This is a genomic window from Hymenobacter ruricola, from assembly GCF_015694525.1.
Taxonomy (GTDB): Bacteria; Bacteroidota; Bacteroidia; order Cytophagales; family Hymenobacteraceae; genus Hymenobacter; species Hymenobacter ruricola.
On record NZ_JADQDM010000006.1, the window covers coordinates 111,480 to 168,021 of the forward strand.

Below are 56,542 nucleotides of genomic sequence, written 5' to 3' on the forward strand. Positions count from 1 at the left end.
GTAACCCGTGCCGTACACCGGCCGCGTCGACACCAGGCGCATGATGCAGTTGTAGGTGCCGTTCTGCGGAATGGTGGTGATGCCGATGAACATGCGCAGGCGAATGCGCTCGTTGTCGGCGTAGGGCTGGGTGGTCCAGGCGCGGTTGTTGAGGAACTCGCGGATGTCCTTCTGCATCTGCGTGATGAGGGTGGGGTCCGAAATGGTCACGTTTTCGGCGCTCACCGTCACTTCGGCCAGCAGCTCCTGGGCGCGGGCCGCGGGGCCGGCCAGCAGCAAAACGAGTATCGGCAGGACGGCGAGGAATTTTCGCAACATGGTCATCAATGGGTGGCGGCCCGGCGGGCCAGAATCAGGCTTACCAGTCCGCGGGCCACGTCGGCTTTGGACTGCAACTCAAAATTAACGATTTGGCCGGCGGCATCCAGCACGGTCACCTTGTTGGTGTCGTGGCCAAAACCGGCGCCCGCGTCGCGCAACGAATTCAGCACGACGAGGTCGAAGTTTTTGCGGTGCAACTTGTCCCGGGCGTGAGCCAACTCGTTCGTAGTCTCCAACGCAAAACCGACCGCAAATTGTTCAGCCCGCTTGCGCTGGCCGAGCGTGGCGGCGATGTCGACGTTTTTCACCAGTTCCAGCGTGAGCGTATCGCCCGATTTTTTAATCTTCTCGGCCGCCACCCGGGCCGGGCGGTAGTCGGCCACAGCCGCGGCAAATACCCAGATATCAGCGGTTTCGGCCGCTGCCGCTGCCGCCGCAAACATTTCGGCAGCCGTTTCAACCCGCACCGTTTCAATGCGTTCATCGACCGGGTCGGGCAAGGTGCTGGGCCCGCTGATGAGCACCACCTGCGCACCCTGCGCAGCAAAAGCCTCGGCCAGCGCGTAGCCCATTTTGCCCGTCGAGCGGTTGCCGAGGAAGCGCACGGGGTCGAGGGGTTCGTAGGTGGGGCCGGCGGTGAGGAGGACGCGCATGTTTGTTCTTAGAGAAAATCAAAGAACGTCATGTCGAGCTGGTCGAAGCATCTCGCGTGCAGTGGCAATCCAATCGCAAGAAAAGAATTACTACCACATGCGAGATGCCTCGACCAGCTCGACATGACGTTCGTTATGGTTTTACTTGGCCTGCAAATCGCCAAAAAAGCGTTCCAGCTCCGCCACAATGTCTTCCGGTTCCAGCATGCGGCCGTGGCCGCTGAGGCCGCTGGCCAGTTCGCCGCTGGGCGAGTCGAAGACGTGGTTGCCAAAGCTGCGCAGCCGGGCCAGGTTCTGCGTCACGGCCGGGTGGGCAAACATGTCCACGTCCATGGCCGGGGCCAAAAACACCGGGCAGCGGGCCGACAAGTATACCGCGCACAGCAGGTTGGGGCACAAGCCATTGGCCAGCTGGCCGATGGTGTTGGCGCTGGAGGGCGCAATCAGCAGCGCATCGGCCCAGAGGCCCAGCTCCACGTGGTTGTGCCACTCGCCAGCGGCCGCATCACGCAAAAAGCCCGTTAGGACGGGCTTTTTGGAAAGGGTGCCCAGCGTGAGCGGCGTCACAAACGCAGCCGCAGCTTCGGTGAGCACCACCTGCACTTCGGCCCCGGCCTTCACGAGCAGGCGGGTGAGCGGCGCGGCTTTGTAGGCGGCGATGCTGCCGCTCACGCCCAGCAGGACGCGGCGGCCGTGGAGGGGGCTGTTTGCGGCGGGTTCGGGCATGGGCAGTTTTTTAGCAAAAGAACGTGATATGGAACGCCGCCGAAGCAGTTCTGCCGCGCCGCTTGTCATGCTGACGAAGGAAGCATCTTCTCACCGTCGAACGCATGAGTTCTGACCTGATAAGATGTTTCGCTGCGCTCAACATGACAAGCGGCGCGGCAGAGCTGCTTCGGCGGCGTTCCGCATGACGTTCTTTGTCTGGACGTTCAGGCTCTGCTCAGGAGTCGCTTAGAACAGCTCGCGGGGAATCGGCACTTCTTCCGGCTCGGGCGTGGTGTAGGCGATTTTTCCCTGCAAGAACTCCTCAATGGCGAGGCTGGTGGGCTTGGGCATGCGCTCGTACTGCTTGGAAACCTCGATTTGCTCGCGGTTCTCGAACACTTCTTCCAGGTTGTCGACCGTGGAAGCGAACTCGGCCAGGCGGTCGTTCAGCTCTTCTTTCAGCTTCACCGACAGTTGGTTGGCGCGCTTGGAAATCACGGCGATGGCCTCGTACACGTTGCCGTTGTCGCCGGTGATGTCGGCGATGTTGCGCGTCACGATGGAGCTCGACGGGGTGTTGGGATTGGGTTTCATGGGCTGAATGGATTACGAATTAATTGGCGGCCGCGGTGGGCGTGGGCTTGAGCCGGGCAATCTGGGCCTGGCTGACATCGAACATGTCCTGGGCGGCCTTAAGGTTCTTGCTTTTGGGATAGGCGTCGATGAACTGCTGGTAGAAGCTTACCGCTTCCAGGTACCGCTCGCGCTGCTTGGATTCGATGCTTTCCTGGGCCCAGGCAAACTGGGCGTTGAGGCGCAGGAAGGCGGCCTGCTCGGCGAAGGCCGAAGCCGGATATTGCAGCTGAAAATTGGTGAGGGCCACCACCGCCGCTTGGTTGTAGCGCAGCTGGAAGTAGAGCCGGGCGCTTTCAAACGCCTTGTTCTCCAGCTTTTTCTGCAGCTCCTGCGACATGCTCTCGGTTTCGGCCTTGAACTTGCTTTCGGGGTAGCGGTTCAGGAAATCCTGGATGGATTCGAGGGCCGACACCGTGTTGGTCTGGTCGAGCTCGTAGCCCGGCGAGTCCAGAAACAGCGACTTGGCGTTCAGGAAAGTGGCTTCTTCGGCGTAGTCCGAGTTCGGATACGTGTCGATGAACTGCTTGAAATAGAACGCGCTCAGCACGTAGTTGCGCTGCTTGTAGTTGGTGTTGGCGAAGTAAAACTGCGCTTTTTCGGCCTCGGGGCGGCCTTTCAGCAGCGGGATGAGGTCTTCGAGCAGCGTGCCGGCCCGGAAAAAGTCACCCTTGTCGTAGTACTGCACGGCGGCTTCGTACTTTTTGTTGACGTCGGTGCTTTTCAGCAACTTTTGGTAGCCGCTGGCGCAGGAACCCAGAACGAGCGTGCTAACGAGCAGAAACAGAACCGTGAGGCGGGAAATCGGCATAAGGGGTGCAAAGGTAACGAATTGAGCCGGCGAAGGCAAACGCGGCGCCCACTCCGGCTGGCCCGCCCGCAGCAAGAGTGCCGGGCCCGGGCCAATGGTTGCAGCTAGCGCCGCGCGGCGGGCGCCGCCACGGGTGCTTTGGCGGCGGCCGGCGCCGGGGCTTTGGGTGGGGCGGACGGCTTAGGAGATGTTTTTTTCGGCGTCGACTTATTCTTACTGGCCGGAGCGCGCTTGGTGGTTTTTGCCTTTCTCGTGGCGGGCTTGCGCTTCACCGGCCGGTCATCGAACTGCTTGCCCAACACCTGGCGGCGGGTGGGGCGTTCCGAAAGGCGCCATTTGTAGCCCTTCAGGCGCTCGTCGTCGGGCTTGAGCTCGTGAGGCGGAATGAACCTGGCTTCGGGGTTGGCGAGGACAGTGATTTTGTTGAGCTTGCTGGCCAGAAACAGCAGCCGCATGTTGGCCGAGAGCACGCGGTTCATGCCGGTGGTGGCGGTGTCGTTGTCCAGGGCATAAAAGATGCTTTCGGCGTTGCCGAGCACGTCCACGCGCCGCAGCTGGTTGTCGCGGAAGTAGGCCATCATGGTGCGGCCCTTGGTCTGGTTGAAGTTCAGCAGCGTGTCCTGGTTCACGGCGAAGGCGTTGCCGTAGAGGCGCATCTCGTCCACTTTGCCGCGCTTCGAGCGGATTTGCATCGAGTCGGAGGTGAGCTGGTTTTTGGCCTGCCACAGCACCGGGTCCTGGTTGAGGTAGATGATGCTGTCCTGCCGGTCGTACGTCAGCGAGTCGCAGATGCCCTGCATGTTGCCGCGGAAAATCTGCACCTTCGGGTAGGCGTAGAGCACGGTGCGCGTGGTGGTTTGGCCGGGCCGGGCCTCAATGCTGATGAGCGTGTCGGCGGCCATGTACAAGGTATCCTTCTGGCTGCCAATGTTGCGCACCACCGGCCGGCCGCCGTAGAGCTTGGTGCGGCCCAGGGCGCGCCAGTACTTGCCCTGGTCGCCGCGCAGGGTCAGGTTGTCTTTTTTGGAAATGAGCGAGACGTGGCCTTTCGCCACGCCGTACTGCTTCACCTCGTCGTACACCAGCTGGTCGCCGCCCAGCAGGTAGTTGGGCGTGTCGATTTTGGCGTTTTTCTTGAAGTTTGAGACGCGGGTGATGGTGTTGTAGGTGCCGCCCTCGGCGTAGAGGTTGCCCTGCTTGCCCTTGATGCGGGTGGGGCCGTTGAAGTAGGCGATTTTGCTGATGGTGTTGTAGCGCAGCGTGTCGTTGTTCAGCTCCGAGTCGGGCGTGACGAGGTGCACGTTGCGCTTGAACACGAACACCTTGGTGTTGGTGTCATAGAATCCCTGCTGGCTGTCGAGGGTATTTTGCGGGTCGGTGAGGTGGCCGGTTTCGGTGTAGGAAGCCGTTTTGCGGTTTAGGTCGTAGTCGAGGGTCGGGGTGGTGAGGGTCATGCGCGTGTCGCGCATCACCACGTTGCCGGTCATGCGGGCCGTGCGTTTGGTGCCGTCGTAGAAGCCGTGGTCGCCGGTGATGGTCATGGTGTCGCTCTGCACCACGCGCACGTTGCTAAAGGCTTCGACCTGGTTTTTCTCGATGTATTGATAGGCCGAATCGCAGTACAGAAACACGTCGTCCTGCTGAAAGCTGACGTTGCCCAGCAGCTTGCGAATTTTCACGCCGTTAAAAATGCCGCCCACCAGCTGCTCGGTGGTCAGGAGCTTGATGGGCGAGCCCTGAGCGCCCGGCTTCGGGGCCGCCGTGGAGCCGCTGGTAACCGGGATGGGCGCGCCGGGGCCGGGCGGCGGGGTGGGACGCTGGGCCTGCCCAAGCAGCGGCAACAGCAACAGCAGAAGAAAAAAGACGCGAGAAGGAAACATTCAGGGGGTAAAGGTACGGACGGGGCCCGCGCTAACGGCCATCTTTGCGTGGTAGTGTCCGTAGGGCATGCTGCTGGACTTCATTATTCAGAACGTCATGCTGAGCGCAGCCGAAGCATCTCTACCGCAGCAGTAAATAATTGCGTTGCGCGGTAGAGATGCTTCGGCTGCGCTCAGCATGACCGCCTTTTTACTCATTATTGCTACCCATGCTCGATACCGTTCGCCGCTTCATTGAGGAGCACAACCTGTTTTCGATTGAGAACGACCCCATCCTCGTGGCCGTCAGCGGCGGGCTGGATTCGGTGGTATTGCTAGACATTTTGCATCGGCTGCGGGTTCAGGTGGCGGTGGCGCACTGCCATTTCGGGCTGCGGGGCGAAGACGCCGACGCCGACGAGCAGTTTGTGCGCAAGCTGGCCAAGCAGTACGGCCTCCCCTACTTCGCCGAGTTTTTCCAGACCAAAGCCTTTGCCGGGCAGGAAGGCATTTCGACCCAGATGGCGGCCCGCCTGCTGCGCTACCGCTGGTTTGAGCAGGTGCGCCAAGCGCAGGACCTGGCCTACGTGGCCACCGCCCACCACCAGCGCGACCAGGCCGAAACCATGATTTTGAACCTGACGCACGGCACCGGCTTGGCCGGCCTGCACGGCATTCAGGTGAAAAACGGCCACGTGGTGCGCCCGCTGCTGGGCGTGGGCCGCGACGACCTGCACGACTACCTGGTGGAGCGCGGCCTGCGTTGGCGCGAAGACGACAGCAACGACAGCCCCGTGTACCAGCGCAACCTGCTGCGCCACGAAGTGCTGCCCGTACTGCGCGAAATCAACCCCAACCTGGACGAAACCATAGCCGGCACCGCCGAGCGCGTGGGCGGGGCCGAGGAAATCGTGCGCCGCTACGTGGCAGACATCGCCGCCCAGGCCCGCCGCGACGAGGCCGAAGTGACGTATTTAAACATCGTCACGCTGCAAAAAACGGCCGCCACCGCGCTGGTGCTGCACGAAATCCTGCGCCCATTCGGTTTTTCGTGGCTGGTGGTGAAGGACATTGTGGCGGCTTTTCCCGGCGAGTCAGGCCGGCGGTTCGACTCGCCCACGCACCGGCTGGTGAAGGACCGGGAGCATCTGGTCATCACGCCGCGGCGCACGTCGCAGTTCGGCACGTTCCAGCTGGCAGCCGGGCAAACGGACTTGCTGGCCGACGGCATGCGCCTGAAAGCCGAACTGCACGACGACGCCCGGCACTTCATCATTCCGCGCTCCAAAAGCACGGCGGCCCTCGATGCCGATAAGCTAAAATTCCCGCTCACGCTGCGCAAGTGGCAGGAAGGCGACTGGTTTATGCCGCTGGGCATGAAAGGCAAAAAGCTGCTCAGCGACTTTCTCATCGACCAGAAAGTGCCGCTGAACCTGAAAGACGACGTGCGGGTGCTGACCTCGGCCGACGGCAAAATCTGCTGGGTGGTGGGCTGGCGCGTCGACGACCGGTTTAAAGTGGAAGACGCCACCGAGCGGGTCCTGACCGTGCAGCGGATGTAGCGTGGACTCTGCGAGTCCGCGCGTCGCGTGGCCGATTAATTTCAAGTACAGACGCGCAGAGTCCACGCTACAGGTTCGGTAGTTTCAGCCGGGGCCGTACTTTTACCCGCGAAACTCCAACCCTCCCAATCCCCCTCTTATGAAAGTTACCGTAGTCGGAGCCGGCAACGTGGGCGCAACCTGCGCCGATGTGCTCGCCACCCGTGAAATTGCCAACGAAGTAATTCTGGTTGACATCAAGGAAGGCATCGCCGAAGGCAAAGCCCTCGACATCTGGCAGAAAGCCCCGATTATCGGCTACGACTCGCGCACCGTGGGCGTGACCAACGACTACGCCCGCACGGCCGGCTCGGAAGTGGTGGTGATTACCTCGGGCCTGCCCCGCAAGCCCGGCATGAGCCGCGACGACCTGATTGGCATCAACGCCGGCATCGTGAAATCGGTGACCGAGCAGGTGGTGGCCCACTCCCCCAACGCCATCATCATCGTGGTGAGCAACCCGCTCGACGTGATGACCTACCAGGCCCACCTCACCTCGAAGCTGCCCCGCGAAAAGGTGTTCGGCATGGCCGGCATTCTCGACACGGCCCGCTACCGCGCTTTCTTGGCCGAGGCCCTGAACGTGAGCCCCAAAGACATCCAGGCCGTGCTGATGGGCGGCCACGGCGATACCATGGTACCCCTGCCCCGCTACACCACCGTGGGCGGCATCCCCGTTACGGAACTCATTGGCAAGGCCGAGCTTGACGCCATTGTGCAGCGCACCGCCGTGGGCGGCGGCGAGCTGGTGAAGCTCATGGGCACCTCGGCCTGGTACGCGCCCGGTGCGGCCGCGGCCCAAATGGTGGAAGCCATCGTGCGCGACCAGCGCCGCGTGTTCCCCGTGTGCCTGCAGCTGCAGGGCGAGTACGGCATCAACGGCGTGTACCTGGGCGCCCCCGTTATTCTGGGCAAAAACGGCGTGGAGCGCGTGATTGAATTGCAGCTCAACGACGAAGAGAAAGCACTGCTGGAAACCTCGCGCGGCCACGTGAAAGAGGTGATGGACGCGCTGGACAAGATGGGCAGCGCCCAGCCGGCGTAAAGCCACCAAGGTTTCGGCAGTTGCCGCTTTCGGGCCGCCTTGCATTGCGCAGGGCGGCCCGTTTGCTTTGGGAAATGTATTGCAACAGCGGGGCCGCTGTTTTAAAAAAACGAATTGGTTTGCCCTTCAACAAGGGCACTTAACTTTTTTATGCGGCATATCACGGACACGGTGCCGGTGGCGGTGCCCATCCGAGACGCCTGGTTCTCGTTTCCTACCGGTACCGACCGCAACCGGGAGCTGCTGGGAACCGTGGTGGTGCGGTTCGATGACCCGGCCGCGACCGCCAACTATTACGAAATCAGCGGGTATCAGGAAAGCCAGTTCATTACGCTGGACCCACGCGGCAATGCGGCCATCACGGCCGAGGACGACAGTGAGCTCAACCCCAAGTCGCTGGTGTTTTCGGATAAGCTGTTCAACGGCATGCCGTTCGAGCTACGGGCTTCCTTTCACCCAACGAATGGCGGAACAAGCAACGGGGTTCCCTTCACGCGTCCCCCGCGCCTCGTGCTGCGGGCGGTCAGCCGCGCCTATTACCAGTACCGCAAAAGCTGGACGCGGCACCTCTTCAACCAAGGCGGCAAAGGCGACACCTACGATTTGAACCAACTGCTTTTTCTGGGCGACCCCAGCGCCATGTATTCCAACGTGAACGGGGGCTACGGGGTGGTGGTGGGCTACGCTTCCCGGTCGGTGACCCTCCCTTTGCGCTAACATGGCCACGGCGTCCCGCAACAACTGGTTTTTGCTGCTACCCGCGGCCTTGTGTTTTATTGCGCCAGCGGCCCGGGGCCAAAAGGCCGCGCGGGTCACGGTCAGTGGCTTTGTGCAGGACGCCCGCACGGGTGAAAAGCTCCTGGGCGCGGCCGTGTACGTGGCCGGCGGCCAAACCGGCACCGCCACCAATGCCGCCGGGTTTTATTCCCTGACCCTGGCGCCCCAGGATTCCCTGACCCTTACGGCCAGCTACCTGGGCTACCAACGGGCCACCGTGACCCTGGCCGGGCGCCAGACCACGGCGCAGTCCTTCGCCCTAACGGCCGACAACCAGTTGCAGGACGTGCAGGTGACCGGCCAGGTGGACGCCCCGCTGGAACGCCGCGTGGAAATGAGCACCCTGCAGATTCCGGTGAGCCAGCTGCGCCAGCTGCCGGCCCTTCTCGGCGAGCCCGACGTGCTGCGCGCCTTCCAGCTGATGCCCGGCGTGCAGTCGGGCCGCGAGGGCAGTGGGGCTCTGTACGTGCGTGGCGGCTCGCCCGACCAGAACCTGACCTTGCTCGACGACGTGCCCATTTACTACGTGAGCCACATCGGCGGCTTTCTGTCGATGTTCGACGCCAACGCCATCAGCGACGTGCGGCTGCTGAAGGGCGGTTTTCCGGCGCGCTACGGCGGGCGGCTGTCTTCGGTGCTCGACGTGCGTCTCAAGGAAGGCAACAAGCAACGCCTGAGCGGCAACGCGGGCCTGGGCGTGCTGGCCACGCACTTCTCGCTGGAAGGCCCGCTGCCGAACGGCAAAACCACGTTTCTCGTGTCGGCGCGGCGCGGCAATCTGGACTTGTTTTCGCGGGTGGCGAGCCGGCTTTCGTCGGGCGGCAACAGCGTGGTGGGTTACTCCTTCTACGACGCCAGCCTGAAAGTCAGCCACCAGCTCACGGCCCGCGACCAGGTGTTTGCGGCCGTGTACCTGGGCGGCGACCGGCTTTTTCTCACCCAAAAGCCGCAAACCATTGCCAACCCCAAGGGCGATTTTCGGTACCAGGGCGAGAGCAACCTGCGCTACGGCAACGCCCTGGGGTCGGTGCGCTGGAACCGGCAGTTTTCGCCCCGGCTGTTCGGCAACGTAACGCTGGCTGCTACGCGGTTTCGGTACGAAAATGGTCAGTCCTACCATTCCGAGGACGATTCGCCGGCGCAGCGCAGCGAAGACAGCGAAGCCCTGTTTGCCTCTGGGGTGCAGGACGTGCAAGTGAAAGCTGATTTTGACTACTACCCCAGCCCGGCGCACCAGATTCGGTTTGGGGCCACGGCCGTGCACCACGTGTTCACGCCCGGCGTCAACTCCTTTACCACCAGTAGCAATACGGCCGCCGTGGACACCGCCTTCGGCAGCCGGCGCGTGGCCGCGCGCGAAGGCGTGGTGTACGCCGAAGACGAAATCCGGCTCACGACGCGGCTTTCTGCCAACGTGGGCCTGCGGGCCGTGGCGTATTCGGTAAACGGCCAGACCTTCGGCGGGGTGCAGCCCCGCGTGCTGGCCACCTATCTGGTGGGCGAGCACACCGCGCTAAAGGCTTCGTTCTCAACCATGCAGCAGTACCTGCACCTGTTGTCTAACAATGGGGCCGGGCTGCCCACCGACCTGTGGGTGCCGGCCACGGCGCGCATTGCGCCGGAGCGCGCCCGGCAGGTAGCGGTGGGCGTGGCCCACACCGTGGCCGCCTGGGGTGTAGAAATCAGTGTCGAAGCCTTTCAGAAATCGTTGCGCGACCTGATTGAGTTTCGGGAGGACGCCACGTTTTACAACAGCTCCCAGGACTGGCAGGACAAAGTGGTGACCGGGGGCCGCGGGCAGGTGCAAGGCCTTGAGCTGCTGGTGCAAAAGAAAACGGGCCGCCTCACGGGCTGGGTGGGCTACACCCTGGCCCGCAACGAACGGCAGTTCAACCAACTGAACGGCGGCCAGTGGTACCCCTACAAGTTCGACCGCCGCCACGACGCGTCGGTGGTGCTCATCTACCAGTTGCGCCCGCGCATCACCCTGTCGGCCACGTGGGTGTACGGCACCGGCAACGCCCTGACGCTGGCCGAAGCCAACTACAACGTGGTGGAGCAGAGCTACGGGCAGGAGCTGCCTTCCAACGTGGCCAAAGACCGGTATTTTTACCAGGAAGCAGAATTGTACGGCGCCAAAAACAGTTTCCGCATGCGCGCCTATCATCGCCTCGACATCGGAGCCACCTTCACCAAGACCGTCCGGCACGGGGAGCGCATCTGGCGCGTGGGGGCCTACAACGCGTACAGCCGCAACAACCCGTACTACATCTACTACAGCCTCGACGCGGCCCAGCAAAAGCAGCTGTACCAGCTGAGCTTGTTTCCCATTCTGCCCGCCATTAGCTACGAGCGTAGTTTCTAAACGGGATGCGGACTTTGAATCTTTTAGATTAGGAAGACCCTACTGCTGGCTGGCCCGGAATAGCTTCTGCTTCTCTTCCTTCGAGAGGCTTTCGTAGCCCGAGCGCGAAATCTTGTCCAGAATCAGGTCGATTTCGTCTTGCAGCGGCTGGTTGGCCGCGGCGGGCTTTTTGCCGCCGCTGGCGGAGGTGGCGGCCACCGGCTCGGCGCGGCGCGGGGTGCTCACGCGCATGGCCGGCTGGCGGTGGGTGAGGTTGCTAAAGAAATTGCCCACGGCCTGCACCGGGCGGCCCAGGTCGCGGCCGGCCTGCAGCTGCTTGATGAACACGAAGCCCAGCAGGGCGCCGCCCAGGTGGGCAATTTCGCCGCCGGGGTTGCCACCGTTCACGCCGGCCAGCGAAATGAGCACCACCACGGCCGCAATCCACTTAATCTTGACCGGGCCGATGAGGATGAGCATGAAGGTGTAGTCGGGCAGCAGCGTGGCGCCGGCCACGATGATGGCCGTGACGGCCGCCGAAGCCCCAATCATGGGCGTGCCCACGCCCGGCTGAAACACGGGCAGCAAATTGAAACTCAGCAGAAAGACGGCGGCTCCGGCCAGGGCGCCCAGCACGTAGATGCTCACCAGGCGCCGGTCGCCGAGGTACTCGCGCACCAGCTGCCCAAACCAGTAGAGGTTCAGCAGGTTGAACAGGATGTGGAAGAATTCCTGGTGGCAGAAGGCGTAGGTCAGCAGCGTCCAGGGGTGGCGCAGCAGCACGGGCAGCGACGACGACAGCTCCAGCTGCCGCATCACCACGGGGTAATACCCGGCGGCGCTGCTTAGCGTGAGAATGGCCCGCAGCACGATGAGCGCGGCAAACACAATCACATTCAGCAGAATAAGCTGCATAAGCGCGTTGTCGCGGCGGCTAAAGGCATTACGGATGTCTTGAACAATGCTCATGGCACGAGTCGGGAATTATACAGCTGCAACGGATTTCGCCGGCAGATAGTGACAATGAAAAGACCGATTTTTCAGCCCGCGGCTAATAAAACCGCTCGCGGCCGCCTTCCCAGAATTTCACCACCAGAAAGCCAATCAGCAAGCCGCCGAGGTGCGCAAAGTGGGCCACGTTGTCGCCGGGCACGCGGTGCACGCCACTGTAGAGTTCGTACAGGGCGTAGAGACCCACGAAGTACTTGGCTTTGATGGGAAAGGGAAAGAACAGCAGCATGAGCTCGGTGTTCGGAAAGAGGTAGGCGAAGGCGAACAGCAAACCGAACAGCGCGCCCGAGGCTCCTACCATGCCGCCGCCGCGCGAATTGCGGGTTTCCTCCACCGCGCCATCAATGGCGCTGGTGGCGGCGCTGATATATTCCTGGTTTTGCGGGTTGCGCTGCAGGGCGCCGGCCAGGGTCTCGTAGCCGGTGGCATCGGGGAAATAGGAACGGAAGAAATTGGCAAATTCAGGCCCGGAAGGCGCTTGGTGAAATTCCTGTCGTGCCTGTTCCATTTTGTACATCTCGTAGCCGCGCACGCCTTCGTAGAGCAGGCCCGCGCCCACCCCGCAAATCAGCCAGAACGTGAGGAAGCGCGACGGCCCCCAGCGCTGCTCCAGCAGCGGCCCGAACGAAATCAAGCCGAACATATTGGAAAACAAGTGCCCCCAGCCGGCGTGCAGGAACATGTAAGTGAAGAACTGCCAGGGAAAAAAATACGGCGAGCCGATAGGGTACAAGCTGCCAATTTGGGTGAGGAGCGGCAGCAGGCTCATCTGGGCCAGCAGAAACGCGATGTTCGCAATCAGCAGGTTACGAACGGTGGGGGTCAGGTTGAACATGTAGGGAAGATGGGGTGTCGCGCAAGCCGCGCGGCCGGGGCTCACTTACGGAAAAAATCGGCCAGCTGCTGCCCGTCGAGCAGCACCAGGGTTTTGCGGCCGTCCGGGGTGTAGCCGGGGGTCTGGCAGGCGAACAGGCGGTCGGCGAGGGCTTGGAGCTCGGCCTCGGGCAAGCGCGTGGCGGCCGTGCTGGCGGCCACGCGCCGGGCCAGGGCGCGGGCCAGGCTTTCGCTTTGGTCGAGCTTGAGCGGCCCGGCGGCGGTGCGGAACTGCTCAATCAGGCTTTCCAGCAGCTCCTTCTCGTTCTGGGGCGGCATGCCGGCCGGGATGGCTTCCACGGCAATGGCGTTGGGCCCAAACTCGACGAAGATGAAGCCCAGCGCGTGCAGTGGCTCGGTGAGCTCGCGCAGCACGGCAAAGTCGGCCGGCGAAAACGTGACCGTGCGCGGAAACAGCAGCGTCTGGGAGGTGCCCACGGCGCGGCTCAGCTCCTGCCGGTATTGCTCGTACAGAATCCGCTCGCGGGCGGCTTCCTGGTCAATCAGCAGCACGCCCGACTTCACGGGCACCAGCACAAAGCGCTGCTGCACCTGCACGGCGCGGCTGCCCGGGCCGCCTTCGCGGGCCGGCGCCGGCGTGGCGGGCGAGGCTTCGGGCATGCTGAGCCCGAGCGTAAAATCGTTGGTGCCGGCCGCCGGGGCCGCAGCCGCTGCCTCCGCTGGCACATCGGCCTCGAAGCTGCGCGCGATGGGGTTGTCGGCGCCCACCGTTTGGTCGTCGCGCACGGGCTGGCCCAGTTCGCGGTAAAAGGCTTCCAGCTCGCGCCGGGCCTGCTCGGTGGGGCGGGGCGGCAGGCCACGCTCGTAGCCGTCGCGCCGCACTTCGGGCGAGAAGTTGGAGAAGCCGGAACTGTTGGCGGCGGGACTGCGGGTGGCGGCGGAAGCTGCGGCGGCCAGGGCATCGGGGCGGTAGGCGTCGGGGCTGGCGGCGGCCCGGGCGGCGGCCCGGGCGGCGGGCGTAGCGGCCGGCAGGTGGTCGTCGGTGGTGGTGGGCACGTCGCCGGTGCCTTTGCCGGCCCGCAGCGGCCGGATGGGCGCAAAATTCACGTCGCCGTCGAAGTCCAGCGACGGCGCGATGTTGTGGATGCCCAGGCTTTGTTTCACGGCGGCGCGCACCACGGCGTAGACGGTTTTCTCGTCCTCAAACTTTATTTCCGTCTTCGTGGGGTGCACGTTGATGTCGATGGCCTTGGGGTCGAGCTCCAGAAACAGCACGTAAAACGGGTGCGTGTCGCGGGCCAGCAGGCCCTCGTAAGCCGCCAGCACGGCGTGGTTGAGGTAGGCGGAGCGAATGAAGCGGTTGTTGACAAAGAAGAACTGGTCGCCCCGGCTTTTCTTGCTAGACTCAGGCTTGCCCACGAAGCCGCGCACCGAAATGGAGTGCGTCACCTCCTCGCAGGCCGCCAACTGCTCCTTGTAGCCGTTGCCGAGCAAGGCCACGATGCGCTGGCTGAGCTTGCCGGCCGGCAGCCCAAATACCTCCAGCTCATTTTGGTAGAGCGAGAAGGCAATCTGCGGGTTGGCCAGCGCCACGTGCTGAAACTCATCCAGAATGTGCCGCATTTCCACGGCATTGCTCTTGAGGAAGTTGCGCCGGGCCGGCACGTTGAAAAACAGGTTTTTGACCGCAATGCTGGTGCCGTCGGGGCAGGCGGTGGGCTGCTGGCTGGTCACCTGCGAGCCTTCCACCAGCAGCAGCGTGCCGGTGTCCTGGTCGCGCTGCTTGGTACGGATTTCGACCTGCGCCACGGCCGCGATGCTGGCCAGGGCCTCGCCCCGGAAGCCCAGCGTGCGGATTTTGAACAGGTCTTCGGTCGAGCGGATTTTGCTGGTGGCGTGGCGCTCCAGGCTCATGCGGGCGTCGGTCGGGCTCATGCCGGCGCCGTTGTCGACGACCTGCACGAGCTGCTTGCCGGCTTCTTTCACAATGAGTTGCACCTGGGTGGCACCGGCGTCGACGGCGTTTTCCAGCAGCTCCTTCACCACCGAGGCAGGGCGCTGCACCACTTCGCCGGCCGCAATCTGGTTGGCGAGGTACTCGGGAAGCAGGTGGATGATATCGGGCATTTCGAAAGTCAGATGGCGGGTAGAGAGAAAAGAGCGTAGCTGCGCTAACGGGCACGCAGACAAGCGAAAACGTGCCCGGCAATAACCGGAAACCGAACACGTTGTAAACCCTCGACGGGGTTTTCTGCGTACCTTCGCGGCTAAATAGCGGAGTTCCAGCTTGAAATTTTCCGGCAGTGCCGGGGGTATTTCAAGCCGCAGCCGGCTTCGTTTGGAACCTCCAAACCCGGCCGGCGGGTTCCGCTGCTACCCACGACAAAAGTACGGCCCCCGCGGCCCGTTTGCCTCTTGAACCAACCCAATCACTCCATGGGGCTCCTGCGCATCCCCCTTCAGCTGAGCCTGGCCGCTTTGCTGCTGGCCGCGGGCCTTCTGCTGTCGTTTTCGGAAGTAAAAAAGCTGCCCGCCGACCCGCTGCCGGCGTCGCCCAAGGAGATGGCCTGGGTCGACAGCGTGTTCAACTCGCTCACGCCCGAGCAGCGCCTGGGCCAGCTCTTCATGGTGGCCGCCTACTCCAACAAGGACCGCAGCCACGTGGAGCGCATCGAGCGCCTGGTGCGCAACCAAAACATTGGCGGCGTGATGTTTCTGCAGGGCGGCCCCAAGCGCCAGGCCCTGATGACCAACCGCCTGCAGGCCGCCGCCAAGGTGCCCCTGCTCATTGCCATGGACGCCGAATGGGGTCTCGACATGCGCCTCGACTCCTCGGCCCACTACGCCAAGCAAATGACGCTGGGCGCCATGGACGACCCCAAACTGGTGTACCAAATGGGCCGCGACATTGCCCGCAAGATGCGCGCCCTGGGCGTGCACATCGACTTCGCGCCGGTGATTGACGTGAACTCCAACCCCGGCAACCCCGTCATCGGCAACCGCTCGTTTGGCGAAGACCAGAACCGGGTGGGCGCACTGGGCATTCAGTACATCAAGGGCTTGCAGGAAACCGGCGTCATGGCCGTGGCCAAGCACTTTCCCGGCCACGGCGACACCGACACCGACTCGCACGTGTCGCTGCCAGTCATCAACACCGACCTGGCCCGGCTGCAAAAAGTCGACCTGGTGCCGTTTCAGCAGTCGTTTGAGGCCGGCGTGATGGGCGTGATGGTGGCCCACCTCTACATGCCGCTCTTCGACACGACCAACGCCAAAACCACCACGCTGTCGCGGGCCCTGGTGACGGACTTGCTCAAGGACAAGATGGGCTTTAAGGGCCTGGTTTTCACCGACGCGCTCAACATGAAGAGCGTGAGCAAGCTCTACAAAGACGGCGAGCTGGACGCCATGGCCCTGGCCGCCGGCAACGACGTGCTGCTGTTTTCGGAAGATGTGCCGGCCGCGCTCAAGCGCATTCAGGAGGCAGCGGCCAATGGCGCCTTGAAACAGGAAGATTTGGACCTGCGCATCAAAAAGATTTTGCGCGCCAAGTACTGGGCCGGCCTGGCCAACTACAAGCCGGCGCGCCTCACCACGCTGCGCGACAGCCTGAACCAGCCATACACCAAAGTGCTGGCCCAGAATATTTTCGAGCACGCCGTGACGGTGGTGAAGAATGACGACAAGCTCCTCCCCTTCCAACGGCTCGACACCTTGCGCATTGCGGCCATCACCATCGGCACGCAGGCCGAAGGGCCGTATGCCACCATTTTCAACAAGTACCAGCCCGGCCCGGTGTACGCTGTGCCCGACCGCTACGCCCCGGACAGCACCTTTGCCCGCATTGCGAGCCGCCTCACGGGCTACAACGTGGTGGTGGTGAGCCTGCACCAGATGAACAACACGCCCAGCCACAGCTACGGCATCGGCGACGGGGCATTAAAATTTATCAAGCAGCTCGAAGCCAATAAGGGCTTCAAGACCGTGGTGGTGGCCATGGGCAACGCTTATTCGCTGAAATTTCTGGAAGACGCCCGCACGCTGGTGTGCGGCTACGAAGACCACTACGCCGCGCAGCTGGTGGTGCCGCAGGTGCTGTTTGGCGCGCTGCCGGCGCGGGGCAAGCTGCCCGTCACGGTGTCGCCCACCATGCGCGTAACCACCGGCCTTGCCACCCCCGACCTGCACCGCCTGCGCTACGCCGCCCCCGAAAGCCAGGGCCTGAGCTCCCGCGTACTGGCCCAGATTGACAACATTGCCCTCGAAAGCCAGACCTACGCCGCCGCCCCCGGCTGCCAGGTGCTGGTGGCCAAAAACGGCACGGTGGTGTTTGACCAGAGCTACGGCTACTGCACCTACGACCAGTCTCAGCCCGTGACCAGCAGCACCTTGTACGACCTGGCCTCGGTGACGAAAGTGGCCGGCACGCTGCAGGCCGTGATGTACCTCAAGGACCAAGGCAAGCTGAATATTGAAGAAAAAGTGGCCACCTACCTGCCCGAGCTGGCGCGCACCAACAAGCGCGACATGACCGTGCGCGACGTGCTGCTGCACCAAGCCGGCCTCAAGCCGGGCATCCCGACCTGGGAGCGCACCATGCGCGACGGCCAGCTCAAGCCGACCTTCTACGCCAGCATCCGCTCCGACGACTTTCCCAACGAAGTGGCGCCCGGCGAGTACAGTACCAAAGCCGCCGACGACTCCGTCTGGGCCTGGACCATGCGCTCGGGCCTGCTGCCCAAGGTGAAAGGGAAGTACCCCACGGAGTACTCGGACCTGAGCTTTATTGTGATGAAGCGGGTGTGCGAGAAGATTCTGAAGCAGCCCATTGAGAACTTCCTGCAGGACAACTTCTACCGGCCGCTGGGCCTGGGCAGCATGACCTACAACCCCCTGCAGCGCTTCCCCAAGAGCTGCATTGCGCCCACCGAGAAGGACACCTACTACCGCCGCGAGCAGCTGCAGGGCACCGTGCACGACCAAACCGCGGCCCTGGTGGGCGGCGTGGGCGGCCACGCCGGCCTTTTCGCCACCGCCAACGACCTGGCCGTGCTCATGCAGATGAACCTGCAAAACGGCAATTACGGCGGCACCCGCTACTTCCAGAACCCGGTGGTGACGGAGTTTGCCCGGCCCCAGAACGGCGGCCGCCGCGGCCTGGGCTGGGACCACGGCGACCCCAGCAAACCCGAAGGCCCCACCAGCAACCTTTCGCCGGCCAGCACCTTCGGCCACACCGGCTTCACGGGCACCTGCGTGTGGATGGACCCGGATAACAACATCCTCTACGTCTTCCTCTCCAACCGCGTGTACCCCGATGCCGGCAACAACAAGCTGCGCCAGTACAACATCCGCACGCGCATTCACGAGGTGATTTACAAGTCGATGGCGGCGGGCACGAAGGTGGTGGCCGACAGCGGCCGTTAACCGCGACGATTCGAGCGGAATGTTGTATTTGCACACGGTTTGGCGTGCGCATTAACATCTCGGTCCTTTCCCGGTTAGGCAAAACGCGAAGCTCATTTTCGCGTTAGCTCCTCTATGAACATCGGCATCGTTTGTTATCCCACGTTTGGCGGCTCGGGCGTGGTGGCCACGGAACTGGGCAAGGCCTTGGCCCAGCGCGGCCACCGCGTCCACTTCATCACCTACAGCCAGCCGGTGCGGCTCGACTTCTTCAACGAAAACCTCTTCTACCACGAGGTGTATGTGCCGGCCTATCCCCTGTTCCAGTTCCCGCCCTACGAGTTGGCCCTGACCAGCAAGATGGTCGACATCGTGCAGAATGAAAAGCTCGACGTGCTGCACGTGCACTACGCCATTCCGCACGCTTCGGCGGCCTACATGGCCAAGCAGATTCTGCGTTCGCGGGGCATCAACATTCCGGTGGTGACCACGCTGCACGGCACCGACATCACCCTTGTGGGCAAAGATTCCAGCTTCGAGCCGGTGGTCACGTTCAGCATCAACCAGAGCGACGGCGTGACGTCGGTATCCGATGACTTGCGGCGCGAAACCTACCAGTACTTTGCGGTTGAGAAAGACATTACCGTCATCCCCAACTTCATTGACCTGCACCGCTTCCGGAAGCAGGAAAAAAGCCATTTCCGGGCCGCCATTGCGCCCGAGGGCGAGAAGCTGCTCATCCACACCAGCAACTTCCGCACCGTAAAGCGGGTCGAAGACGTGCTGCGCATCTTCGTGGGCGTGCGCGAACAGATTCCGGCCAAGCTGCTGCTGGTGGGCGACGGTCCCGACCGCAACCGCATGGAAAAGCTGGCCCGCGACCTCGACGTGCACCGCGACCTGCGTTTCCTAGGCAAGCTCGAAGCCGTAGAGGAAGTCCTCAGCGTGGGCGACCTGTTCCTGATGCCCTCCGAAAACGAAAGCTTCGGCCTCGCCGCGCTCGAAGCCATGGCCTGCGAAGTACCCGTGGTGAGCACCAACGCCGGCGGCATTCCCGAGCTGAACGTGCACGGCGTGACGGGCATGATTAGCGACATCGGCGAAGTGCCCGACATGGTCAAAAACGCCCTCTACGTGCTCGACGACGAAAACCTGCCGCGCTTCAAAGCGGCTGCCCGCGCCCGGGCCGAGGAGTTTGCCGTGGAGAACATTGTGCCGCGCTATGAGGAGTGCTACCAGCGCGCCATTGAGGCCGTGAGCGCGGCAGTGTAGCAAACGTCTGCCTCGTCGGTCATTGCGAGCGCAGCGCGGAAATCCTTCCTCTCTGTGCGACCAACCCTGAGATGCAACAAACTGAAAAGCCCCGGCTCTACGCAGAGTCGGGGTTTTTTATATTATTGGAATTGTCGCTGAGAACGGGAAGGATTGCCGCGCTGCGCTCGCAATGACGGGCAGGCCGCAAGCGCTAGAACAAACTCGCCGCCTCGTTCTTCACCACTGCAATGGCCTGCGCCGTGGGCTCAGCCCCGTCCATCATCAGGCCTTCCAGAATGCGTTTGGCCAGCTCGGTGCCGCGGGCCTGGGCGGGGTTCTGGATGCCGTGAAAGGCGCGGTTGACCATCGTGAGTACGTTTTCTTTGGCCTCCTTCACCAGCGTCCAGGCATCGGCCGAGATGTAGAGCTGCTGCGAAAGGTTATGCTCGTACTCGGCGCGGATTTCCTGCTGCAGCAGCCGGTGAAACTCCGGCGCGGTGGAGCCGGCGCTGCTCAGGCGCACCAGAATATTATTGGGCGAGATGCGCTCCAGAAACAGGATGGCGCGCTCGTAGGCCTGCAGGCGCAGGGGCAGCGTGGTTTTATTGCTTTCGAGCCGCAGCTCGATGAGGCGACGCTGCTGCTCTTTTTCCAGAAACTCCTTGAAGAGAAAATAGATGGCGCCGGCCACGATGAGGGCGGGCAGAATAATCTTGAGTAGGTCGTAGAAATAGGTGGTCGAATCCATAATTTTAAATACTTAGTCCATCATGCAGAGCGCAGCGAAGCATCTTGCCTGCTACTACTAATTCATAACGAACCAACGAAGCAGTAAAGATGCTTCGCTGCGCTCTGCATGACGGGCTGATTGCACGTTGGGCCGCAAACTTACGCCGTGAACCGCCGGCCCCCAACTGCTGTTTACCCCCCGAAGCAACCGCGCACAACCCACGACCGGCTGCCGTATCTTTGCTATCCATCTCTCTTTAAATCGACTTTCACATGGCTGCTGTTGCCACCCTCGCCCCCATTAGCCTCACCGACCGCGCCCTGGTCGAAGTGAAAAACATCATTCAGGAAAAGAACGTCCCGGCCGATTACGGCCTGCGCATTGGTGTGCAGGGCGGCGGCTGCTCGGGCATGAGCTATCTGTTGGGTTTCGACAAAGCAAAAGACGCCGACGAAACCTACGACCTCGACGGCCTCAAGCTCATCATGGATAAGAAGCACGCTATGTACGTGCTGGGCATGGAAGTCGACTTCCAGGACGGCCTCAACGCCCGCGGCTTCGTCTTCAACAACCCCCAGGCCAAGAGCACCTGCGGCTGCGGCTCGTCGTTCTCGGCATAGGGAACACCATCGGATTAGAACGTCATGCTGAGCGCAGTCGAAGCATGACGTTTATTGTAAAAGCCCCGGCCCACCAGCCGGGGCTTTTCCATTTACTTTCGTGCCATGCGCTTTTTCTCCTTTTGCCATTCCCTAGTCCTGCCGGCGTTGCTGGCCGCCGGCGCCGCCCAGGCCCAGAAATTCACGGCCCCGGAGCTGGCCCGCTGGAAGCAGCAGGCCCAGCAGGTGAGCATCACGCGCGACACCTGGGGCGTGCCACACATCTATGGCAAAACCGACGCCGATGCCGTGTTTGGCCTGCTCTACACTCAGTGCGAAGACGACTTTGAGCGCGTAGAGGCCAATTACCTCGACGCCATTGGCCGCCAGGCCGAAGTGGACGGCGAAGCGGCGCTCTACCACGATTTGCGGGCCCGCTTGTTCATGGACAGCACCCAGGCGCTGGCCATCTACCGCAAAACCCCGCCCGAGATGAAGAAGCTGCTCGACGCCTTCGCGGCGGGCACCAACTACTACCTCGCCGCCCACCCCACCGTGCGGCCCAAGCTGCTGCGCCGCTTCCAGCCCTGGATGCCGCTGATGTTCAGCGAAGGGAGCATTGGCGGCAACATCAGCGTGGTGAGCACGGAGCGGCTGAAGGCTTTTTATAGCCAGAAGAAATCGAGTTCGTGGATTGATACCGATTTCGAGAAGAAGGACCGGGAGCCCACCGGCTCCAACGGTTTTGCCATTGCGCCCGCCAAAACGGCCAACGGGCACGCCCTGCTGCTCATCAACCCGCACACCTCGTTTTACTTCCGCTCCGAGGTGCAGATGGTGAGCCAGCAGGGCCTAAATGCCTACGGCGCCGTGACCTGGGGCCAGTTTTTTGTGTACCAGGGCTTTAATGAGCACTGCGGCTGGATGCACACTTCCAGCCAAGCCGACTCGATGGACGAATACCTGGAAGCCATTGAGAAGAAGAACGGGGCGTTTTTCTACAAATACGGCGGCAAGCTGCGGCCCGTGCAGGTGGAAAAAGTGTCGTTGTCCTACCGCGACGGCGACCGGATGCTGCGCCGGGAATTCATCATTTACCGCACCCACCACGGCCCCATCGTGGGCCAGAAAACCGACCAGCAATGGGTGGCCCTGCGCATGATGAACGAGCCGCTGGCCGCCCTGCAACAGTCGTACCTGCGCACCAAGGCCACCGACTACGCAGGCTTTCAGGAGGTAATGAAGCTGAACGGCAACGCCTCGAACAACACCGTTTTTGCCGACAGCAAGGGCAGCATTGCCTACTGGCACGGCAACTTTATGCCCCGGCGCGACCCCACATTCGACTGGAGCCAGCCCGTGGACGGCAGCAACCCGGCCACCGAGTGGAAAGGCTTCCACGCCGTGAATGAGCTGGTGCAGGTGCACAACCCCGCCAGCGGCTTCATCCAGAACTGCAACTCGACGCCGTTTACGGTTTCGGGCCCCGGCAGCAGCCCGGCCGCCGCCAAATACCCGAAGTACATGGCGCCCGACGCCGAAAACTACCGCGGCCTCAATGCCGTGCGCGTGCTCAGCGGCAAAGCCGTTTTCAATCTCGACACCCTGATTGCCGCCGCCGACGACCCGCACCTCACGGCCTTCGACGACCTGCTGCCGCCGCTGCTCACGGCCTACCAGCCCACCTCGGCCGAAAAAGCTGCCGCGCCGGCTTTGGATGAAGCTGTGCAGGTGCTGCGCGCTTGGAACCGCAACTACAGCCAAACCTCCGTGGCCCAGACCGTGGCCACCTACTGGGCCGAGCGGCTGCTGGCCAAGGCCCGCGCCCACGTGCCCGCCGCCCAGCCGCAGCTCGACTACATCAGCTTCACCAAATTTGCGCTGGCCGAAACCAGCCCCGCGGAAAAGCTGGCCGCCCTCACCGAATCCCTGGACGACCTGACCCGCGATTTTGGCACTTGGAAAACGCCCTGGGGCGACATCAACCGCTTCCAGCGCCTGACCGGCAAGGTGCAGGAAACCTATGACGACCAGCAGCCCAGCCTGCCGGTGGCCTTCACGTCATCGGCCTGGGGCTCGCTGGCCGCGTTTGGGGCGCGGGCCTACCCCGGCACCAAAAAGCGCTACGGCAACGTGGGCAACAGCTTCGTGGCGGTGGTGGAATTTGGGCCGCGCCTCTCGGCGCGCTCCGTGGTGACGGGCGGGCAGAGCAGCCGGCCGGGCACGCCGCACTTCACCGACCAGGCCGGTTTGTACGGCAACGGTCACTTCAAAGAAGTGCGCTTTTACCCGGAAGATGTGAAGGCCCACGCCGAAAAAACGTATCATCCGGGCGAGTAGTTTTTTCTCGTTGCTTTCTCATCTCACCCCGAACCGCCATGGACATTAAATATCTCTCCGACGACAAAGGCAAAATAACCGGCGTTTTCATTCCCCTCGACGAATGGGAACGGCTGCAAAAGCAGTACAATATCACCGAACAAGCCCCCGCCGACTCCGGCGCCAAGCTGCAGCAGTCGCTGGCCGACGCCCTGAAAAAAGCCAAGCCGAGCGGAGAAATCGAATAAAATTAACCGGTTATGCTGAGCGCAGCCGAAGCATCTCTACCGCAACACTAAAGCAGATTAATTGAGCAGCAGAGATGCTTCGGCTGCGCTCAGCATGACCGGTTTTCTTTTCAAAAGAACATCGACTGTTAGCGGCCGAAGTCGTCCTGCACGCGCACGATGTCGTCCTCGTCCGAAGGGTGGTCGGCGTCGGTGTGCTGCCAGATTTCGGCCAGCACGCCCCATTCCTTGAGGCCCACCAGGCGGTGGCGCTCGCCTTGCCGCAGCACGATGCGCTCGCCTACCTGATGGGTTTTCACTTCGCCCTGCTCGTCGGTTTCGCTGGTGGCCACGCCCACCGGGCCCTGCACCACCTGCCAGATTTCGGCGCGGCGGTGGTGGTACTGCCAGCTCAGCCGCTGCTGCGGTGCCACTAGTAGCACCTTGGGGCTCAGCTTGCCCGAAATGCGCAGATGGTCGACGGACAAGCCATCGAAATAGATGTCAGCAAATTGCTGGGCCTGGCTTTCGTCAATCACGAAAAAGCCGCCCCAGGGCCGCGTGGGGTCTTGCTGGGCAATGGTGAAACCTTGCTGTTGCAACTGCGCGGCCACTTGCTGGAAAAGGCCTTGTTTCTGGGAGTCGGGGGTGGGCATGAAATTACCTTGAAGGGTATTCGACCAAAATTGGGGCTGCAATTTAGCGAAAGCCAAGTTGCATAGCCGGGTGCCGCCCCCGATGGGCGGAACCCTTTGCCGTGCCATCGGTTGCAAGGGCCACGTGGGTTCTCCGCTGGCTTAAGTTGGCTTTAGTGCTTTCGCCAGGCCGCCGCCGTCATCTCAAACTTTACCTCGCCATTCGGTCGCAACCCCAAATCCCACCACCCGGCTTTCCGGTAAAACGCCTCGGCCCGGGTGCCCGGCGCGGTGCCCAGCCACACGGGCTCCTGGGTTTGGCTGAAATACCAGTTCAGCATGGTGTCGTGCAAAGCCCGGCCGATGCCTTGGCGGTCGTAGTCGGGGTGTACAAACAGCGCCCAGATGCTGTGGTCCTGCAAATCGGCAATGGCGAAGCCCACGATGCGGCCGTCTGCTTCGGCCACCCAGCCCTTGCCCCGGCGCGTGAGGTAGTCCACGTTATCGGCGTGGGTCACCAGACTGCGGTTGTTGAGCACGTTTTCTTTCACGGCAAACCGGACTTCCATATAAGCTGGAATGTCCGCAACCTGGGCTTCGCGAAGCAGCATGTAGGCAAGGGGAATGGTATGCTCCAAAGACATGGTCAATACGATTTGCCCGCATCGTCCGGCACTACAATCACGTAGTCAGCCACGTTCAACTGCTCCTTGTCGAGTTGCTGAAGTTGTTCCTGCGTCACCACGCTGAGCGTTTTTACGCGCAGCGTGGGAGCGTACTGGCGCAGGTAGGCCCCGGTGCCGTCGTGGTGGTCAGAGTGGTAGCTGCCGTTGAAGTGCAGCAGCGTTTGGCCCTCTTGGCGGTTGGCATTGATGAAATAGGCCATGGTGGCATCTCGCAGCGCCTGGGCCTGAATAATGTTCTGCGCACCTGCACCGTGGGTTTTACTATCGCCGCCGAACATGGCAGCCATGTTTTTGTAGCCGGGCAGGTCGTAATCCACTTTCAGGGGCAGCGGGGCCAGCAGGGCGCGGTCTACGGCCGGTAGCTTGTCGAGCACCTTGAGGCTGCCGCGCGCCACGGCGCTCACGAAAGGCCTCGGCGCATTGGTGCCAACGACTGCAATATGCTGGTCGCGTGCGAATTGCAGCAGCGGCCGGTAATCGGTGGCGTAATTGGGCCAGGGGCGGGCCTGGCGCTCAAACGCCGAATCGGCCAGGGTACCGGCGGCGTATTGGGCCACCAGTGGCTGCACGTCGCGCTCAAACATTTCCAGGCCCAGCACCAGCTGGCCGGGCTTTTTGAGCTTCAACAGGTCTTTGGCTACTTGCAGCTCCAGCCAGTGGGCCAGCACGTCGTTGTGCTGCTCGCCGAAGAGCACCACGTCGGCCTGCCCCAGTTCCTGCATCATCTGGTCGAAATCGGCCGGCCGGCCGCTGGCCGTGAACAGGCGGTAGGCCGGCCGGTCGGCGGTGAATGAGGTTAAGGATATTGCTCCGAAAAGGATAGCAGTAGCAAAAGCGTACAAAGCTTATACATTAAGAGGCACAACCAGTGCAGTCCTTCATTTTACTAGCTGAAAATTTTGCCGCTGCTTCGACAGCAATTTTCTTCTCCACATCAACATATTGTGCAAAGGGAATACCCTGTAGCGCTCTACCCATTCTGATATTCGCCCAACCAACGACGTTTGTGGAAGATAGTCGATTTGACTTTTAAAATTGGCTGGTTCCACCAGAAAAGGGTACGTCAACCGCAGTTGGGCTAAGCCGGTATCGGCTTGTAGCGCGGCCCACGAATCAGCGCCCACTCGCATGGGCAAGCGTTTTTCAGATAAAAGTTTAGCCGCCTCAAGTGATATAATATATCCCAGGGAAGAGTGCAATGGGCCGTAGTCATTGGGGCTGCACAGTTGACTACTGGTTCCTTTTAGCTTTGCTTCGGGACGGAGCAGAACCTCGTTGTTCGCCTGAGCGAAAAGAAGTTGAATCTCTCCGGACACTAGTTTATCAACCAACATAGGCAGAGCAACTGCTAATTGGGGAGACAATTTCGCGTCATCTTCCAGTACGAGCGCCACCGGGATATTATCAGCCACCATACGCTGACAAATGGCATGATGGCTTAACACGCACCCAACCATGCCCGGAGTACGCCAATAGGGGTGAGGCCGCAGGGCTTCCTCGTCGCATACAGTAGCGAGGTCAGTCGCCGTTAATGTGCGGCCATCAACCGCAGCAACAAATTCTGCGGTCAAATTCTGGTCGCCCAGTTGTTTCTCCATAAAGGCACGCCGTTCTGTTGAGCGTGCTAGATTAATCACAAAAATTTTCATTTTTTAAATTTAAGCATGGGGGCAGCCCTCAATAAGGGAGTACAATAATAACGCATGGACTTAGAACTGCTCACCCTTGCCTCACCACTGGAAGCGCTTTAATTATAACTTATCCCTTGTAAAACATCCACTTGCCTAGCTCTTTGTAGGTCACTTTCTTGCCGTACATCAGCACACCCACGCGGTAGATGCGGGCCGCCACCCACACCGTGCCGATGAAGCCGAGAATGAGCAGGAAGATGGACAGGGCCAGCTGCCACATGGGCACGCCAAATGGCAGGCGGATGACCATGGCAATGGGCGAGGTAAACGGTATCATCGACATCCAGAAGGCCACCGGCCCGTCGGGGTTGCGCAGAATGACCGACACGCCCACGATGTAGCTCAGAATGAGCGGCATGGTAATCGGGAACATGAACTGCTGGGTATCGGTCTGGTCGTCGACGGCCGCGCCCACAGCCCCAAACAGCGCCCCGTAGAGCAGGTAGCCGCCCAGGAAGTAGATGATGAAGCCGAACAGAATGGTGCCGATGGGCAGGTTGGCAAGAATTTCAAACGCCTTGAAGCGGCCTGTCATCACTGTAGCGCCCTGCTTTGAAGTGCCGCTCATTGCTTGGTCCATCTTCGTGCTGGTCGATTGCGAGACATCGGGGGAGGCACTTGTAGCAGATGGGGTGGCGGTAGCCATTTCGGTTTTTGCCTTATCGCGGCCCGCCAACAAGGGTACCAGCACCGAAGACGCCCCAAACGACAGCAGCCCCCAAAGCAGGAACTGGGTGAGCCCCACCGCCGCAATGCCCATGATTTTGCCCATCATCAAGTCAAATGGCTTCACCGACGACAGCATCACTTCCATGATGCGGCTCGACTTCTCCTCTCCCACCCCGCGCATGATTTGCACGCCGTATATGAAGATGAACAGGTAAATGGCCAAGGCTAATGCGTACGCCGTGCCTGAAGTGGCAAGGGCATTGCTGTCCGCTTCCTTGCCGGTTTCATCGAGGCTGATGGCTTGCAGGTCCACTTTGGAGCGCAGTCGGTCAAGTTGTTCTTGTGACAGACCGGACTTCTGCATTTTCAAGTCGGAAAAGGCTTTGTTGAGCGCATTTTCTACAGCTCCTTGTTTTTTAAGGCTGATGTTGCCCTTGCCGAAGAATTGCACCCCGACTGGATTTTCCACGTCAAGACCTGAAGGCAGGTATATCAAGCCGTCATGCTTAGCTTTCTGAAAGCCCTTTTTGGCTTCGGCCAGCGTGCCGGTGGCGGGCTCAAAGCGCAGTTGCGGCGTGCTCACGAGGCGGCTGGCCACGTTCAGGCCGGAGTCGTCGCGCACTTCCACCACGTCGGTGGATTCGTTGTCGGAGCTGGCAATTTTGGCGATGAACACCCCGAACCCGGCCAGCAGCAGCGGCACGGCGAGGGTGAGAACGATGAAGGCCCGTTTGCGCACCCGGGTCAGGTATTCGCGCTGGGCAACGAGTAAAAATTTGGAAGCCATGATGGTAATTATTTTGTCATCCTGAGCGCAGCGAAGGACCTTATCACGCCCGCGCTGCTGGAAGTTGACTGCCGACGAAAGCCGCCGTGATAAGATGCTTCCTGCGTCAGCAGGACAAACGGTTTAGGTAGTTTCTTCAACCAGGGTTTCGGGCATGGTTTCGCGCACGCGCCGGATGAAAATCTCGTTGATGCTCGGGATTTTCTCGCGGAAGGCTTCCACCTCCACCGCCCCGATGAGGTAGCGCAGCAAGTCGTTGGGCCGCACGCCGGCGTGCAGCTGCACCCGGGCGTAGAAGTGGCCGTTTTCGCGCTCCTTTTGCTCCACCACTTCAAAATCGGGGTGCACCACCAGCAGCTTGCCGCGGCCTTCCACCTCGTAGGTGTTGGTTTTGAACTGGTCGCGAATCACGCCGATGGGCCCGTCGAGTACCTTGCGCGAGCGGTTTATCAGGGCAATGTTGTCGCACATCTCCTCCACCGATTCCATGCGGTGCGTGGAGAAAATGATGGTGGCGCCCTCCTGCTTCAGGCGCAGAATTTCGTCCTTAATCAAGTTGGCGTTTATCGGGTCGAAGCCGGAAAAAGGCTCGTCCAGAATGATGAGGCTGGGCTCGTGCAGCACCGTGGCAATGAACTGCACCTTCTGCTGCATGCCCTTGCTGAGGTCCTCCACGTTTTTGCCGGCCCATTCCTTTATTTCGAAACGGTTCAGCCACTGCTTGATGCGCGCCGTGGCGTCGGCGCGGCTCAGGCCGCGCAACTGGGCCAGGTAGAGCAGCTGCTCGCCCACTTTCATCTTTTTATAGAGGCCGCGCTCCTCGGGCAGGTAGCCGATTTGGGCAATGTGGCCGGGGTTGAGCCGCTCGCCGCGGAAGCGGATTTCGCCTTCATCAGCGCCCGTAATCTGGGTGATGATGCGGATGAGCGAAGTTTTGCCCGCGCCGTTGGGGCCCAGCAGGCCGAAGATGCTGCCCTCGGGAATGGCGAGGCTCACCCCGCTGAGGGCGACGTGGTTGGCGTAGGCCTTGCGCACGTCGATGGCTTCCAGGATTGGTTTCACAGAAAAAGAAGTTGGTTGGCGGGTTAAATGTAGGAGAAATGACGCGGGGCAAATGTATCGGAGGCCCTGGCCATTTGCCAGCCGTTGGGAGCCAAGCGGCCGCAACCGGGCCCTAAGCGGCAAATAAGCGGGATGAATGGCGACGGGTTCATTCCGCAAGGGCGGGAGCCGGCTCGTCGCCGAGCTCGCGCAGGTTGGCTTCGAGCCGGTCCAGGTGCTGACCGTAGAGGCGCTGCAAATACCAGCGGGTGAACCCGCGCATGCCAAAATACGCCCCCACGCCCACCACCGCGTACGCCGCTCCCAGGATGCCCAGGCTCAGCAGCAGTTTTTGCCCCGAAAACTGCTGCGCAATGCGCCCGCCCAGAAACAGCAGCCCGACGCTAAACGACCCCGGCACCGACCACATCGTGGCCCGGAAATACAGCTGCACCAGGCCCCGCAGGCTCTGCAGCTGCCGCTTCATGTGCTCGCGCACCGCCCCGCCGCTGGCATCGCCCAGCTGCCGAAGCACGGCCAGCTTCCGCCGAAAATAGAAGCCGCTGAGCAAGCAAATAAGCGCCAGCCAGGCCGCCATGGCTAGGTAATAGCCGTCGTGGGTGGTGGCCGCGGCCACAAAGCACCCCAGCAAGCACACCGCCACCACCCCAATTTCGAGCCAGGCGTTGCGGCGCATCTTGGCCACGGGGCTGCGCGAACCCTGGGTGAGCAGGGCCGCCAGGGCCGAATCGTCGAGCGGCGGCAGCGTTTCGGCCGGCGCGGGCTGCTGCCACTGGCGGCGGAGGTCATCGAGTTCCATCAGGCGGCGGGGGCTAAAAGCGAGCGAAGTTTTTCCTGCACGCGGTGCATTTTCACGCGCACGTTGTTTTGGGTGATGCCCAGAATGTCGGCCATTTCTTCGTACGACCGGTCTTCGAGGTAAAGCAGAATGAAGGCCTTGTCGACTTCCGACAGCCGACCGATGGCGCGGTAGAGCTGAGCGCGGTCATCGGCGTCGTAGCCGGTTTCCGGGGCCTGGGCCACGGCCAGCGCTTCGGCGTCCAGCTCGCTCGGAGCCGGGCGGCGGGTGCGCTGGCGCAGGTTCGAGATGGCCACGTTCAGGGCAATGCGGTAGAGCCAGGTGCTGAGCTTGGCGTTGGGCTGCGGCACGTAGCGCGGCCACGCCCGCCACAGCTGCAATATTATTTCCTGAAACAGGTCCTGCCGGTCATCGGCGTCCTGGCAATACAGCCGGGCCACGCGGCGCAGCAGCGGCTGGTACTCGTTCAGCGCGGCAACAAAATCGGCGGACGGCGCGGCGGCAGGCATTGGGGGTAGTGGTTTCGGGAAGTGAATCGCAACCAATGGCGTAGCATTACATGGGTTGAATAAAATATTTTCCCCCTGCAATTCAGATGATTGAATCCGACCAATGAGTAACCTTAGAATCACACCATACCTTTGGATTAAGCGCGTTGGGTATGTCCCCCAGCCGAACCGGGTCCTCTGAAAAGAGGAAGCCCCGGCTGCTCGAACAGACCGGGGCTTCAGAAGTGTGGGGGTTTTAGTGGAACCCTTTACTTCTTCTGGAACATGAATAGGGACCGCGTGAAAAAACTACTGCAATCAGTTGGAAAAGCTGTTTTGTTAGGAGTGGCGAGCGGAGTGGGAAAAGCCATTGGCTTATTCTTGCTCACGCAGCTACTTCGGTAGTTGGTGAGGGGTTGGGCCCAGCGCCTGACCCCTCATTTTTATTATGTTCGTAATGCGAACAAATATACAATAGCAGTTTACATTTGGTTGCTTTCAAAAGCAAAGTGGCCCGTTAGCAAACGCTGACGGGCCACTCGCAGTGTGCACAGTCTCGCTAACTGGCGGCCTACTGGAAATACTCCTTCACTTTCTCGAAGAAGCCTTTCTCGTTCTTGCCCGGGTGCGGCGTGAAGTTATCCGAGTCGCGCAGCTTCTCCAGCAGCTCGCGCTCCTGGCTGCTCACGTTTTTGGGCGTCCACACGTTGAGGTGAATGAGTTGGTCGCCGCGGCCGTAGCCGTTGATGTCCTTGATGCCTTTGCCGCGCAGGCGCAGGATTTTGCCGGGTTGGGTGCCCGGGTCCACCTTGATTTTCACCTTGCCTTCGATGGTCGGCACTTCCAGGTTGGCACCCAGCGCGGCATCTACGAAGGAGATGTACTGCTCGAACATGATGTTGTTGCCGTCGCGCTTCAGGAACTCGTGCGGCTCCTCCTCAATCTGAATGAGCAGGTCGCCGGGCACGCCGCCGCGCTCGGGGAAGTTGCCTTTGCCATTCATGCTCAGTTGCATGTCGTTGGCCACGCCGGCGGGGATGTTGATGGGAATCACTTCCTCGTGCAGCTGCCGGCCTTCGCCTTTGCACACGTCGCAGGTGGCGGTCACGGTTTTGCCTTCGCCGTTGCAGGTGGGGCAGGTGCTGCTGCTCACCATCTGGCCGAGCATGGTGTTGACCACGCGCTTGGTTTGGCCGGAGCCCTGGCAGGTTTGGCAGGTCTTGAGCTCGGTGCCGTTTTTGGCGCCGGTGCCGCTGCAGGGCTGGCAGGCCACGTAGCGCTTCACCTTGATTTTCTTCTCCACGCCGTTGGCAATTTCTTCCAGGTCGAGCTTCAGCTTGATGCGCAGGTTTGAGCCCTTGCGCTGGCGCCGGCCGCCCTGGCGCCCGCCCCCAAAGAAGCCCTCGAAGCCCCCGCCGCCGAAGATGTCGCCGAACTGGGAGAAGATGTCGTCCATGTTCTGCGGGCCGCCCCCGTTGCCACCCATGCCTTGGTGGCCGTAGCGGTCGTAGCGCGCGCGCTTGTCGGCGTTGCTGAGCACCTCGTAGGCCTCGGCGGCTTCCTTGAACTTGTCTTCGGCCGTGGGGTCGTCGGGGTTTTTATCGGGGTGGTACTTGATGGCCATCTTGCGGTAGGCCGACTTGATTTCGTCGCCCGCCGCATTTTTGGCGATACCTAATATCTCGTAATAATCGCGCTTCGTAGCCATCGTTTATGTGTTTGAACGTCATGCAGAGCGCAGCGAAGCATCTTGCCCGCAGTCATCAATTCTAATTGATTGCGTTGCGCGGGCGAGATGCTTCGCTGCGCTCTGCATGACGTTCTTTTATTCTTTCAACCTCAAACCTCAAATTTACTGCCCAAGCACCACTTTGGCGTGGCGAATCACTTTGTCACCTAAATAGTAGCCTTGCTCCACCACGTCCACGATTTTGCCTTTCAGGTCGTCGCTGGGCGCGGGAATCTGGGTGATGGCCTCGTGCAGCTCGGCATCGAAGTCGCCGCCCTTGGCTTCCATGGCGGTCAAACCCTTTTGCTGCAGCGTTTTGTTCAACTTGTTCTGAATGATGTCGATGCTCTCGCGCACGGCGTTGGCGTCTTCGGTGGCGGCGGTGGCGTTGCGGGCCCGCTCGAAGTCGTCGAGCACAGGCAATAGGGCCGTCATCAACTCCTGGTTGGCAGTTTTGAACAACTCGATGCGCTCTTTGGTAGTGCGGCGCTTGTAGTTCTCGAACTCGGCGGCCAGGCGCAGGTACTTGTCTTTGAGGTCAGCCAACTCGGCGTCGGTGCGGGTGCCTTCGGCCGCGGGGGCGCCGGTGGCCGTCAGGTTGGGGTCGGTGCTGCCGCCGTCAACATCGGTCATTTCGCCAGCTACGTGATTGGGGTCGGCGGTCAGGTTGTCGTCCTGGGGCAGGTTATTCTCGTCAGCCATTTTAGGGAATATTCGTCGGAAAGGGTTTTTCACGGGCTTAGCCGGTTAGTCACCCTGCGGGCGCAAGGAACTTGCCAAAGGGGCGCGGGCTGCCATAGTGACGTAGTTTTGTCAAACCTTAATTTGCCTTACTTTGATGGACACAAGCTCTTCAATGCGTCAAATCCTTATCCCTCTTAAACCAGAAAGGCTTGGCGGTCCCTTCGCTACAGCTGAAGCAGAGATTCTCTCCGAGAAAAACGGACGTGGGATAGCGAGGGTAACCGATTTTAATCAGTCAATAAGTTGGGTAAACGAATTTGAGCTTATGATATTTCAAACTCTAAATGATGGAATTAATCTAAAAGCGATTCGTAAGGCCAGCGAAGAAGAAATAAAAAACTATAGAGTACCTATTTGGATACAAAGCGAGGAAGTACCCGAATGCTGTGGGAAGCCAATGATATTCATTGGGCAGTTGGACGACGATACTTTGTGCGCTGAACCGCCACCAAACGCCAAGATGTGGTGGCATGATGCAGCAAGCTTTTATGTTTTCACATGCCCAGTTTGCTTATCAGTGCAAGCGGTTGGCCAGCAGTTTTGACATATTCGCTACTCGTGCAGCGCCTTCCAAATCATGTCCTTCAGCGGCACGATGTTCTTATTCGTGAGGCTGGAAATGAAAATGGACGGCACTTCCTCCGGCAGCGTCTGCCGAATCTCGGCCTCCAGTTCCTCGTCAATCATGTCGGACTTGGTGATGGCCAGCAGGCGCTTCTTATCTAGCAGCTCGGGGTTGAACTGCTCTAGCTCATTCACCAGCACCTGGTATTCGGCAGCGATGTCGGGAGAGTCGCAGCTTATCATGAAGAGCAGCATGGAATTGCGCTCGATGTGGCGCAGGAAGCGGGTGCCCAGGCCCTTGCCCTCGGCCGCACCCTCAATGATGCCGGGAATGTCGGCCATCACGAAGGATTTGTAGTCGCGGTAGGCCACCACGCCCAGGTTGGGCACCAGCGTAGTGAAGGCGTAATCGGCAATCTTGGGCTTGGCCGCCGATACCACCGACAGCAATGTGCTCTTGCCCGCGTTGGGGAAGCCCACGAGGCCCACGTCGGCCAGCAGCTTCAGCTCCAGGATGATGGTGGCTTCCACCGCCGGCTCGCCGGGCTGGGCGTATTCGGGCGCCTGGTTGATGGAGTTCTTGAAATGGTCGTTGCCCCAGCCGCCACGGCCGCCGGGCACGAGGATGGCGCGCTGGCCGTGCTCGGTGATTTCGAGCACTACCTCACCGGTTTCGGCATCGCGCGCCACCGTACCCAGGGGCACTTGCAGCACGATGTCTTCGCCCTGGGCGCCGGAGCGCAGGTTTTCGCCCCCGCCCTCGCCATCTTTGGCGAAAACGTGCTTCTGGTATTGCAGGTGTAGCAACGTCCAGAGCTGCGAGTTGCCTTCGAGGAGGATGTGGCCGCCGCGGCCGCCGTCGCCGCCGTCGGGGCCGCCGTTGGGCAGGCCCTTGGCCCGGAAGTAGTGGCGCGAGCCCGCGCCGCCTTTGCCCGAGCGGCAGATGAGTTTGACGTAGTCGATGAAGTTGTTGGAAGCCACAGGTATTCGGTATTGATTGTAAACAAACTGTCATCCTGAGCGCAGCGAAGGACCTTATCAGGTTAAGAATGACGGCTGAACTGGCGTTCAAAAACCGGTTTTTCTAACGTGAGAAGGTCCTTCGCTGCGCTCAGGATGACAGTCGTATCTAAAAGATGACGGTCGTGTTAAAAACGTAAAGTTACGCCTTTACTTCTTTGGTGGCCTCAGCCGGTGCCTCCGCCACCACGGGTTTGTGCTGGTCGATGATGGCGCAAATCTGGTCGAAGATGCTGTCGATGGCGCCGATGCCGTTCAGGGCGTGGAATTTCTTCTGGGCGGCGTAGTAGCCGGCCACCTGGGCGGTTTCGGTGTTGTACACCGTCACGCGGCGGCGGATTTTGCTTTCGTCCTGGTCGTCGGGGCGGCCGCTGGTTTTGCCGCGCTCCAGCAGGCGGGTCACCAGTTCTTCCTCGGCCACTTCCAGGGCCACCATGCAGTTGATGCCGCTGTCGTGCACCAGCATCAGCTGGTCGAGGCGCTCGGCCTGGGGCACGGTGCGCGGAAACCCGTCGAAGATAAAGCCGCCGGCGGTGGCTTTATTGGCTTGCAGGGCGTGGTCAATCATGCCGATGACCACCTCATCGGGCACCAGCAGGCCTTCGTCCATCAGCTTCTTGGCTTTGAGGCCGAGCTCGGTGCCTTGCGTAATCTGGGCGCGCAGCAAATCGCCGGTGCTCAGGTGCACGAGGTTGTACTTGGAAATGAGTTTCTGGCTTTGGGTTCCTTTGCCGGCACCGGGAGGGCCAAACAGCACGATATTCAGCATGTAGTAAGTAGCGTTTCGCTAGGAAAGGGTATGGTGGGTTCAGGCAAGTTAATCAATCAGCGCCAATAATCGCGGGCTACACGGCCACGTACACATCGGGCAGGTTGCGGCCCAGGCCGTCGTAGTCCAGCCCGTAGCCCACCACGAAATCGTTGGGAATCTCGCGGGCCACGTAGCGCACCGTGAGCTCGTGCTGCAGGCTGGCCGGCTTGAAAAACAGCGCGGCGATTTCGACCGAAGCCGGACCTTTGGTTTGCAGCGTGGGCAGCAGGTGGTGCATGGTGGTGCCGGTGTCCACGATGTCTTCCACGATAATCAGGTCGCGGTCCTGTACTTCTTCGCGCAGGCCCAGTATTTCCTGCACCGTGCCGCTGCTGGCCGTGCCCTCGTAGGAGGCCACCCGAATGAAGACGATTTCGCACTCGCCGGTGTACTTCTTCAGCAAATCGGCGGCAAACATGAAGCCGCCGGTGAGCACCACCACAAACAAGGGGCGGCGGCCGGCGTAGTCGGCGCTGAGGCGGGCGGCGAGGCTGCTCACGGCTTCATCCAGCTCTGCGGCCGATAAGTAGGGCCGGAAGGCTTTGTGGTGGATGGTGATGTGGGAATGGCCCATGCGGCACGTGAAGGACTGATGAGGCAACAAAGCTACTGCCCGTTGTCTGAACCACGGATTTATCGGATTGGTCGGATTTATCAGATTTTGTGGATGACGGGGAGCGACAAGCCATATTCCTATTTAACACATTGATAAACAATCATAAATTCACAGTTAATCATTAAAGTCAAACACCATCAGGCGAAAAAGAAAAGGCCGCTCCTAGAAGCGGCCTTTTACAAATCGTCCACAAAATCCGTGGAATCCGATAAATCCGACAAGTCCGCGGTTCAGACTATCTCACCTCGCGCAGGGCCGTGTAAATCACCCGGAAAGCTTTGGGAGCCAGCGTTTCGGCGTAGCGCACGTGGGGGTGGGCAGCGGTTTCGGTGCGCTCGTTTTCCAGCCGCACGGGGGCCATGCCGCGCTCGCCGCCTTTCTCGGCGATGTGGGGCGCGATAACCAGCGACACGATGCTCATCAGCTTGATGAGGATGTTCATGCTCGGGCCGGAGGTGTCCTTGAACGGGTCGCCCACGGTGTCGCCCGTCACGGAAGCTTTGTGGGCGTCGGAGCCTTTGTACTGCATCACGCCATTCACCAGCACGCCCTTCTCGAAGGACTTCTTAGCATTGTCCCAGGCGCCGCCGGCGTTGCTCTGGAACATTGCCATGAGCACGCCGCTTACCGTGACGCCGGCCAGCAGGCCGCCCAGCACTTCGGGCGAGGACGCGCTGGAAAACAGCCCACGGCACCCAAAGCCCACGATGATGGGCGTGAGCAGGGCAATGGCGCCGGGCAGAATCATCTCCCGGATGGCGGCCTGGGTGCTGATGGCCACGCATTTTTCGTACTCCGGCCGGCCCGTGCCTTCCATGATGCCGGGAATCTCGCGGAACTGGCGGCGCACTTCCTGCACCATGGCCATGGCCGCGCGCCCCACGGCCGCAATGGCCAGCGAGGAGAAAATGAACGGAATCATGGCGCCGATGAACACGCCGGCCAGCACGGGCGCTTTGCTGATGTCGATGGACGAAATGTTGGCCGTGCCCATGAAGGCGGCAAACAAGGCCAGCGAAGTGAGGGCGGCCGAGGCAATGGCGAAACCTTTGCCGGTGGCAGCGGTGGTGTTGCCCACGGCGTCGAGGATGTCAGTGCGCTCGCGCACTTCTTTCGGCAGCTCGCACATTTCGGCGATGCCGCCGGCGTTGTCGGCAATGGGGCCGAAGGCGTCAATGGCCAGCTGCATGGCGGTGGTGGCCATCATGCCGGCCGCCGCAATGGCCACGCCGTAGAGGCCGGCCGCTTCGTAGCTAAGCACGATGCCGGCCGCCAGCACCAGAATGGGCAGCACCGTGGACTCCATGCCCACGGCCAAACCGCCGATGACGGTGGTGGCGTGGCCGGTGCTGCTTTGCTGCACGATGCTGTTCACGGGGCGCTTGCCCATGGCCGTGTAATACTCGGTGATGATGCTCATCAGCGTGCCCACAATCAGGCCCACCACCACGGCGTAGAACACGTGCAGGGCATCGAAGGTGATGCCGCGAATGGTGAACGTGCCCGCGGGCAGAATCCACGTAATGAGAAAGTAAGAGGCGATGGCAGAAACGCCCACTGAAATGTAGTTGCCCGTGTTGAGGGCGCCCTGCACGCTGCCGCCCTCCTTCACCCGCACAAACAGGATGCCGATGAGCGAGGCGACGATGCCCATGCCCGCAATGGCCATCGGCAGGAAGATGGGCGAGAGGCCGCCGAACTGGTCGCCGGTCACGGTCACTTCGCGGCCCAGCACCATGGTGGCCAGGATGGTGGCCACGTAGGAGCCGAACAAGTCGGCGCCCATGCCGGCCACGTCGCCCACGTTGTCGCCCACGTTGTCGGCGATGGTGGCGGGGTTGCGGGGGTCGTCTTCGGGAATGCCGGCTTCCACTTTACCCACGAGGTCGGCGCCCACGTCGGCCGCTTTGGTGTAGATGCCGCCGCCCACGCGGGCAAACAGGGCAATGCTTTCGGCCCCGAGCGAGAAGCCGGTGAGGACTTCGAGGGCTTTTTCCATCTCCGCGCCGTTGGCAATGCCGCTGGGCACGAACATCTTATAAAACACAATAAACAGCGCGCCCAAGCCCAGCACGGCCAGGCCGGCCACGCCCATTCCCATCACCGAGCCGCCCGAAAACGACACGTTTAGCGCGGTGCTGAGGCTGGTCTTGGCGGCCTGGGCGGTGCGCACGTTGGCTTTGGTGGCAATTTTCATCCCGATAAAACCAGCCAGGGCCGAGAATACGGCGCCAATCAGGAAAGCAATGACGATGACCGGGCTGGAATTCCCGCTGGTGTTGCCCAGGTAAAACAGAAAAGCCCCGGCAATCAAGCCAAACAGGGCCAGCACTTTGTATTCGGCTTTGAGGAAGGCAATGGCCCCATCGGCGATGTAGCCAGCTATGGTGGTCATGCGGGCGTCACCGGCGTCTTGCTTGGCTACCCAGCCGGCACGCAGCCAGGTATAGAGCAAGGCAAAAATGCCCAACGCGGGCACTGCGTAAAGGTATGGAGTCATAAAAGTGGGAAAGAGCTGAAAAAGAGAAGGTATGAGGTGTTCGGGCCGCAAAATAGCGGAAATTGCCAGGAAAACCACTGTTGTTCTAAATACTTCCGCGCCGAGTGTTCCTGCAAGGCCCAGAAGCGCGACCGCACCTGCTTCTGCCGGGAGGCATGCTCGACTTGCTTACGGTGCCGAAGTGTGAGGACGCCAAAAGCCGGAAAGCTTTGCGTACGGCTGGTTGGCCAGCTAGCTTATCCTCTACTGCAATTGCTAAACAGCGGCTTTCTGAACCACAACCGGCCCAAGACCAAGCCCGCTTTCCAATGTTCTTGTCGTAAATTTGTGCCTGAGTACCTGCCCCGTTGGTAAAGCTAAATTCTGGTGAATGCTGTTTAATTCTATTCAGTTTCTGATTTTTTTTGTTGTTGTTACAACAACTTACTTTTTAATTCCCCACCGATTCCGCTGGTTTTTGCTGTTGGTGGCCAGTTGCGTTTTCTACGCGGCCTTCATCCCCATCTACCTGGTTATCCTATTCGGAACCATTATCATCGACTACATCGCGGGCATTCAAATCGAAAAGGCTGAAGGCGCGCGTCGCAAGTCCTTTTTGATACTGAGTTTGGTGGCCAACATTGGAGTGCTGGCGGTATTCAAGTACTACAACTTCTTTATTGACAACATCAATTTCCTGTTGCAGCAGTCGCACATCACGGCCAACGGCTTGGCCTATTTACGAATAGCGCTGCCCATTGGCTTGTCGTTTCACACGTTTCAGGCCATGAGCTACACCATTGAGGTGTACCGAAGGAATGTACCCGCAGAGCGCAATTTCGGCATCTACGCGCTGTACGTCATGTTCTACCCGCAACTGGTAGCAGGGCCCATCGAACGTCCCCAAGCCATTTTGCACCAGTTTTACGAGGAGAAGCACTTTGAATTCGAGCGCGTGGTGCTGGGCCTGGAGCGAATGTTGTGGGGGCTATTTAAAAAGGTCGTCGTCAGCGACTTGCTGAGTATTTATGTCAATTCTATTTATAATCACCACGAAGCCAACACGGGCCTGACCCTGCTCGTGGCCACGTACGGGTTTGCCTTTCAGATTTACTGCGACTTTTCCGGGTATTCCGACATTGCCCTGGGCTCGGCCCAGGTCATGGGCTTTAAGCTCATGGAAAATTTCAATTTGCCGTACTTCTCCAAAAGCGTGACCGAGTTCTGGCGGCGCTGGCACATTTCGCTTTCCTCCTGGCTGCGCGACTACTTATACATCTCGCTGGGTGGCAACCGCAAAGGCGTAGTCAAAACCTACCGCAACCTGATGATAACCATGCTGCTCGGCGGCTTGTGGCACGGCGCCTCCTGGAACTTTGTGATTTGGGGCTTTTTGAACGGCGCGTATCTCAGCTTGGAAAAAATGTTTGGCGTCGACGTGAAGAGTGGTAGTCATTACAGCTGGCCCTACAAGCTGCTGCGCATTTTTATCACCTTCCACCTCATTTGCTTCACGTGGGTGTTCTTCCGGGCCACGTCTTTCTCGCAGGCTTTCTACATCATCACCCACATTTTCAATCCGGTCAATTTCTGGAATTTGCGCATCCAAGACACGGGCATCTTCGCGTCGATGAGCTTGGGCGTTGTGCTCCTGCTGCTCTTCGAATACGTGTACCTGCGCAAGCGGCGCCTCGCCGAAATCACGCCAGCCTATTCGTGGAAGTGGCCGTTGGCCTTTTCCATGGCGCTCATTTTCCTCATCGTGGGGTTTGGCGTGAGCGGTGGCGACCAGTTTATTTATTTCCAGTTTTGATTCGTTTTTTACGAGCTCCCTGTATCTGATGCGGCGTTTTGTTTTGTTTATGAGCCTATTGGCTATCTTGGTGGCAGGGGCTGATTTTGCGCTCACGAAGCTTTTCGACGCCCTCTACGTTCGGGTTCGGACCGGGCAAACCGGAGGTGAGATTAATCAGTATTTGGCCATGCCCCAAACGCCGGCCATGCTGATTATGGGCAATTCGCGGGCCCGCTACCAGGTCGACCCCGATAGTTTTGTGGTGCCCACGTATAGCCTGTGCCACGCAGGCATGGGCCAGGTTTTCCAAACAGGCCTGCTCGACGTGCTGCGGCTACACAAAAAGCTGCCTCCGGCCATCCTGCTGCACGTCGACTTTGAAGAGTACATGGATGCCGACAACACCGAAGACGTTGGCAACCTGCGTTATTATTACCACAAAGTCCCGTCCATCACCAGCGAAATAAACGGCATCTCGAAATACGAAAGGGTCAAATATCTTTTTCAATTTTATCGGTACAATGGCCGCACCATTAACACGCTTAAAAATTATTTACAGTCGATTAATTACTCTTATGCGGGCAATGGATACCAAAAATCGCCGCCGGTGCTGGGCGATACCGCTACGTTTAGGATGCCTGCACCAAGCCCCGTAAATCCGCGGGTTCATCGCGCAAACCTGCGTCATTTGGAATCTTTTATAAAAAGATGTAAGAGCAACCAAGTAAAGCTGCTATGCTTTACTTCACCCTACTTATCTCCGCATTCTTACGCCGCAACGGCTGCCCGTTCTATCGATTCTTTGCTGCGTACGCAGCACGTGCCTTATTTAAACGTGGCGGCCCATACACCACCAATTCTAATGCACCATGCTAAGCTCTGGCAGGACGGCGACCATCTTAACGAATTGGGTGCTACTTGCTTAAGCCACGAACTAGCACAGTGGAGCGCCCCTTTTCTTAGGGCTAACGCCTCTGCTCCGCTGGCTACGGGCTCACACTAATCGCGCTCAGGTCAGGAGTACATTTTTTGCCAAACCCTGTACATCGCAACAAGACGACACCGGTTTGGACTATGCACACCCGTTACAGGTGTTTCATGAGCACTTGGTACAGGGCCAACATGCTGGTAATATCGCGCTTGTCCACCAGCTCATCGGGCGAGTGCACGTGGTCTTCGGGTGCACCCACGAAGCACCAGTCCCAGGGCGCGGCGGCGTGCTGCAGTTCCTTGGCGTCGGAGCCGCCGCTGCCTTCTACTTCGAGCTGGTGCGGAATGCCCGAGGCGGCGGCAATGGCCCGGATGCGGTCCACGTACGCCCGGCGCGGAATGAGCGAGTCGCGCAGCGAAACGGCGCAGCCCTGCCCGGCGTGCACGCCCTCCGTCACCCAGGTAATGTCCGAAATCAGGGCCTGGCGCACGCCGTAGGTTTCGTAGATGTACCTGGCCAGGTAGGCCACCGAACCGCCGCCGTGCTCTTCCCAACAGGAAAAAGCCACGATGCCGTGCTCCAGCGTCTCGCACAGGCGCAGGGCGTTCCACACGCCGAGGCGGTTGTCGAGGTAGCAGCTCTGGACGGTGGTATCGGTTTCGCGGAAGTCGCAGTAGAAGGTGAGCTCGGTGCCGCGGTCGATGTCGCGGTGGAACGCATAGCCCAATTCGCCGGTTTCCTCGTCTATAGTTAGGGTACAATCTATCAGTCCTTGCGAATCCTCTCCTACCAGGCGGTAGCCAGCTTCGGCTCGCGGGCCGCCAATGCGCACCAGTTGCCGGCCGTAGCGCACGGTGAAGCCGATGCTGTCGAGGTGGGCAAACACGGCCGTGCGCGGCTGGCCAAACACCAGCAGAATGCAGTCCTGAAACCGTTCGTCGGCCAGCACCTGGGGCTGGTGCTGCCAGGTAGCCTGGTGCTGGCGCACGTAGTCGAGCACAAAATGCGTGAGGGCCGTTTCGTGGCCAGAAGGAGCCTGAATGCGGCAAAGGGAGTGCAACAATTGCATGGGCGCGGGGAAATACGCCCAAAGCTAGGCCAAACTCCGTACTTTAGCAGGCCCGTTTCCGCCCGCCCGCTTTTGGCCGGGTCGCGGCTCAGGTCCGCTTTCTACTCGCTTTCTATGCTGCGCTCGCTGTTTTGTATCTGCCTGGGGCTACTTTTGGCGCCATTGCTGGCCAGAGCCCAGAAGCCCGATACAATCCGCACCCCGCCCCCCATCCAAACGGTGGCCCTGGACACGGTGGGCGTGCTGCCGTCGGCCATCGACACCAAGGGCTGGCTGCTGCTCGACAAAGACATCCAGCTGGAGCTCGACGGCGCGGTGCACAACATCTACAATTTCAAGTACGACCGGGCCGAAAAGCAGTTCCGCTCCCTGCGGCGGCGCTACCCCAACCACCCCATGCCCTACTTTCTGCTGGGACTGAGCACGTGGTGGAAAATCCGGCCGACCAATTTTCAGACGTATCAGTACGACAAGACCTTTTTCGCTTACATGGACACGGCCGTGACCAAGGCCCAGCGCCTTTACGACGCCGACAACAAAAACTACGAAGCCAGCTTTTTCCTCTCGGCCGCCTACGGGTTCGATGCCCGCCTGCACGCCGAGCGCCACGACTGGCGCAAAGCCACCGTGGGCGCCCGCCGCTCGCTCAACTTCCTGAAGAAAAGCCAGGAAGCCAACGACCTGAGCCCCGAATTTCAGTTCGGCCAAGCGCTGTTCAACTACTACGCCGTCTGGATTCCGGAAAATTACCCGCTGCTGAAGCCCGTGCTCCTGTTCTTCCCGAAGGGCGACAAGAAGCTGGGCATGGAGCAGCTGCGCAGCGTGGCCAACAACGGCTTTTACACCGCCAACGAGGCCCGCGTCTTTTTGATGGGTATCCTCAAAAACGAGGAAAACAACGCCGAAGAAGCCATCCCCGTGGCCCGCTACCTGGCCACCACCTTCCCCGACAACGGCTATTTCCAGCGCTTCTACGCCCTGCTGGCTTACGACCAGGGCGAATTTGCCGACTGCGAGCGGGTGAGCCGCGAAATCCTGGACAAAATCAACAAGGGCATGCCCGGCTACGAGGGCATCAGCGGGCGCTACGCCAGCTATTTCCTGGGCTACCTGATGCAGAACCGCTACCGCGACCTGGCCAAAGCCAAGGACTACTACCAGCGCTGCATCGTGTTTGCCGAAAGCACCGGCGACACGTCCGGCGGCTTTTACCTGTTTGCCAATACGAATCTGGCCCGGCTGGCGGTGCGCGAAAAAGACGTCGTTGCGGCAAAACGTTATTACGCTGTGGTGGTGGATAAAGCCGACAAGAAGTCGGAACAGTACAAGGAGGCCAAAGCGTGGCTAAAAAAGAACGGGAAGGCGTAATATGCTTAATTTTAAAGACCTATTTCTTACTCCTATCTATTTAGGTATTTTCTACCTAATTGCTTATTCACTGCGGGACAAGTTTACCAACGTTTACACTCGACCTTATTTTATCAGGGCTCTTACGCTCAAGTTCATCGGAGCTATTTCGCTGGGGCTAATTTACGAATTCTACTACGGCGGGGGGGACACATCTGGCTATTTCAACCACGGTACAATCATCCAAAGTGCTTTCAGCGATTCGTTTCAGGCAGGTTTAAAACTGATAACAAACAGTGATGGAACCAGCGACCCTGAAACAATAAAGTATACCCGATTAATGTTCTGGTATGGACCCAATTCTGCTGAATACCTAATATCACGCATCACTGCATTCTTTGGATTACTGTGCTTTAATACTTACACCGTAATCGCGCTTTTTTTTGCTTTTGTAAGTTTTAGCGGGGTTTGGGCAATGTATCTTACATTTATCAAAATTCGGCCTCAGCTGTATAAGGAGTTAGCTATTGCTACGCTTTTTATTCCTTCCGTGTTTTTCTGGGGCTCGGGGCTGATGAAAGATTCGCTGTGTCTGGGGGCACTAGGTTGGGTTTTTTACGCTTTTTATAAAGGCACCATTCAAAAGCGAAATCTATTTTTCTGCGCGGTAGTAGGTTTTCTTTCCGCCTATTTCATCGTATTGGTGAAGGTATACATTCTGCTGTGTTTTTTACCAGCCGCTTTGTTGTGGATTTTCAATGAAAACAGTTCCCGCATTAAAAGTCCTTTGGTGCGGTTATTAGCGAAGCCGGTACTTATAGGTTTTGGGGGCGCGCTGGCATTTTTTGCTGCCACGAACCTGACAAAAGGTGATGAAAAATACGACGTCGATAAAATTGGCGCACGCAGCAAAATCGTGTCAGAATACCTGTATCAAACCAGCGTAAAGCAGAATGGCTCGGCTTATACCTTGGGCGAACAAGATGGAACCCTGGGGGGCATGGTCAAGCTCGTGCCGCAGGCTATCGTGGTGTCCTTATACCGACCGTTTCTGTGGGAAGTAAAAAACCCTATCATGCTACTGTCGGCAATCGAGGCATTAGTGTTTTTGATTTTTACCCTGCGCATCATCATTCGTTCCGGACTTTTCAAGACGTTAGCGCTCATCATCAGTACCCCTTCGCTGACGCTGTGCTTTCTGTTTGCCTTGTCATTTTCGGGCACGGTGGGCGTGGTTTCCAATAACTTTGGAACCCTCGTGCGCTACAAAATCCCGATGATTCCCTTCTACGTGGCGGGCTTGTACATCACGCAGAGCATGAGCGTGCCCCGCCGCAAGTCGGCCGCCGTGGCCCAGCGCGCCGGTGGGCGCCTGGTGCCGGCTTAGCGCACGCCGGTGCGCCGCCGATTGGCCCAATATTCTGCCAGCGTGGGGTGCGACCACAGCCGTGATGTGCCTTCCGGCGCGGGCCGCAATTGAATGTTGCCGCCCAAAGCGGCCCGCACGGCATCTTTCAGCAAGGGCAGGCCGGCGATGAGCTGGTGCAGCGGGTAGGTAGCAAAATTGTCTTCCGGGCCAGGTTGAATAAGGGCCTGGGCAATGATGCCGCCCGTGTCGATGCCGGCATCCACTAAGTGCACCGACACGCCGCAGTGCGCCGCGTCGTTGTTGGCCAAGGCCCAGTAGCCGCCGTGCACGCCCCGGTAGAGCGGCGTGATGCCGGCGTGGGTGTTCAGAAACGGGCAGGGCACGCTGGTGAGCACGCGCTTGGCGATGATGCGCGTGCCGTTTACTACTACCACGTCGGGGCTCAGGGCCTGTAGCCGGGCAATGCAGGCCGGGTCGTTCACCGAGGGCACCCGGATGGTGCGGTCTTCGGGCAAGGACCGGTCATCAAGCTGATTGGCCTTCTTAAGAGCGGCAAGGCGTGCCTGGGAGCCACGGCCCAGCGGCCCGGCCACGGCCAGCTTGAAGGCAATCTGGCCCAGCACGGTGGCCCAGCCCAGCTTTTCGGCCCGGCGCTTGAGTAACTGCTTTTGGCTCACGGGCGTTTCGACGATGATGCGGTGCACACCAAATTCGGCGTCAAGGGCGTGAAACAGGATATTGGTGGACTCGCCGGGGCCGGCCAGCATCACGATTTTTTTGCCGGCAAATTCTGGGACAGCGCTCATGCAGCAGAAGGGTTGGAATACGATTGAAGGCGGTCGGCTACTTCGCCCATGCTCAGGCTTTCGAAGCCATAGCGCGCCTGTAAGCGCCGGAAATGCTCGGCAATGGCCCGCAGCACGGCCATGTTTTCGGCCAGGTTTACGCCAAAATTATGCGGGTGCCACCACAGGTGGAACACTTCGCCGTGCCGGGCAGCGTGCTCCATGCCCGCCAGAATGCGGCGCAGGCGCAGGCCTTCCAGCGCTTTGAGCCGGCCCGACCACGGCCGCAAAAAACGACTGGCGGGCACGTTGTACGGGAAGCTGCGGGCCATGGCGGCCCAGCGCGCGGTGTGCTGGCCCGAGAGGTTGACGTAGGCATCGAGCAGCCGCGCGCCGCGCTTGTAGAGCGCCTGCTGCTCCTCGCTGCGCTCCTTATATATCCACGACTGCTCGTTGCCGCGGTAGCTGGTGATGCCGGCCGCGCGGCAGGTTTCCAGGTATTCGGCGTTGTACTGGTTGCGCGGGAAAACCAGGCTGCGCAGCGTCATGCCTTGCCCGGCGCCCACGCGCACGGCCGTTTCGATGTCGTGCCGGAAGGTTTCTACGGTTTGGCCGCGCTCCAGGCAATAGTAGTGGCAGAAAGTGTGCGAGGCCATTTCCTGACCCGGCGTAGCGCGAATCTGGTTGATGAGCGAGCGGCCGAAATGGTAGGGGTCGTGGGCTTCGTCCTCCCCTACCTGGTCGAGCACGAGGTAAGGCGAAAGGTTAGGGTCGGCGTAGTGGGGGCGCACGGCGGGCAGGTGGGCCAGCATTTCAGCCTTGGTTTCAAAAAAGAGCAGGCCCACCGTGGCCCAGGTCGCGTGCAAGCCAAACTCGGCAAAGAGGGCCAGCATGGCCGGGATGGCCTGGCGCACGCCCAGCAGGTTGGCGCCGTACTGGGCCAGGGTCTGCTGGTCGCGCACGCCCCAGTTGATTTCAAAATCGAGGGAGATAACCAGGGCGCCGGGCAGGGCGGGCATCGAAGCAGAAGAAGTGGGCATGGGGCCGGTGGATGCAAACAAAAGTGAAGCCTTTCTGCCTAAAATTTAGGCGCCAAGCCAACGTAGCGCACGCTACGCCACGGCGGGCTTGGCGATTTTTCCCACGGGCAACAGCGTGGCATAGGCCTCACGGGCGCGGTTGATGCTGCGGTGACGCACGGCCAGCTCCTGAATACGTGCCCGGTAGTTGGGCTCGCGCAGTAGGGCGGTGAGGCGCGTAAGGGCAGCGGGCACGCTGCCGGGCTGGCTCAGGTCGAACACGGCCCCGCCGCCTTCGGCTTCCATGATGGCCGAATCGTCGCCGACGCCGGTGGTCACCAGCACGGGCAGGCCGCTGGCCCAGTATTCACCGATTTTGATGGCCGAGCAGAACAGCCGGCAGGGCGCCGGGCGAATGGGCGCAAAAGCAAAGTCGGCGGCCGACAGGTAGTCGGGCACCTCGTGGTGCGGCGCTTTGGTCACGAACACCCGCTCCGGGCCCAGCCCCACGGCGGCCAGCTTGCGGCGCACGTCGGCTTCAGCATTGGGCGTGAGGATGATGAGCCGGAAACCGGGACCAAAATGGTCGGCCGCGGACCGGAACAAGTCGAAGGCCTCCTGGTCGTAGTAGATGTCGCCAAACTTGCCCACGTAGATGCCCACCATGGCATCGGGAGCCGCGTAGCCCAGGCGCTGGCGCACGCGGGTGCCGGACTCGGCGTTGGGGGCGAAAGCTGCGGCATTGACCGAGCACGGCACCGTGACGATGCGCTCGGGCCGCACGCCTTCTTTGATGAGTTGCTGCCGGTAGTTTTCGGCCACGGGCATCAGGCCCAGGGCCAGCTGCTTCTGACGCTTTTCCCAGTGCCGCTGAAAGAGGTAGCGGGGGTCGTAGGCCCGCCACACGCCCGACTCACGCATGTAATCGGCGTGGGGCTCGAAGGACTCGACGTAGAACGGCATCTTCGTTTTTTGCCACACCAGGTAGGCCAGCGCCCCAGCCGGCGCGCCGCGGGCCAGAACAAAATCGGGCTTAAACTCCTCCACCTGCCGCACCAGCTCGCCCGGAAAGCGCGTAAAATCCTCAATCTTGTTGAGAATGACGTTGCGGCTGGGGCGGGAGCGCAGGGGCTCGAAGGTGATTTTATCGGGAGCGAAACCGGGATTGAAGGGCAGTTCGGCCTGGACATCGGCGCCGCGCTCCACCGTCACGAGCCGAATGGCCGCAACGTCGGGGCGCTCCTGCAGCAGGCGCAGGTGCGGGAACACCGTGGACGACGTGAGGCCATCATTCAGCCCCCAATAACTCAAAAACAGGATTCGCATAAGGATAATCAAAACAAAATGCGCGACCGAAAGCGTAGTCAGGTCCGTAGCTTTTTCAGCCAGCCCACCGCCCCCTGCCCCACCAGGCAGCGAACCAGTAAAATAATGGCCTGCCGGGTGGGTAGAAACGGCGCGGCGCGGCGCGCAAAGGCAAATGCCTCGGCGCGGTGCTCGTCGGCGTAGGAATGGATGGCGCAAAGGTAGTAGACCCGGCCCGTGAGCACGCGGCGCTGGGCCGGCGACAAGGCCACGCGCTCCAGCATCCACGCCAGGGCAAGCTGCAACCGGCGTATCAGGCCCGTGTTGTCGGCGCGCATGGAGCGTTGGTCGTGGTCGGTCATGGTCAGCGTCACGGCATCCACGAGGTACACTCGGTCGTCCTGCGTGTTTTCGAGCATGAACATCCAGTCCTCTACGGCGGCGTAGCGGCGGTCCTCTTCAAATGGGTGCAGCTTCGGGTTCTGGCGGCGCACGCAGATGTTGCAGGCCAGCGCGTTGCCGCCCACAAACGTGTCGAGGCCGAGCCAGCCTTCGGGCAATGGGGCCATGTCGCTGGGCACCCGCGCACCATCGCGGTCGAAATCGTACTTGGTGGCAATGAAGTTAGGCTGGCCTAGCGTCCGAATGTTGCGGTGCAGGGTGCTGAGGTGGTTGGAGTGCAACCGGTCGTCGGAATCGAGGAATAGAACGTATTCGCCCTGGGCGCGCGCCAGACCGTAGTTGCGCGCCGCGCCGCGCTCGGCGTTGGCCTTCGGCAAATAGTGCAGGCGCGAGTCGGTGTAGGCTTGCACCACGGCAGCGGTGTGGTCGGTGCTGCCGTCGTCGACCACCAGCACTTCAAATTCCGGAAAATCTTGGGCCAGCACCGAATCCAGGGTGGCGCCGATGAGGCCGGCCCGGTTGTAAGTGGGAATGACAATGCTAAAGTAAGGAGTCGTCGTCATGAGGGCGGGTTACGGCAGCAGCTTGTACCGCATTTTTAAATAATACAGTTCCAGCGGGCTGGCAAATACCTGCTGGTCGATGATGCGCATTAGCGCGGGGTGGCGGTCGTACTGGTGCACGGTGTTGGCCCGCCGGCCCTGGCCATCAAGCAGGTAGCCCTGCGCATCGAGTTGAAAGTCATACTCGTGGCCCATTGTCAGAATGGGTGAGCTTTCGTTGAACAGCTGGCGCACTGGCCACAACGCGCCGGCGTGCAGCAAGTCGTTGTGCACGGCCTGGTCGGCGCAGCCATATGCGTCCTTCAGGTCCAGAATGGCCGTGAGCAAGGTGTGCAGATAGCGCTTCACCTGCGCCAGCGGGCCGAGCGTGGTGCCCGCGCAGCTCACAATTTGGCCGGCCAACTCGGCTAGCTTTTTCGGGCCGTAGCCAGCCAGCACCCATCGTGAGTTGTAATCGCAGGAGCCAATGGTTTTTTCGCGGCTTTCCATGGCCACGTACAAGGCCTGCTCGATGGGAAAATCGAACGGGTCGCGCTGAAACACCACGTCGCGCACGTCGGTCAGCAGCACGTTTTCGAACTCCTGCCCGCGCTTGAGCAGGTAATCGTAGTACAGAAAATGCCGGAAGTTGTAGAGATGAACGGGGTCCGGCAGCTGCTTAAAGTTGTCGGGGTGCGGGTGGTCGATGTAGGGAAAACGGGTTTGGTAAGGCAATACTTCCACCCCCAGGCTGCGCAGCTTGCGCACGGTGTGCGGGCCGGTATGGGGCCCCGCAAACAAGCACACTCGCGCTTGAAAGCCGCTTTTAAACAACGACTTGAAGAACCGCGACAGATGAAAGTAATTGTAGTTGTCGCTGATGCTGAGAATGAGGTTTGGCTTCATCGGAATCATCCGTCAGGAAATAAGTCCGCGAAAATGCGCTGCAAGGCGGCGGGGTCTACTTCCAAATCGGCATCGTTGGCTTCCCAGGATTCGGCGGCACTCTGGCCCTGGCACGGCAGGCAGTAGTACCTTAGTTGCAAAGCATTGGCCAGGTAATAATAACAAGGGTTGAACACCGCCTTGTGGGTGCTGTTGTTCAGCAGTTCCACCACGGTAGCGTTGGGTCGCATAAACAGCATATTGACGAGGTTGGCGCCGTGCACGCCCACCAGCGCGGTGGTTTCGGCCATGATGCACACCTGCTGCTCCAGGCTGAATTCTTCCAGGCAAAGCATTTCGAAACCGTATTGCCGCAGCAAGGGCTCAATGGCGTACTCGTTGAGAAGGCGGCGGAGGCGCTGGCGGCTCCGCGAAGCAAACACGCGCCGCTGGCCGGAGAACGCACTGATTCCGAACGATTCCAGCACTCGGTTGCGCACGGCCAGGGTAAGCGCTGCATCCTGAAAACCGGAAGGCGCCGGATAATCGGGCATGGCCAGTTCGGGTACCTCCGCCACGGTTTCTGGTGGCAGCGGCACCAGGCGCTCAAACCCGAACAGGGCCGCCGTTTGGCGCACGTAGGCCGGAACGGGTGCGGGCAGCAGCAGCGGACAGCCCGGCTGGCTGCGTTGCAGCAGCAGCAGGCGCGGCAGGGTGTCCACCATCCAGTGATAGTAGTTGCCGGCGGCCCAGGGGCCGTGCGCCAGACCGATGACTTCGTCCGCCATGGTCTGCCTCCTCCCCCACCACTGGCGTAGCAAAAAAGTCCCGTTAAACTCGGGCGGCAGGCGGGGCGTGGCCCACACGCTGGGCAGAAACAGCCGCAGCCGCCGAAACACCACGCCGTGCCACGACACGGCCACGTTGCGCAGCCGGTGCACGCGCCGCGCTGGCAAAGCAATGCCGTGGCCAAACAAGGCGCGAAAGGCCGCGGGCAGTTGGTCGGCATTGTGCGGCAGCGGCACGGGCCGAGCCGGCACAGCGGGCAGCAGCGCCGGGACTTCGGCGCTGGTCCAGTTGCCGCGCACCCGGCCGATGCCGCGAATGGCACGGTCGGATAAGTGTTTGGCAAGCCAGTAGATTCGCGCGTTCATCCTTTCGCAATGAAATGCTGAAGTCCCAGGCGCCCAAAATGCAGCACGGCCAGCAGGCCGGCAAAGTACGCCACCTGCTCGATGGCCACGCGCCACGCACGCACCCTTAAAGCGGCCAGCAATACGTAAGAATTCAGGGCCGTGAGCACCAGGCTCACCGCGCTGTACGCGCCCACGGCGGCCAGAAACCCGTGGCTTTGCACCACTAAATAAACGGCGACGAACCGGGCCAGCAGCAGCACAGCGTTGAAAAAAAGGTCGTAAAGCTGCTTGTGCACGATGGTGTAGACCGACACGAAGATGTAGTAGTTGACGCGAAAAGCGTAATAGCTGGCCAGCAGGCAGGCCACGGCTCCCGCCGTTTGCCACTGCGCGCCGAAAACAGCGGGAAAAATGAGGTCGCCCAAAATGGCACCTGCCGCAAAGGGAATGGCCAGCGCCAGGAATATTTTCCGGAAATAGCTGCCGCAAAACTGGCCCAGCCGGTCCACGCCACCTTCGTGAAAAACTTGCACCGCCTCGCGCATGACCACTGGCGACAGGGCGCCGCCAATCAGCGCCACCGGCAGCTCCAACATACTGGAGGCAAAGGCAAAGGCCCCTACTTCGGCCGAAGTGCTAAACTTCTTAAACAATAAGACGGGCAATTGCGACGACACAATGTTGAGGTAGGTAGACGGCAGCACCTGCGTGGGAAAGCGGCGAAAGAAGTACACCGTTTTGAACAGCCGCCGCAACGAGGCGGGCACCACCAGTGGCTGCAGCAGGCGCCGCGGCAGGCGCGCCAGCACCACCCCCACCGCCACCAGCCGGTTGAGCACATCGCCGAGAATGAACCCGCCGGGCGACGGCCCAAACCACAGCGCGTGCGCAATGGTGTAGCCCTTGCCCGATAGGTTGGCGCTCACGTCGGACACGGCCCGCACCGAGTACTTGTTCTCGCGAATGCACAAGGATTGCAGGCACGAAGCCAGCACCGACAGCACCAGCAGAAAGGGAATCCAATACGTCATGCCCCCAATGCGATGAATGTCAAAAAACGACAAAAGGTGGTCTTCAAACAGCCACAGCAAGCCCAGAAAACCAATTGACACCAACGTGCTGAGCCACAGCGTGAGCTGAGCCAGGGCCGCAAACCGCTCGATGCGCCTGGGCAGCAGCAGGGCCCCGAGGTAATTGAGGCTTGCCACGATGGACAAGTTGCCCAGTAAGATGCTGAACACCGCATATTCGCCGTAGTCGGCGGGCCGGTAGAGCCGGGAAATGACTGGCGAGAGCAGCATGCCCGCCGCCGTAATGGCCGCCGACCCCGAGAAGCCAATCACCGCCTTGCGAAAAACGGGGTTGGTCAGGAACCGCCCGGCGTTTGCAAATGGGGAAACAAAGTTGGCCATTAGTGGAGGGAGGGCTGCCGCCGCAAGGCGCCACCGCACGCCAGGCATAAACGGTTTTGGCCCATAACGGTGCTGATGCCAGCCCTTGGTGAGACGGTTTCGAGGACGATACCCGGTTACAGCACAACCAATGTGACTTACCGCAGGGCTTTGGTTAATTGATTGTTTCTGAACAGAAATTCGGTGGGATGCGTAGCGTTGTAAGTGGCCATCAGGTGCTCGGCCACCTCAAATGCGGCAGATAATTGAGCGGTTTCATCGGCCGGAGCCAGAGCGGGGACATAGCCGGTGGGTATGGCGGTGTTGCCTTGGTATTGGGGCCAGTTCAGCCACTGAAACAACGCGCGCTTGGCAGGGCGAAACGGTTTTTTGAGCAGTTCGAGCCATCCTGACTGGTAGCGCACAAAATCGAAAAAAGTGTGGCCAATGCGCTGGTCGTAATAAAACCGCATTCGATTGGCCTCTTCGATGCTTGCGCGGCTAGCCTTGCCCCGGTTCATTACCCGAAAGTTACTCTGCGGATTTTCAAGCCGTACGCTCAGCATAGCCGTGCTCCAAGCCAGGTTCACGTTTAAGCTGGTGATGCGGTAAGTAAATTCGGTATCGACCTGCACCACCCCCGTGTAGAACAGCCCTGTCAAGGCTAGCGAGCTGCGCCGTATCAGCAAGGGCAAACCAATCAGCCACACCACTTCTTCCTGCGCCAGCCACCGCTGAAAATTATCGGCCACGTCGTCGTACAGCGTGGCCATGTTCAGTTGTTCCAGGTGCATGAGGGCAGAGTTGCCGGTGAGCACATCCACTTCGGGATGGCCCAGCAGAAAAGCTTTGGCCTCTCGGATGGCAGGATAATAAAACGCATCATCGTCGGTGATGAGCTTAAGCAATTCGCCCCGCGCCCGCAGCATGGCCTTGTTAAATCCGTGCCCCTCCCCTTTGTCGCGCTCCGACACAAACTGCTGAATGTGGCCGGCTTCAAATAATTCCTGCAAGTATTCGCGGGTGCCATCTGTGCTGCCGCCGTCTACCACCACGATTTCTTCGTCGGCCTGCCGCGCTGCTATCAGCCGCGCGGCCGCCTGCCGAAGATAGGGCAGCTTATTGTAAGTAGTTAATACATAAGATAAGTTGTAGTCGGGCATTCTAAACAATTAGACTAAATCCGGCAGCGCTTCCTCAGGCAAAGGTGTGGTAAAGAGGTAAACCAGCCAAAAGCGGGCAGCGAGAAGTATCTACTTCTGCTGCCCGCCCGGGCCACCACTTTGATGGCAATAGTATAGAAATCCCTACTTAAAAAAGTGGCAGCCCGACGCCTCGGCTACCCTTTCTGCAACACTTTGTCGATGCCGCCGGCCTTGTAGACAAATTCTATAGGGTGCGTTTGGTTGTAGTGTTCCATAAACTCGTCGCAGACGCGGTACGCCGCTTCCAATTGCCCCTCGCCAGCAGCAGGTTGATAATTGGTTGCGATTACCTCAGCTTCAGGCGCAGGTTCTATCTGTCTTAATCCCAATCGGGCAAACAAAAGTCGTTTGGCCGGCCGAATGGGCCGCTTAACAGCTTCAAACGCGGACTGCAACCGCGTGCTTGCCGTGGGCGGCGCAACCCGGGCATAAGCGAAACGAGCCTTGTCGTGTTCGAGTTTGATGGCTTCGGGTTTCATGCGATTGAAATTGCCGTCCGCGTTATCCAAATGCATACTCAACACGCCGGAGCACCAGGCAATATTGGTTTTCAGGCTGGTGATGCGATAGATAAACTCCAAATCAATCAGCACGATGCCAGTGGCGAAAAGGCCCGTCAGCGCCAGCGACTTTCTCCGCACCATCATGGGCAGGGCAATCATCCAAAAAGGCGTGCGGTTCTGCAGCCATTCCTGGTATTTCTGAGCCGGTTCGTAGGGTACGCGCCCCTGCGTTAAGTCGTGCAACGCTGTCTTGGCGCAATTGCCCAGCACTACGTCAACGTCAGGATTGGCTTCCATAAATTCCAACGCCCGCCGGATGGTTGGATAATGATAGGCGTCGTCGTCGGTAACAATTTTCACCACTTCGCCCCGCGCCATCATCATGCCTTTATTAAATCCGTGCGCCTCCCCCTTGTCGCGCTCAGAAATAAATTGCTGAATCCTTCCTTCCTCAAATAATTGTCGCAAATAGGCCGTAGTTCCATCGCTGCTACCGCCATCGGCAACTACTATCTCCTCGTCTGCCCGCCGAGCCTGAATTAACCGGCCCAGCACCTGCTGCAAATAAGCAAGCTTATTATAAGTAGTTACAATATAAGATATTCTGTAAGTAGCCATGGCTGGAAGCAATAATTATTGTTGTTCGTGTTGGGCTTGCGCAACGACATCATAGCGTCGTTCGCCAATCTGCAGCCACGGCTTGGATATGGGTTCAAACGTAGTAGCCCGAATGAACCGCTCAATTTTTTCCTGGTCCCAGTCAAGCTGAACCTGCAGGCCATTCGGCTCCTCAAACTTGTAGTAAGCGCCCAGGCCTTCTTGCGGCTTCCGGGGCAATGGTTCTTCCCGAACAAAATATTGCAGCGTGCGCTCGAAAGAGCCCACTCCCGCCTCTACACACCGCATGTACAGCGTACGGGCGGTGTCGGTTGGCAATACGGGTATCCAGTCTTCAAAAATGATGTCGCCCGTATCGATGCCTTCGTCTATGTAATGAGTAGTTACGCAGGTTTTCGTCTCCCCGTTAAGGATGATATGCGTGACCACGAATCTTCCCTGGTATTGCGGCAGATGACCGTAGTGAAAATTAATAATTTCCATTCCCGGCAGTTCAATCAATTCTTTCGGGATGATTCGGTCGCAGAAGACATTCAAAATGGTGTCTATCTGACGCTTTTTGAAAAGCTCGACAATCTCTGTCTTTTTCAAAGACGGGACGTCGAGTATTTCGAATCCCAGGCGTTGCGCTTCCATGAGCACCGATGGATTCCAGTCAGAATCGGGAGTTCCGTCTTGCCGCAGGCCCATGACGAAATGCACATTGAAGTGTTCACGATAGCGCGCCATCACTTCCAAACAGCGAAAGCCAAGGGCTCTTCCGCCCATATACACCACGTTGCGTTTCACGACAGGTTGATTCATGTAGTTTAAAGAACTGACTGATAATAACGAATGGTGGCGGCAAGTCCCGCCTGAAAATCAGTAAAGGAAAAGTCCGGAAAGGCTGCTCGGAATTTTACATTACTCATCACTTTTTTTGGCACCCCATCGGGTTTGGTTAAGTCGTATTGTATAGCGCCGTCAAACCCAACTGCTTGTTGGATGATGCGGGCCAGCTCGCGAACGCTGAGTCCTTCGTTTTGCGCAACACTTATTGGGGTATCCAACTCCGGTCGGTACGGGTCATGCGCAATTTCCAGCATCAGCCGCGCCAAATCGGGCGCGTAAATCCATTCGCGAATGACGTTGCCGGTGCCCCAAATACTTACTTCCTTCTGGTTGGTACGCTGTGCGTGCACAAACTTTGAAACCAGCGCATCCAAAACCGCTGTCTGGTTGGGGTCGGTGGAATCTTCGGGGCCGTACATGTTGGGCACCAACAAGTAAACGCTGCGCACCGCATGGCTGAGCCGGAAGCTTTCCCCGGCTGCCCACACAAGGCGCTTGGTGGCGGCAAACGGCAACACGGTCGGGTGCAAAGGCCCGTCTTCCCAGTCCGTATCCACCAAATGCTCGGCTTTGGCCGGAAACACACAATTGGCCAACGGATGGATAATGACCGCCTTGGGGCAAACAGCAACCATTGCGTTATATACTGACAGCAGCATCGCTGTATTGTCGGTAAAAACGCGTGAGGCGTGCTCGGTCACGTAATTGAAGCTTCCCACGTGCGCTGCGCAATGCATCACAACATCCGGCTGGACTTCAGCAAAAAAACGTTCGACTTGCTTTTGGTCCCGAATGTCTACCCCCGTGCTCAGGGATGCCCCAACGTATTCTACCGAAGCTTGCTGGAGTGCATTAGCCACATTTTTACCTAAAAACCCCGTATGACCGAGCAGAGCAATTTTCATAAAGCGAACAACTTACTGGAAAAAGAAAATCAGATTTTTACTAGTAAGGAAACCGGCTTTCGTAGTCGGCTGTCGTTTGCTTAATGCCTTGCTGAAAGTCAGTAAACTCAAAATCGGGGAATACTTGCCGGAAGAGCCCATCGTCCATCACTTTGCGCGGGGCGCCGTCGGGCTTGCTGTGGTCCCAGGTAATGCGGCCTTTGTAGTGAAAGTTCTGCTGGATGATATCCACCAATTCTTTCACGCTCAGGCCCGAATTCTGCGCAATGTTCAGCGGCTGTTCCAAGCCCGGCCGTTCCGGGTGCAGCAGCACCTGCCACACCAAACGACCGAAATCTTTGGCGTAGAGCCACTCCCGAACGGCTACCCCGGTGCCCCAAATCGGCAATTCCTGCTGATTTATCTTTTCAGCTTTTACAAACTTGGAAATCAGCGCATTGAGTGCGTGCGCCTTGTTGGGGTCGGTCGAGTCATGCGGACCATACATGTTGGGCACCAGCAAATTAATGCTGCGTACGGCGTGTTGCATCATGAAGCATTCGCCCACGGCCCAAAGCAGGCGGCGGGTGGCTCCGTAGCTCAGCACCGACCG

General features: G+C 59.9%; 51 protein-coding genes (2 of these 51 only partly in view). 14 read left to right on the forward strand and 37 right to left on the reverse strand.

Annotated elements, in window-relative coordinates; translation table 11 throughout:
• From porD to I2H31_RS13450, 6 genes are all read right to left on the reverse strand, one after another.
• A protein-coding gene (porD, locus tag I2H31_RS13425) for a type IX secretion system protein PorD (RefSeq protein ID WP_196293556.1) crosses the window boundary here: on the reverse strand, positions 1 to 318 show its beginning. The gene continues 603 nt to the left of window position 1, outside the view; 318 of the gene's 921 nt are visible here — the first part of the coding sequence; its start codon is at positions 316 to 318; its stop codon lies beyond the left edge, outside the window.
• 5 nt (positions 319 to 323) lie between these two features.
• Complete coding sequence (locus tag I2H31_RS25650) at positions 324 to 974, reverse strand: phosphopantothenoylcysteine decarboxylase domain-containing protein (protein ID WP_196293557.1); 651 nt, start codon at positions 972 to 974, stop codon at positions 324 to 326.
• 141 nt (positions 975 to 1,115) lie between these two features.
• Positions 1,116 to 1,700: a flavoprotein gene (locus tag I2H31_RS25655; protein WP_196293558.1), complete on the reverse strand. Its 585-nt coding sequence runs from the start codon at positions 1,698 to 1,700 to the stop codon at positions 1,116 to 1,118.
• Between the two features lie 228 nt (positions 1,701 to 1,928).
• A complete protein-coding gene (locus tag I2H31_RS13440; RefSeq protein WP_190923106.1) occupies positions 1,929 to 2,276 on the reverse strand; it encodes a DNA-directed RNA polymerase subunit omega in 348 nt (115 codons plus the stop codon).
• 19 nt (positions 2,277 to 2,295) lie between these two features.
• A complete protein-coding gene (locus tag I2H31_RS13445; protein ID WP_196293559.1) occupies positions 2,296 to 3,126 on the reverse strand; it encodes an outer membrane protein assembly factor BamD in 831 nt (276 codons plus the stop codon).
• A gap of 104 nt (positions 3,127 to 3,230) precedes the next feature.
• Positions 3,231 to 5,006 carry an OstA-like protein gene (locus I2H31_RS13450; protein WP_196293560.1) on the reverse strand — a complete coding sequence of 592 codons (1,776 nt, stop codon included), beginning with the start codon at positions 5,004 to 5,006 and terminating at the stop codon, positions 3,231 to 3,233.
• Positions 5,007 to 5,215: 209 nt separating this feature from the next.
• On the opposite strand from I2H31_RS13450, the gene tilS reads away from it, so the two are divergent.
• The 4 genes from tilS (at position 5,216) to I2H31_RS13470 (ending at position 10,773) form a co-directional block, all read left to right on the forward strand.
• A complete protein-coding gene (gene tilS, locus I2H31_RS13455) occupies positions 5,216 to 6,547 on the forward strand; it encodes a tRNA lysidine(34) synthetase TilS (RefSeq protein WP_196293561.1) in 1,332 nt (443 codons plus the stop codon).
• 139 nt (positions 6,548 to 6,686) lie between these two features.
• Positions 6,687 to 7,631, forward strand: coding sequence for a malate dehydrogenase (gene mdh, locus I2H31_RS13460; protein ID WP_196293562.1), 945 nt, complete (start codon positions 6,687 to 6,689; stop codon positions 7,629 to 7,631).
• Between the two features lie 150 nt (positions 7,632 to 7,781).
• Positions 7,782 to 8,348 carry a DUF4249 family protein gene (locus I2H31_RS13465; RefSeq protein ID WP_196293563.1) on the forward strand — a complete coding sequence of 189 codons (567 nt, stop codon included), beginning with the start codon at positions 7,782 to 7,784 and terminating at the stop codon, positions 8,346 to 8,348.
• Between the two features lies 1 nt (position 8,349).
• Positions 8,350 to 10,773, forward strand: a complete 2,424-nt coding sequence (locus I2H31_RS13470) for a TonB-dependent receptor (RefSeq protein ID WP_196293564.1) — start codon at positions 8,350 to 8,352, stop codon at positions 10,771 to 10,773.
• Positions 10,774 to 10,812: 39 nt separating this feature from the next.
• On the opposite strand, the gene I2H31_RS13475 is transcribed toward I2H31_RS13470, so the two are convergent.
• The 3 genes from I2H31_RS13475 to mutL form a co-directional block, all read right to left on the reverse strand.
• Positions 10,813 to 11,721 (reverse strand): rhomboid family intramembrane serine protease, encoded by a 909-nt coding sequence (locus I2H31_RS13475; RefSeq protein ID WP_196293565.1) that lies wholly within the window; start codon positions 11,719 to 11,721, stop codon positions 10,813 to 10,815.
• Positions 11,722 to 11,803: 82 nt separating this feature from the next.
• On the reverse strand, positions 11,804 to 12,598 hold the full coding sequence (locus tag I2H31_RS13480) for a rhomboid family intramembrane serine protease (RefSeq protein WP_196293566.1): 795 nt from the start codon (positions 12,596 to 12,598) through the stop codon (positions 11,804 to 11,806).
• Between the two features lie 41 nt (positions 12,599 to 12,639).
• On the reverse strand, positions 12,640 to 14,724 hold the full coding sequence (gene mutL / locus I2H31_RS13485) for a DNA mismatch repair endonuclease MutL (RefSeq protein ID WP_196293567.1): 2,085 nt from the start codon (positions 14,722 to 14,724) through the stop codon (positions 12,640 to 12,642).
• A gap of 309 nt (positions 14,725 to 15,033) precedes the next feature.
• Here mutL and I2H31_RS13490 point away from each other — a divergent pair, with 309 nt between their 5' ends.
• Together I2H31_RS13490 and bshA are read left to right on the forward strand one after the other, a co-directional pair.
• The gene (locus I2H31_RS13490; protein ID WP_230687768.1) at positions 15,034 to 18,024 is read left to right on the forward strand and encodes a glycoside hydrolase family 3 N-terminal domain-containing protein; all 2,991 of its coding nucleotides are present in this window, start codon (positions 15,034 to 15,036) and stop codon (positions 18,022 to 18,024) included.
• Positions 18,025 to 18,138: 114 nt separating this feature from the next.
• Positions 18,139 to 19,275, forward strand: coding sequence for an N-acetyl-alpha-D-glucosaminyl L-malate synthase BshA (gene bshA, locus I2H31_RS13495; RefSeq protein ID WP_196293568.1), 1,137 nt, complete (start codon positions 18,139 to 18,141; stop codon positions 19,273 to 19,275).
• 193 nt (positions 19,276 to 19,468) lie between these two features.
• Here bshA and I2H31_RS13500 read toward each other — a convergent pair whose 3' ends face one another.
• Positions 19,469 to 20,005: a DUF7935 family protein gene (locus I2H31_RS13500; RefSeq protein WP_190923096.1), complete on the reverse strand. Its 537-nt coding sequence runs from the start codon at positions 20,003 to 20,005 to the stop codon at positions 19,469 to 19,471.
• 254 nt (positions 20,006 to 20,259) lie between these two features.
• Between I2H31_RS13500 and I2H31_RS13505 the strand changes: the two genes are divergently transcribed.
• The 3 genes from I2H31_RS13505 to I2H31_RS13515 all read left to right on the forward strand — a co-directional run bounded on the left by I2H31_RS13505 (position 20,260) and on the right by I2H31_RS13515 (position 23,153).
• Positions 20,260 to 20,607, forward strand: a complete 348-nt coding sequence (locus tag I2H31_RS13505; protein WP_046243208.1) for a HesB/IscA family protein — start codon at positions 20,260 to 20,262, stop codon at positions 20,605 to 20,607.
• 105 nt (positions 20,608 to 20,712) lie between these two features.
• Positions 20,713 to 22,926 (forward strand): penicillin acylase family protein, encoded by a 2,214-nt coding sequence (locus I2H31_RS13510; protein WP_196293569.1) that lies wholly within the window; start codon positions 20,713 to 20,715, stop codon positions 22,924 to 22,926.
• 38 nt (positions 22,927 to 22,964) lie between these two features.
• Entirely contained in the window at positions 22,965 to 23,153 is a 189-nt protein-coding gene (locus tag I2H31_RS13515) for a hypothetical protein (RefSeq protein WP_196293570.1), read from the forward strand.
• A gap of 128 nt (positions 23,154 to 23,281) precedes the next feature.
• Here I2H31_RS13515 and I2H31_RS13520 read toward each other — a convergent pair whose 3' ends face one another.
• The 10 genes from I2H31_RS13520 to I2H31_RS13565 form a co-directional block, all read right to left on the reverse strand.
• Entirely contained in the window at positions 23,282 to 23,788 is a 507-nt protein-coding gene (locus I2H31_RS13520) for a cupin domain-containing protein (protein WP_196293571.1), read from the reverse strand.
• Between the two features lie 152 nt (positions 23,789 to 23,940).
• The gene (locus I2H31_RS13525) at positions 23,941 to 24,378 is read right to left on the reverse strand and encodes a GNAT family N-acetyltransferase (RefSeq protein ID WP_196293572.1); all 438 of its coding nucleotides are present in this window, start codon (positions 24,376 to 24,378) and stop codon (positions 23,941 to 23,943) included.
• Between the two features lie 35 nt (positions 24,379 to 24,413).
• Positions 24,414 to 25,295, reverse strand: a complete 882-nt coding sequence (locus I2H31_RS13530; RefSeq protein WP_230687770.1) for a ChaN family lipoprotein — start codon at positions 25,293 to 25,295, stop codon at positions 24,414 to 24,416.
• Between the two features lie 36 nt (positions 25,296 to 25,331).
• Positions 25,332 to 26,102, reverse strand: coding sequence for a glycosyltransferase family 25 protein (locus tag I2H31_RS13535; RefSeq protein ID WP_196293573.1), 771 nt, complete (start codon positions 26,100 to 26,102; stop codon positions 25,332 to 25,334).
• Positions 26,103 to 26,211: 109 nt separating this feature from the next.
• Positions 26,212 to 27,600: an ABC transporter permease gene (locus tag I2H31_RS13540; RefSeq protein WP_196293574.1), complete on the reverse strand. Its 1,389-nt coding sequence runs from the start codon at positions 27,598 to 27,600 to the stop codon at positions 26,212 to 26,214.
• A gap of 123 nt (positions 27,601 to 27,723) precedes the next feature.
• Entirely contained in the window at positions 27,724 to 28,662 is a 939-nt protein-coding gene (locus I2H31_RS13545) for an ABC transporter ATP-binding protein (protein ID WP_196293575.1), read from the reverse strand.
• Between the two features lie 148 nt (positions 28,663 to 28,810).
• On the reverse strand, positions 28,811 to 29,461 hold the full coding sequence (locus tag I2H31_RS13550) for a hypothetical protein (RefSeq protein WP_196293576.1): 651 nt from the start codon (positions 29,459 to 29,461) through the stop codon (positions 28,811 to 28,813).
• Positions 29,461 to 29,970, reverse strand: a complete 510-nt coding sequence (locus tag I2H31_RS13555) for an RNA polymerase sigma factor (RefSeq protein ID WP_196293577.1) — start codon at positions 29,968 to 29,970, stop codon at positions 29,461 to 29,463. Before I2H31_RS13555 ends, I2H31_RS13550 begins: the two co-directional genes overlap by 1 nt.
• Before the next feature lie 550 nt (positions 29,971 to 30,520).
• The gene (dnaJ, locus tag I2H31_RS13560) at positions 30,521 to 31,657 is read right to left on the reverse strand and encodes a molecular chaperone DnaJ (protein ID WP_196293578.1); all 1,137 of its coding nucleotides are present in this window, start codon (positions 31,655 to 31,657) and stop codon (positions 30,521 to 30,523) included.
• 144 nt (positions 31,658 to 31,801) lie between these two features.
• Positions 31,802 to 32,380 (reverse strand): nucleotide exchange factor GrpE, encoded by a 579-nt coding sequence (locus I2H31_RS13565; protein WP_196293579.1) that lies wholly within the window; start codon positions 32,378 to 32,380, stop codon positions 31,802 to 31,804.
• Between the two features lie 136 nt (positions 32,381 to 32,516).
• Between I2H31_RS13565 and I2H31_RS13570 the strand changes: the two genes are divergently transcribed.
• A complete protein-coding gene (locus I2H31_RS13570; protein WP_196293580.1) occupies positions 32,517 to 32,966 on the forward strand; it encodes a hypothetical protein in 450 nt (149 codons plus the stop codon).
• An 8-nt stretch (positions 32,967 to 32,974) separates the two neighbouring features.
• Here I2H31_RS13570 and obgE read toward each other — a convergent pair whose 3' ends face one another.
• From obgE to I2H31_RS13590, 4 genes are all read right to left on the reverse strand, one after another.
• Positions 32,975 to 33,967 carry a GTPase ObgE gene (gene obgE, locus I2H31_RS13575; protein ID WP_196293581.1) on the reverse strand — a complete coding sequence of 331 codons (993 nt, stop codon included), beginning with the start codon at positions 33,965 to 33,967 and terminating at the stop codon, positions 32,975 to 32,977.
• Between the two features lie 181 nt (positions 33,968 to 34,148).
• Positions 34,149 to 34,775, reverse strand: coding sequence for an adenylate kinase (locus tag I2H31_RS13580; protein WP_196293582.1), 627 nt, complete (start codon positions 34,773 to 34,775; stop codon positions 34,149 to 34,151).
• Between the two features lie 76 nt (positions 34,776 to 34,851).
• Positions 34,852 to 35,391, reverse strand: a complete 540-nt coding sequence (locus I2H31_RS13585) for a phosphoribosyltransferase (protein WP_196293583.1) — start codon at positions 35,389 to 35,391, stop codon at positions 34,852 to 34,854.
• Positions 35,392 to 35,668: 277 nt separating this feature from the next.
• Positions 35,669 to 37,933, reverse strand: a complete 2,265-nt coding sequence (locus I2H31_RS13590) for a sodium-translocating pyrophosphatase (RefSeq protein WP_196293584.1) — start codon at positions 37,931 to 37,933, stop codon at positions 35,669 to 35,671.
• Positions 37,934 to 38,399: 466 nt separating this feature from the next.
• Between I2H31_RS13590 and I2H31_RS13595 the strand changes: the two genes are divergently transcribed.
• Both I2H31_RS13595 and I2H31_RS13600 read left to right on the forward strand, forming a co-directional pair.
• Positions 38,400 to 39,725 (forward strand): MBOAT family O-acyltransferase, encoded by a 1,326-nt coding sequence (locus tag I2H31_RS13595; protein WP_317192228.1) that lies wholly within the window; start codon positions 38,400 to 38,402, stop codon positions 39,723 to 39,725.
• A 28-nt stretch (positions 39,726 to 39,753) separates the two neighbouring features.
• Positions 39,754 to 40,710, forward strand: coding sequence for a hypothetical protein (locus I2H31_RS13600; protein ID WP_196293586.1), 957 nt, complete (start codon positions 39,754 to 39,756; stop codon positions 40,708 to 40,710).
• Between the two features lie 82 nt (positions 40,711 to 40,792).
• Here I2H31_RS13600 and I2H31_RS13605 read toward each other — a convergent pair whose 3' ends face one another.
• Positions 40,793 to 41,707, reverse strand: a complete 915-nt coding sequence (locus tag I2H31_RS13605) for a M20/M25/M40 family metallo-hydrolase (RefSeq protein ID WP_196293587.1) — start codon at positions 41,705 to 41,707, stop codon at positions 40,793 to 40,795.
• A 114-nt stretch (positions 41,708 to 41,821) separates the two neighbouring features.
• On the opposite strand from I2H31_RS13605, the gene I2H31_RS13610 reads away from it, so the two are divergent.
• Positions 41,822 to 43,075, forward strand: a complete 1,254-nt coding sequence (locus tag I2H31_RS13610) for a tetratricopeptide repeat protein (RefSeq protein WP_196293588.1) — start codon at positions 41,822 to 41,824, stop codon at positions 43,073 to 43,075.
• A 1-nt stretch (position 43,076) separates the two neighbouring features.
• On the forward strand, positions 43,077 to 44,441 hold the full coding sequence (locus I2H31_RS13615) for a hypothetical protein (RefSeq protein ID WP_196293589.1): 1,365 nt from the start codon (positions 43,077 to 43,079) through the stop codon (positions 44,439 to 44,441).
• Here the strand turns inward: I2H31_RS13615 and I2H31_RS13620 are convergent.
• The 12 genes from I2H31_RS13620 to I2H31_RS13675 form a co-directional block, all read right to left on the reverse strand.
• Positions 44,438 to 45,229: a formyl transferase gene (locus I2H31_RS13620; RefSeq protein WP_196293590.1), complete on the reverse strand. Its 792-nt coding sequence runs from the start codon at positions 45,227 to 45,229 to the stop codon at positions 44,438 to 44,440. The genes I2H31_RS13615 and I2H31_RS13620 overlap by 4 nt on opposite strands.
• Complete coding sequence (locus tag I2H31_RS13625; protein WP_230687771.1) at positions 45,226 to 46,248, reverse strand: polysaccharide deacetylase family protein; 1,023 nt, start codon at positions 46,246 to 46,248, stop codon at positions 45,226 to 45,228. Before I2H31_RS13625 ends, I2H31_RS13620 begins: the two co-directional genes overlap by 4 nt.
• 72 nt (positions 46,249 to 46,320) lie before the next feature.
• The gene (locus I2H31_RS13630; protein ID WP_196293591.1) at positions 46,321 to 47,553 is read right to left on the reverse strand and encodes a glycosyltransferase; all 1,233 of its coding nucleotides are present in this window, start codon (positions 47,551 to 47,553) and stop codon (positions 46,321 to 46,323) included.
• A gap of 38 nt (positions 47,554 to 47,591) precedes the next feature.
• Positions 47,592 to 48,497: a glycosyltransferase family 2 protein gene (locus I2H31_RS13635; protein WP_196293592.1), complete on the reverse strand. Its 906-nt coding sequence runs from the start codon at positions 48,495 to 48,497 to the stop codon at positions 47,592 to 47,594.
• Positions 48,498 to 48,506: 9 nt separating this feature from the next.
• Positions 48,507 to 49,382: a hypothetical protein gene (locus tag I2H31_RS13640; RefSeq protein ID WP_196293593.1), complete on the reverse strand. Its 876-nt coding sequence runs from the start codon at positions 49,380 to 49,382 to the stop codon at positions 48,507 to 48,509.
• 5 nt (positions 49,383 to 49,387) lie between these two features.
• Positions 49,388 to 50,515, reverse strand: a complete 1,128-nt coding sequence (locus tag I2H31_RS13645) for a glycosyltransferase family 61 protein (RefSeq protein WP_196293594.1) — start codon at positions 50,513 to 50,515, stop codon at positions 49,388 to 49,390.
• Positions 50,512 to 51,909, reverse strand: coding sequence for an oligosaccharide flippase family protein (locus tag I2H31_RS13650; protein WP_196293595.1), 1,398 nt, complete (start codon positions 51,907 to 51,909; stop codon positions 50,512 to 50,514). The genes I2H31_RS13645 and I2H31_RS13650 overlap by 4 nt, the downstream gene beginning before the upstream one ends.
• A 137-nt stretch (positions 51,910 to 52,046) precedes the next feature.
• Positions 52,047 to 53,051 (reverse strand): glycosyltransferase family A protein, encoded by a 1,005-nt coding sequence (locus tag I2H31_RS13655; RefSeq protein WP_196293596.1) that lies wholly within the window; start codon positions 53,049 to 53,051, stop codon positions 52,047 to 52,049.
• A 176-nt stretch (positions 53,052 to 53,227) separates the two neighbouring features.
• Entirely contained in the window at positions 53,228 to 54,214 is a 987-nt protein-coding gene (locus tag I2H31_RS13660; protein WP_196293597.1) for a glycosyltransferase, read from the reverse strand.
• Between the two features lie 15 nt (positions 54,215 to 54,229).
• Positions 54,230 to 55,018, reverse strand: a complete 789-nt coding sequence (locus tag I2H31_RS13665) for a methionyl-tRNA formyltransferase (RefSeq protein ID WP_196293598.1) — start codon at positions 55,016 to 55,018, stop codon at positions 54,230 to 54,232.
• 5 nt (positions 55,019 to 55,023) lie between these two features.
• A complete protein-coding gene (locus tag I2H31_RS13670) occupies positions 55,024 to 55,950 on the reverse strand; it encodes an NAD-dependent epimerase/dehydratase family protein (protein ID WP_196293599.1) in 927 nt (308 codons plus the stop codon).
• A 40-nt stretch (positions 55,951 to 55,990) separates the two neighbouring features.
• Positions 55,991 to 56,542, reverse strand: partial view of an NAD-dependent epimerase/dehydratase family protein gene (locus tag I2H31_RS13675; protein ID WP_196293600.1) — the 3' portion only. 381 nt of this gene lie beyond the right edge of the window; only the last 552 of its 933 coding nucleotides appear in the window; its start codon lies beyond the right edge, outside the window — the gene reads right to left on this strand; its stop codon occupies positions 55,991 to 55,993.

What these genes read in the sequence shown, in the direction of transcription:
- I2H31_RS13635 (WP_196293592.1), bottom strand. Translation starts at nt 48,497, where the DNA reads ATGACGACGACTCCTTACTTTAGCATTGTCATTCCCACTTACAACCGG.
- mdh (WP_196293562.1), top strand. Translation starts at nt 6,687, where the DNA reads ATGAAAGTTACCGTAGTCGGAGCCGGCAACGTGGGCGCAACCTGCGCC.
- I2H31_RS13615 (WP_196293589.1), top strand. Translation starts at nt 43,077, where the DNA reads ATGCTTAATTTTAAAGACCTATTTCTTACTCCTATCTATTTAGGTATT.
- I2H31_RS13565 (WP_196293579.1), bottom strand. Translation starts at nt 32,380, where the DNA reads ATGGCTGACGAGAATAACCTGCCCCAGGACGACAACCTGACCGCCGAC.
- I2H31_RS13505 (WP_046243208.1), top strand. Translation starts at nt 20,260, where the DNA reads ATGGCTGCTGTTGCCACCCTCGCCCCCATTAGCCTCACCGACCGCGCC.
- I2H31_RS13540 (WP_196293574.1), bottom strand. Translation starts at nt 27,600, where the DNA reads ATGGCTTCCAAATTTTTACTCGTTGCCCAGCGCGAATACCTGACCCGG.
- I2H31_RS13570 (WP_196293580.1), top strand. Translation starts at nt 32,517, where the DNA reads ATGGACACAAGCTCTTCAATGCGTCAAATCCTTATCCCTCTTAAACCA.
- I2H31_RS13590 (WP_196293584.1), bottom strand. Translation starts at nt 37,933, where the DNA reads ATGACTCCATACCTTTACGCAGTGCCCGCGTTGGGCATTTTTGCCTTG.
- I2H31_RS13650 (WP_196293595.1), bottom strand. Translation starts at nt 51,909, where the DNA reads ATGGCCAACTTTGTTTCCCCATTTGCAAACGCCGGGCGGTTCCTGACC.
- I2H31_RS13605 (WP_196293587.1), bottom strand. Translation starts at nt 41,707, where the DNA reads ATGCAATTGTTGCACTCCCTTTGCCGCATTCAGGCTCCTTCTGGCCAC.
- I2H31_RS13475 (WP_196293565.1), bottom strand. Translation starts at nt 11,721, where the DNA reads ATGAGCATTGTTCAAGACATCCGTAATGCCTTTAGCCGCCGCGACAAC.
- I2H31_RS13665 (WP_196293598.1), bottom strand. Translation starts at nt 55,018, where the DNA reads ATGAATCAACCTGTCGTGAAACGCAACGTGGTGTATATGGGCGGAAGA.
- I2H31_RS13515 (WP_196293570.1), top strand. Translation starts at nt 22,965, where the DNA reads ATGGACATTAAATATCTCTCCGACGACAAAGGCAAAATAACCGGCGTT.
- I2H31_RS13670 (WP_196293599.1), bottom strand. Translation starts at nt 55,950, where the DNA reads ATGAAAATTGCTCTGCTCGGTCATACGGGGTTTTTAGGTAAAAATGTG.
- I2H31_RS13500 (WP_190923096.1), bottom strand. Translation starts at nt 20,005, where the DNA reads ATGGATTCGACCACCTATTTCTACGACCTACTCAAGATTATTCTGCCC.
- I2H31_RS13520 (WP_196293571.1), bottom strand. Translation starts at nt 23,788, where the DNA reads ATGCCCACCCCCGACTCCCAGAAACAAGGCCTTTTCCAGCAAGTGGCC.
- I2H31_RS13470 (WP_196293564.1), top strand. Translation starts at nt 8,350, where the DNA reads ATGGCCACGGCGTCCCGCAACAACTGGTTTTTGCTGCTACCCGCGGCC.
- I2H31_RS13510 (WP_196293569.1), top strand. Translation starts at nt 20,713, where the DNA reads ATGCGCTTTTTCTCCTTTTGCCATTCCCTAGTCCTGCCGGCGTTGCTG.
- I2H31_RS13480 (WP_196293566.1), bottom strand. Translation starts at nt 12,598, where the DNA reads ATGTTCAACCTGACCCCCACCGTTCGTAACCTGCTGATTGCGAACATC.
- I2H31_RS13440 (WP_190923106.1), bottom strand. Translation starts at nt 2,276, where the DNA reads ATGAAACCCAATCCCAACACCCCGTCGAGCTCCATCGTGACGCGCAAC.
- I2H31_RS25650 (WP_196293557.1), bottom strand. Translation starts at nt 974, where the DNA reads ATGCGCGTCCTCCTCACCGCCGGCCCCACCTACGAACCCCTCGACCCC.
- I2H31_RS13555 (WP_196293577.1), bottom strand. Translation starts at nt 29,970, where the DNA reads ATGCCTGCCGCCGCGCCGTCCGCCGATTTTGTTGCCGCGCTGAACGAG.
- tilS (WP_196293561.1), top strand. Translation starts at nt 5,216, where the DNA reads ATGCTCGATACCGTTCGCCGCTTCATTGAGGAGCACAACCTGTTTTCG.
- I2H31_RS13585 (WP_196293583.1), bottom strand. Translation starts at nt 35,391, where the DNA reads ATGGGCCATTCCCACATCACCATCCACCACAAAGCCTTCCGGCCCTAC.
- I2H31_RS13550 (WP_196293576.1), bottom strand. Translation starts at nt 29,461, where the DNA reads ATGGAACTCGATGACCTCCGCCGCCAGTGGCAGCAGCCCGCGCCGGCC.
- I2H31_RS13450 (WP_196293560.1), bottom strand. Translation starts at nt 5,006, where the DNA reads ATGTTTCCTTCTCGCGTCTTTTTTCTTCTGCTGTTGCTGTTGCCGCTG.
- I2H31_RS13645 (WP_196293594.1), bottom strand. Translation starts at nt 50,515, where the DNA reads ATGAACGCGCGAATCTACTGGCTTGCCAAACACTTATCCGACCGTGCC.
- I2H31_RS25655 (WP_196293558.1), bottom strand. Translation starts at nt 1,700, where the DNA reads ATGCCCGAACCCGCCGCAAACAGCCCCCTCCACGGCCGCCGCGTCCTG.
- I2H31_RS13600 (WP_196293586.1), top strand. Translation starts at nt 39,754, where the DNA reads ATGCGGCGTTTTGTTTTGTTTATGAGCCTATTGGCTATCTTGGTGGCA.
- I2H31_RS13640 (WP_196293593.1), bottom strand. Translation starts at nt 49,382, where the DNA reads ATGAAGCCAAACCTCATTCTCAGCATCAGCGACAACTACAATTACTTT.
- dnaJ (WP_196293578.1), bottom strand. Translation starts at nt 31,657, where the DNA reads ATGGCTACGAAGCGCGATTATTACGAGATATTAGGTATCGCCAAAAAT.
- I2H31_RS13580 (WP_196293582.1), bottom strand. Translation starts at nt 34,775, where the DNA reads ATGCTGAATATCGTGCTGTTTGGCCCTCCCGGTGCCGGCAAAGGAACC.
- I2H31_RS13620 (WP_196293590.1), bottom strand. Translation starts at nt 45,229, where the DNA reads ATGAGCGCTGTCCCAGAATTTGCCGGCAAAAAAATCGTGATGCTGGCC.
- I2H31_RS13660 (WP_196293597.1), bottom strand. Translation starts at nt 54,214, where the DNA reads ATGGCTACTTACAGAATATCTTATATTGTAACTACTTATAATAAGCTT.
- I2H31_RS13525 (WP_196293572.1), bottom strand. Translation starts at nt 24,378, where the DNA reads ATGCTGCTTCGCGAAGCCCAGGTTGCGGACATTCCAGCTTATATGGAA.
- I2H31_RS13610 (WP_196293588.1), top strand. Translation starts at nt 41,822, where the DNA reads ATGCTGCGCTCGCTGTTTTGTATCTGCCTGGGGCTACTTTTGGCGCCA.
- bshA (WP_196293568.1), top strand. Translation starts at nt 18,139, where the DNA reads ATGAACATCGGCATCGTTTGTTATCCCACGTTTGGCGGCTCGGGCGTG.
- I2H31_RS13630 (WP_196293591.1), bottom strand. Translation starts at nt 47,553, where the DNA reads ATGCGAATCCTGTTTTTGAGTTATTGGGGGCTGAATGATGGCCTCACG.
- I2H31_RS13490 (WP_230687768.1), top strand. Translation starts at nt 15,034, where the DNA reads ATGGGGCTCCTGCGCATCCCCCTTCAGCTGAGCCTGGCCGCTTTGCTG.
- I2H31_RS13625 (WP_230687771.1), bottom strand. Translation starts at nt 46,248, where the DNA reads ATGCCCACTTCTTCTGCTTCGATGCCCGCCCTGCCCGGCGCCCTGGTT.
- I2H31_RS13465 (WP_196293563.1), top strand. Translation starts at nt 7,782, where the DNA reads ATGCGGCATATCACGGACACGGTGCCGGTGGCGGTGCCCATCCGAGAC.
- I2H31_RS13445 (WP_196293559.1), bottom strand. Translation starts at nt 3,126, where the DNA reads ATGCCGATTTCCCGCCTCACGGTTCTGTTTCTGCTCGTTAGCACGCTC.
- mutL (WP_196293567.1), bottom strand. Translation starts at nt 14,724, where the DNA reads ATGCCCGATATCATCCACCTGCTTCCCGAGTACCTCGCCAACCAGATT.
- I2H31_RS13655 (WP_196293596.1), bottom strand. Translation starts at nt 53,051, where the DNA reads ATGCCCGACTACAACTTATCTTATGTATTAACTACTTACAATAAGCTG.
- I2H31_RS13535 (WP_196293573.1), bottom strand. Translation starts at nt 26,102, where the DNA reads ATGAAAATTTTTGTGATTAATCTAGCACGCTCAACAGAACGGCGTGCC.